The sequence below is a fragment of the Acidithiobacillus sp. TH-A117 genome (assembly GCF_057473465.1).
Window position 1 is genome coordinate 1 of sequence record NZ_JBYCKQ010000015.1, and the last position, 57,671, is coordinate 57,671.

55 protein-coding genes, 1 tRNA gene and 1 pseudogene (1 of these 57 running past the window's edge) are annotated in these 57,671 nt (G+C 56.7%); 39 read left to right on the top strand and 18 right to left on the bottom strand.

Translation table 11 applies throughout. The features are described 5' to 3' along the window. The 5 genes from AC2VLR_RS02855 to AC2VLR_RS02875 all read left to right on the top strand — a co-directional run. Positions 1-1,094 (top strand): cytochrome ubiquinol oxidase subunit I (locus tag AC2VLR_RS02855; protein ID WP_486880776.1); only part of this gene is annotated, 1,094 nt, incomplete at its 5' end. Positions 1,095-1,169: 75 nt separating this feature from the next. Then, the gene (locus AC2VLR_RS02860) at positions 1,170-2,273 is read left to right on the top strand and encodes a cytochrome d ubiquinol oxidase subunit II (protein WP_486880777.1); all 1,104 of its coding nucleotides are present in this window, start codon (positions 1,170-1,172) and stop codon (positions 2,271-2,273) included. A gap of 66 nt (positions 2,274-2,339) precedes the next feature. Further along, on the top strand, positions 2,340-2,591 hold the full coding sequence (locus AC2VLR_RS02865; protein WP_486880778.1) for a hypothetical protein: 252 nt from the start codon (positions 2,340-2,342) through the stop codon (positions 2,589-2,591). A gap of 11 nt (positions 2,592-2,602) precedes the next feature. After that, positions 2,603-2,866, top strand: a complete 264-nt coding sequence (locus tag AC2VLR_RS02870) for a hypothetical protein (RefSeq protein WP_486880779.1) — start codon at positions 2,603-2,605, stop codon at positions 2,864-2,866. A gap of 95 nt (positions 2,867-2,961) precedes the next feature. Continuing rightward, entirely contained in the window at positions 2,962-3,912 is a 951-nt protein-coding gene (locus AC2VLR_RS02875) for a L,D-transpeptidase family protein (RefSeq protein WP_486880780.1), read from the top strand. A gap of 65 nt (positions 3,913-3,977) precedes the next feature. Here AC2VLR_RS02875 and AC2VLR_RS02880 read toward each other — a convergent pair whose 3' ends face one another. The 4 genes from AC2VLR_RS02880 to AC2VLR_RS02895 all read right to left on the bottom strand — a co-directional run bounded on the left by AC2VLR_RS02880 (position 3,978) and on the right by AC2VLR_RS02895 (position 10,308). Further along, on the bottom strand, positions 3,978-4,499 hold the full coding sequence (locus AC2VLR_RS02880) for a mechanosensitive ion channel family protein (RefSeq protein WP_486880781.1): 522 nt from the start codon (positions 4,497-4,499) through the stop codon (positions 3,978-3,980). 78 nt (positions 4,500-4,577) lie between these two features. Then, the gene (locus AC2VLR_RS02885; protein ID WP_486880782.1) at positions 4,578-7,664 is read right to left on the bottom strand and encodes an efflux RND transporter permease subunit; all 3,087 of its coding nucleotides are present in this window, start codon (positions 7,662-7,664) and stop codon (positions 4,578-4,580) included. A gap of 11 nt (positions 7,665-7,675) precedes the next feature. Further along, positions 7,676-8,758: an efflux RND transporter periplasmic adaptor subunit gene (locus AC2VLR_RS02890; RefSeq protein ID WP_486880783.1), complete on the bottom strand. Its 1,083-nt coding sequence runs from the start codon at positions 8,756-8,758 to the stop codon at positions 7,676-7,678. Next, entirely contained in the window at positions 8,755-10,308 is a 1,554-nt protein-coding gene (locus AC2VLR_RS02895; protein ID WP_486880784.1) for an efflux transporter outer membrane subunit, read from the bottom strand. The genes AC2VLR_RS02890 and AC2VLR_RS02895 overlap by 4 nt, the downstream gene beginning before the upstream one ends. Positions 10,309-10,476: 168 nt before the next feature. On the opposite strand from AC2VLR_RS02895, the gene AC2VLR_RS02900 reads away from it, so the two are divergent. Then, positions 10,477-11,181 (top strand): response regulator, encoded by a 705-nt coding sequence (locus AC2VLR_RS02900; RefSeq protein ID WP_486880785.1) that lies wholly within the window; start codon positions 10,477-10,479, stop codon positions 11,179-11,181. 62 nt (positions 11,182-11,243) lie between these two features. Here AC2VLR_RS02900 and AC2VLR_RS02905 read toward each other — a convergent pair whose 3' ends face one another. Then, positions 11,244-11,366 carry a hypothetical protein gene (locus AC2VLR_RS02905; protein ID WP_486880786.1) on the bottom strand — a complete coding sequence of 41 codons (123 nt, stop codon included), beginning with the start codon at positions 11,364-11,366 and terminating at the stop codon, positions 11,244-11,246. 102 nt (positions 11,367-11,468) lie between these two features. Between AC2VLR_RS02905 and AC2VLR_RS02910 the strand changes: the two genes are divergently transcribed. From AC2VLR_RS02910 to AC2VLR_RS02945, 8 genes are all read left to right on the top strand, one after another. Beyond that, complete coding sequence (locus tag AC2VLR_RS02910) at positions 11,469-12,464, top strand: ATP-binding protein (RefSeq protein WP_486880787.1); 996 nt, start codon at positions 11,469-11,471, stop codon at positions 12,462-12,464. Positions 12,465-12,526: 62 nt separating this feature from the next. After that, a complete protein-coding gene (locus AC2VLR_RS02915) occupies positions 12,527-13,780 on the top strand; it encodes an NRAMP family divalent metal transporter (RefSeq protein ID WP_486880788.1) in 1,254 nt (417 codons plus the stop codon). Between the two features lie 88 nt (positions 13,781-13,868). Continuing rightward, positions 13,869-14,036 carry a hypothetical protein gene (locus tag AC2VLR_RS02920; protein WP_486880789.1) on the top strand — a complete coding sequence of 56 codons (168 nt, stop codon included), beginning with the start codon at positions 13,869-13,871 and terminating at the stop codon, positions 14,034-14,036. Then, positions 14,026-15,111, top strand: coding sequence for an ABC transporter ATP-binding protein (locus AC2VLR_RS02925; protein WP_486880790.1), 1,086 nt, complete (start codon positions 14,026-14,028; stop codon positions 15,109-15,111). The genes AC2VLR_RS02920 and AC2VLR_RS02925 overlap by 11 nt, the downstream gene beginning before the upstream one ends. An 11-nt stretch (positions 15,112-15,122) precedes the next feature. After that, on the top strand, positions 15,123-16,100 hold the full coding sequence (locus AC2VLR_RS02930; RefSeq protein WP_486880791.1) for an extracellular solute-binding protein: 978 nt from the start codon (positions 15,123-15,125) through the stop codon (positions 16,098-16,100). Next, positions 16,097-17,713 (top strand): ABC transporter permease, encoded by a 1,617-nt coding sequence (locus AC2VLR_RS02935; protein WP_486880792.1) that lies wholly within the window; start codon positions 16,097-16,099, stop codon positions 17,711-17,713. The genes AC2VLR_RS02930 and AC2VLR_RS02935 overlap by 4 nt, the downstream gene beginning before the upstream one ends. An 18-nt stretch (positions 17,714-17,731) precedes the next feature. Then, on the top strand, positions 17,732-18,418 hold the full coding sequence (locus tag AC2VLR_RS02940) for a hypothetical protein (protein ID WP_486880793.1): 687 nt from the start codon (positions 17,732-17,734) through the stop codon (positions 18,416-18,418). Between the two features lie 100 nt (positions 18,419-18,518). Then, entirely contained in the window at positions 18,519-19,100 is a 582-nt protein-coding gene (locus tag AC2VLR_RS02945) for a DUF4124 domain-containing protein (RefSeq protein ID WP_486880794.1), read from the top strand. 11 nt (positions 19,101-19,111) lie between these two features. Here the strand turns inward: AC2VLR_RS02945 and AC2VLR_RS02950 are convergent, their stop codons facing one another. From AC2VLR_RS02950 to AC2VLR_RS02960, 3 genes are all read right to left on the bottom strand, one after another. After that, positions 19,112-19,327, bottom strand: coding sequence for a hypothetical protein (locus AC2VLR_RS02950; protein ID WP_215843484.1), 216 nt, complete (start codon positions 19,325-19,327; stop codon positions 19,112-19,114). 140 nt (positions 19,328-19,467) lie between these two features. Continuing rightward, positions 19,468-20,121 (bottom strand): DNA oxidative demethylase AlkB, encoded by a 654-nt coding sequence (alkB, locus tag AC2VLR_RS02955; protein ID WP_486880795.1) that lies wholly within the window; start codon positions 20,119-20,121, stop codon positions 19,468-19,470. 51 nt (positions 20,122-20,172) lie between these two features. After that, on the bottom strand, positions 20,173-20,616 hold the full coding sequence (locus tag AC2VLR_RS02960) for a sigma factor (RefSeq protein WP_486880796.1): 444 nt from the start codon (positions 20,614-20,616) through the stop codon (positions 20,173-20,175). A gap of 109 nt (positions 20,617-20,725) precedes the next feature. Here AC2VLR_RS02960 and AC2VLR_RS02965 point away from each other — a divergent pair, with 109 nt between their 5' ends. The 3 genes from AC2VLR_RS02965 (at position 20,726) to AC2VLR_RS02975 (ending at position 23,058) form a co-directional block, all read left to right on the top strand. Then, positions 20,726-21,610 (top strand): LysR substrate-binding domain-containing protein, encoded by an 885-nt coding sequence (locus AC2VLR_RS02965; RefSeq protein WP_486880797.1) that lies wholly within the window; start codon positions 20,726-20,728, stop codon positions 21,608-21,610. A gap of 263 nt (positions 21,611-21,873) precedes the next feature. Continuing rightward, positions 21,874-21,996 (top strand): hypothetical protein, encoded by a 123-nt coding sequence (locus AC2VLR_RS02970; RefSeq protein ID WP_486880798.1) that lies wholly within the window; start codon positions 21,874-21,876, stop codon positions 21,994-21,996. Between the two features lie 129 nt (positions 21,997-22,125). Continuing rightward, a complete protein-coding gene (locus tag AC2VLR_RS02975) occupies positions 22,126-23,058 on the top strand; it encodes a sulfotransferase family protein (RefSeq protein ID WP_486880799.1) in 933 nt (310 codons plus the stop codon). A gap of 36 nt (positions 23,059-23,094) precedes the next feature. On the opposite strand, the gene AC2VLR_RS02980 is transcribed toward AC2VLR_RS02975, so the two are convergent. From AC2VLR_RS02980 to argH, 5 genes are all read right to left on the bottom strand, one after another. Continuing rightward, positions 23,095-23,170: transfer RNA gene (locus tag AC2VLR_RS02980), tRNA-Lys, on the bottom strand. 163 nt (positions 23,171-23,333) lie between these two features. Beyond that, positions 23,334-23,879, bottom strand: a complete 546-nt coding sequence (locus tag AC2VLR_RS02985) for a YbhB/YbcL family Raf kinase inhibitor-like protein (protein WP_486880800.1) — start codon at positions 23,877-23,879, stop codon at positions 23,334-23,336. A gap of 121 nt (positions 23,880-24,000) precedes the next feature. After that, positions 24,001-25,236, bottom strand: coding sequence for a diaminopimelate decarboxylase (gene lysA / locus AC2VLR_RS02990; protein WP_486880801.1), 1,236 nt, complete (start codon positions 25,234-25,236; stop codon positions 24,001-24,003). Beyond that, positions 25,233-25,418 (bottom strand): LPS translocon maturation chaperone LptM, encoded by a 186-nt coding sequence (lptM, locus tag AC2VLR_RS02995; protein WP_486880802.1) that lies wholly within the window; start codon positions 25,416-25,418, stop codon positions 25,233-25,235. The genes lysA and lptM overlap by 4 nt, the downstream gene beginning before the upstream one ends. Continuing rightward, positions 25,415-26,806: an argininosuccinate lyase gene (argH, locus tag AC2VLR_RS03000; RefSeq protein ID WP_486880803.1), complete on the bottom strand. Its 1,392-nt coding sequence runs from the start codon at positions 26,804-26,806 to the stop codon at positions 25,415-25,417. The genes lptM and argH overlap by 4 nt, the downstream gene beginning before the upstream one ends. A 167-nt stretch (positions 26,807-26,973) precedes the next feature. Between argH and AC2VLR_RS03005 the strand changes: the two genes are divergently transcribed. After that, on the top strand, positions 26,974-27,309 hold the full coding sequence (locus AC2VLR_RS03005) for a hypothetical protein (RefSeq protein WP_486880804.1): 336 nt from the start codon (positions 26,974-26,976) through the stop codon (positions 27,307-27,309). An 18-nt stretch (positions 27,310-27,327) separates the two neighbouring features. Here the strand turns inward: AC2VLR_RS03005 and AC2VLR_RS03010 are convergent, their stop codons facing one another. From AC2VLR_RS03010 to AC2VLR_RS03020, 3 genes are all read right to left on the bottom strand, one after another. Next, positions 27,328-28,599, bottom strand: a complete 1,272-nt coding sequence (locus AC2VLR_RS03010; protein ID WP_486880805.1) for an ATP-binding protein — start codon at positions 28,597-28,599, stop codon at positions 27,328-27,330. A 141-nt stretch (positions 28,600-28,740) separates the two neighbouring features. After that, positions 28,741-29,478 carry a response regulator gene (locus tag AC2VLR_RS03015; protein ID WP_486880806.1) on the bottom strand — a complete coding sequence of 246 codons (738 nt, stop codon included), beginning with the start codon at positions 29,476-29,478 and terminating at the stop codon, positions 28,741-28,743. 1 nt (position 29,479) lies between these two features. Further along, a complete protein-coding gene (locus AC2VLR_RS03020; protein WP_486880807.1) occupies positions 29,480-30,028 on the bottom strand; it encodes a hypothetical protein in 549 nt (182 codons plus the stop codon). Between the two features lie 215 nt (positions 30,029-30,243). On the opposite strand from AC2VLR_RS03020, the gene AC2VLR_RS03025 reads away from it, so the two are divergent. The 6 genes and pseudogenes from AC2VLR_RS03025 (at position 30,244) to AC2VLR_RS03050 (ending at position 38,755) form a co-directional block, all read left to right on the top strand. Next, positions 30,244-31,677 carry a TolC family protein gene (locus AC2VLR_RS03025; protein WP_486880808.1) on the top strand — a complete coding sequence of 478 codons (1,434 nt, stop codon included), beginning with the start codon at positions 30,244-30,246 and terminating at the stop codon, positions 31,675-31,677. A 38-nt stretch (positions 31,678-31,715) separates the two neighbouring features. Further along, positions 31,716-32,729, top strand: a pseudogene (locus AC2VLR_RS03030) (efflux RND transporter periplasmic adaptor subunit); the annotation flags it as partial. A 58-nt stretch (positions 32,730-32,787) separates the two neighbouring features. Then, a complete protein-coding gene (locus AC2VLR_RS03035) occupies positions 32,788-35,880 on the top strand; it encodes an efflux RND transporter permease subunit (protein WP_486880809.1) in 3,093 nt (1,030 codons plus the stop codon). Positions 35,881-36,028: 148 nt separating this feature from the next. Further along, positions 36,029-36,544, top strand: a complete 516-nt coding sequence (locus AC2VLR_RS03040) for a hypothetical protein (protein WP_486880810.1) — start codon at positions 36,029-36,031, stop codon at positions 36,542-36,544. A gap of 162 nt (positions 36,545-36,706) precedes the next feature. After that, a complete protein-coding gene (gene mscL, locus AC2VLR_RS03045; RefSeq protein WP_486880811.1) occupies positions 36,707-37,162 on the top strand; it encodes a large conductance mechanosensitive channel protein MscL in 456 nt (151 codons plus the stop codon). A gap of 93 nt (positions 37,163-37,255) precedes the next feature. Further along, on the top strand, positions 37,256-38,755 hold the full coding sequence (locus AC2VLR_RS03050; protein WP_486880812.1) for a DNA recombination protein RmuC: 1,500 nt from the start codon (positions 37,256-37,258) through the stop codon (positions 38,753-38,755). On the opposite strand, the gene ispH is transcribed toward AC2VLR_RS03050, so the two are convergent. Beyond that, a complete protein-coding gene (gene ispH, locus AC2VLR_RS03055; RefSeq protein ID WP_486880813.1) occupies positions 38,752-39,726 on the bottom strand; it encodes a 4-hydroxy-3-methylbut-2-enyl diphosphate reductase in 975 nt (324 codons plus the stop codon). The two genes, AC2VLR_RS03050 and ispH, sit on opposite strands and share 4 nt — an antisense overlap. Before the next feature lie 200 nt (positions 39,727-39,926). On the opposite strand from ispH, the gene ppk2 reads away from it, so the two are divergent. The 3 genes from ppk2 to corA all read left to right on the top strand — a co-directional run bounded on the left by ppk2 (position 39,927) and on the right by corA (position 43,683). Continuing rightward, complete coding sequence (gene ppk2, locus AC2VLR_RS03060) at positions 39,927-41,093, top strand: polyphosphate kinase 2 (RefSeq protein WP_486880814.1); 1,167 nt, start codon at positions 39,927-39,929, stop codon at positions 41,091-41,093. 24 nt (positions 41,094-41,117) lie between these two features. Beyond that, a complete protein-coding gene (locus AC2VLR_RS03065) occupies positions 41,118-42,599 on the top strand; it encodes an MFS transporter (protein WP_486880815.1) in 1,482 nt (493 codons plus the stop codon). 118 nt (positions 42,600-42,717) lie between these two features. Continuing rightward, complete coding sequence (gene corA, locus AC2VLR_RS03070) at positions 42,718-43,683, top strand: magnesium/cobalt transporter CorA (protein ID WP_486880816.1); 966 nt, start codon at positions 42,718-42,720, stop codon at positions 43,681-43,683. 10 nt (positions 43,684-43,693) lie between these two features. Here the strand turns inward: corA and AC2VLR_RS03075 are convergent, their stop codons facing one another. Next, on the bottom strand, positions 43,694-44,422 hold the full coding sequence (locus tag AC2VLR_RS03075) for a 16S rRNA (uracil(1498)-N(3))-methyltransferase (protein WP_486880817.1): 729 nt from the start codon (positions 44,420-44,422) through the stop codon (positions 43,694-43,696). 85 nt (positions 44,423-44,507) lie between these two features. Here AC2VLR_RS03075 and AC2VLR_RS03080 point away from each other — a divergent pair, with 85 nt between their 5' ends. The 12 genes from AC2VLR_RS03080 to trpD all read left to right on the top strand — a co-directional run. Beyond that, positions 44,508-45,341, top strand: a complete 834-nt coding sequence (locus AC2VLR_RS03080; protein ID WP_486880818.1) for an inositol monophosphatase family protein — start codon at positions 44,508-44,510, stop codon at positions 45,339-45,341. A 58-nt stretch (positions 45,342-45,399) separates the two neighbouring features. After that, complete coding sequence (gene glpX / locus AC2VLR_RS03085; protein WP_486880819.1) at positions 45,400-46,344, top strand: class II fructose-bisphosphatase; 945 nt, start codon at positions 45,400-45,402, stop codon at positions 46,342-46,344. A 27-nt stretch (positions 46,345-46,371) separates the two neighbouring features. Beyond that, entirely contained in the window at positions 46,372-48,369 is a 1,998-nt protein-coding gene (gene tkt / locus AC2VLR_RS03090; protein WP_486880820.1) for a transketolase, read from the top strand. Positions 48,370-48,399: 30 nt separating this feature from the next. Next, a complete protein-coding gene (gene gap, locus AC2VLR_RS03095; protein ID WP_486880821.1) occupies positions 48,400-49,407 on the top strand; it encodes a type I glyceraldehyde-3-phosphate dehydrogenase in 1,008 nt (335 codons plus the stop codon). Between the two features lie 23 nt (positions 49,408-49,430). After that, positions 49,431-50,636 carry a phosphoglycerate kinase gene (locus tag AC2VLR_RS03100; protein WP_486880822.1) on the top strand — a complete coding sequence of 402 codons (1,206 nt, stop codon included), beginning with the start codon at positions 49,431-49,433 and terminating at the stop codon, positions 50,634-50,636. Continuing rightward, on the top strand, positions 50,633-52,072 hold the full coding sequence (gene pyk, locus AC2VLR_RS03105; protein WP_486880823.1) for a pyruvate kinase: 1,440 nt from the start codon (positions 50,633-50,635) through the stop codon (positions 52,070-52,072). Before AC2VLR_RS03100 ends, pyk begins: the two co-directional genes overlap by 4 nt. Before the next feature lie 103 nt (positions 52,073-52,175). After that, positions 52,176-53,246 (top strand): class II fructose-bisphosphate aldolase, encoded by a 1,071-nt coding sequence (gene fba, locus AC2VLR_RS03110; protein WP_101537544.1) that lies wholly within the window; start codon positions 52,176-52,178, stop codon positions 53,244-53,246. A gap of 66 nt (positions 53,247-53,312) precedes the next feature. Continuing rightward, positions 53,313-53,975, top strand: coding sequence for a ribulose-phosphate 3-epimerase (gene rpe, locus AC2VLR_RS03115; RefSeq protein ID WP_215843456.1), 663 nt, complete (start codon positions 53,313-53,315; stop codon positions 53,973-53,975). Continuing rightward, positions 53,976-54,662, top strand: coding sequence for a phosphoglycolate phosphatase (locus AC2VLR_RS03120; RefSeq protein WP_486880824.1), 687 nt, complete (start codon positions 53,976-53,978; stop codon positions 54,660-54,662). It abuts the gene before it with no gap. A 105-nt stretch (positions 54,663-54,767) separates the two neighbouring features. Next, on the top strand, positions 54,768-56,288 hold the full coding sequence (trpE, locus tag AC2VLR_RS03125) for an anthranilate synthase component I (protein WP_486880825.1): 1,521 nt from the start codon (positions 54,768-54,770) through the stop codon (positions 56,286-56,288). Beyond that, positions 56,272-56,847 carry an anthranilate synthase component II gene (locus AC2VLR_RS03130; RefSeq protein ID WP_486880826.1) on the top strand — a complete coding sequence of 192 codons (576 nt, stop codon included), beginning with the start codon at positions 56,272-56,274 and terminating at the stop codon, positions 56,845-56,847. The genes trpE and AC2VLR_RS03130 overlap by 17 nt, the downstream gene beginning before the upstream one ends. Next, positions 56,844-57,671, top strand: the 5' portion of a protein-coding gene (gene trpD, locus AC2VLR_RS03135; protein ID WP_486880827.1) for an anthranilate phosphoribosyltransferase. Its footprint extends 183 nt past the window's final position; the window shows 828 of its 1,011 coding nt (coding positions 1-828); its start codon is at positions 56,844-56,846; its stop codon lies beyond the right edge, outside the window. Before AC2VLR_RS03130 ends, trpD begins: the two co-directional genes overlap by 4 nt.

The window sequence follows — 57,671 nt, forward strand, 5'->3', positions numbered from 1 at the left end:
TCAGTAAAGGCATGCATCTGTTTGCCACCTTCAACGTCGGCCTGTCTTCCAGTCTTTCGGCCATGTGGATTCTGGTCGCTAACTCCTGGATGCAGACTCCTGACGGGATTTTCCTCAAGGATGGGTTGTTCCAGGTCAAAAACTGGTGGCATGCCATTCTCAATGACAATTTCCAATGGGGTTTTCCCCATATGTGGGTCGCCTGTGTTGAACTAGCACTGTTTGCACTCGTAGGTCTCAGCGGTTTTTTCATCCTGAAAAACCGTAATGCGGACCTGTTTACCAAACTTCTCAAGCCCACACTATTGGCTTTGATTATTGTCACGCCCGTCCAAATTTTCGTTGGTGACAGTATCGGCCGGGTAGTGGCGCAGACCCAACCCACCTCCCTGGCGGCGATGGAAGGGCACTATCACACTTATCTGCCTGATGGCAAAGTCAATACCGGTTGGCATCTTATCGCCATTCCCAATGCCAAAAATGATGGCAATGTATTTGCCATTACCATTCCCCATGTCCTGAGCTTACTGGAAACCCATACGCTCAATGGCAAAGTGACGGGCATGGATAGCTTCCCGGCGAAAGATCGCCCTGATGTCTGGGTGCCTTTCTATTCCTTCCGGGTGATGGTCGCTATTGGTTTCTTCCTCTTTTTTATCGCTATCTGGGGTAACTGGCTGCGTCTGCGTGGCAAGCTCAATGCTACAGAATTGCGTAAACGTCCGTGGTTTCTGCGGGCCCTGGTGTTCTCGGCATTTATGCCCTACCTCGCCATCTGGTGTGGCTGGTGGACCCGCGAAGTGGGACGTCAACCCTGGGTCGTCAATGGCCTGATGCGCACCTATCAGGGTGCCAGTCATATGCCTGTTGCCATGGAAATCATCTGGTGGGTTGGTTACATCATTTTTGAACTGACGGTATGGGCAGGCTCCTGGTATTTCTTCACCCGGGTCATCAAGAAAGGTGTCGATGGCATTCCCGATTCCAGTACGCTGTTTGACCATGATCATGCGGATGATGCCGACGTTAAAGCAGGCGGCGGTCATGTTACCCCGACTTTCGCCAGTAAGCCCATGTTGCGTTCCGATCGCTGATCCGGGGCTGCACAGGCCTTTACATAATCAAAGTGGGGAGCCGGGCTCCCCACCCCTTGCTACTGGAGTTATTTTATGGATCTTCTCTCAATAGGGCGCATCGCCGGAACCTTATCGACCTGGTGGTGGCTGCTCTTATCTCTTGCCTTTTTTCTCTATATTGCTACCGACGGCACGGACCTTGGCGCCGGAATTTTCGCCCTGTTTTCCAAGGACGAAGAAGAACGCGGTGCCATCATGGCATCCATGGCCGGCATGTGGGACGGTAATGAAAGCTGGCTGGTGGTCGCTGGTGGCGTACTCTTCGGCGCTTTCCCGCTGGTGTATGGTTCGGCTTTCAATTATCTGATGATCCCCCTGATGTTTGCACTCTGGGGCATCATTGCCCGGGCCGTGGCCTTTGAATTTCACATTCATGCCAAAAAAAGCAAGCGCTTCTGGGGCTGGGCTTTTGCCGTGGGCAGCTTGTTTCCGACCTTTTTTGCCGGTGTGGCCCTGGGTGCCACCTTACAAGGGTTTCCCATGAAATCCGGACTCGCCATGCGATCTGCACTGGCCGCACATGGGGTAAACGTCCACGATTACACGACACCGGTCATGCATTTTTCCGGAGGTATTCTCAATTTTCTGACCCCCTTTTCCATCTGGACAGGTGTCGGTGCGGTCATCGCCGCCAGCCTCGCGGGTGGCCTGTATTTGTGCGCGCGCTTCATTCCCGGGGATCCCATTCATGAACGGGCACGGTCCTGGACCAATATCGTCTCCCTGCTGGCGCTGGCCGCCATCGTCATCACCCTCATCTGGTCTTATGCCATTTTCTCCTGGGCGTCTGCCAAGTGGACCGGTTCGGATTGGTGGGTATGGTTGATCTGGTTTGTGATTGTGCTCATTTTTGCTTTCAAATCATCCACTAATCACTCGGCGCGCAAGGACTTCAGTGCGATGATGTGGGGTATCGGCGTCGTCGCTCTGCTCTGGGCGGCTATGTGGGCGACCATTTTCCCCTATGTCGTTCCCAACACCTGGACCATTGTGCAGGCGGCCAATCCGGCGGATTCCATTGCCGTGTTCACCCTGTTCATGACGGGCTTCTTCCCCATCATGATCATGTACAACTGGTATCAGATCTGGGTATTCCGTGGTCGCTTCAGCAAAAAAATGGCTTACGGAGCGCATTAATCAAGCGCGCAACGGCGATGTTCCCAAGCAGGACATCGCCTCCTGTTGAATGATCGAGGTGAAAAAATGTCCGCCAATTATGATGAACAATCCTTAATGACCGCTATAGATATTATTGAAAACATTGAGTCCCGTTATGGGCAACTTGCCGAACGACTGGATGAAGTGCGTAGAACCATTCCTTCGGAAAACAGGGCGATCATTTCCGACCAATGCTTTGAGCTGTCTGTCGAAATCATGCGTTATAAGAACTATTTCTCTTCCGTCAAAAATCTGGTATCCCGCAGACAGGATATGGCTCTGGTCCATCTATCTTGAAAAGAAAATATTTGAACAGGCATTTACATTATCGTCGGCAAACCACAGATACTGTTGACAAGACAGCGCCGACGCTCATGGATGTGCTCAATGTGCTGGAGGCGCGCCTGGATATCGTTGAGCAGCAATGTACGGACGTCCTGGAATCCATTGATTGTCGTACGCGTGCAGAAATCGACGACCAAATCACCATTATGGATGCGGAGATCAACCGCTGCCAGAAGTTTTTACAGATTATCAAAACGTCCCTCAATCCCCCGGATTCAGAGAACTAAACCATCATATTTCTGTCGAATGTGGCATGAAAGTTCGATCATACTTATATTCTGAAAAACGCCTTATCCATCCAAAAGCAGGGGCTATTTTGCTGATGCTGGGCATGACTGGCGCCTTGACAGCCCTTGAGCCGGCGTTGGCCACACCAGTGAATAACCAGCATTTTGTCTCCAGCCATCCAGAACCCCATGATTGGCAACAAGTCTGGCAAATCCTTGCGCTTACCGGTTATGTACACATGGTTTACGGAACTTATATGGGCCAGTATGGCGGCATGCATACCGTCGCTGCCTGGAATATTCCGGTACCCCGGGCACTGCAGAAAATTTCCGACAATTGGGGTTATTCACCTTTCAACCCGGCTTTTCGCAGCGGCCTCATCCAGTTTGAACGCGCAGAGCACCTGCTCAGGCGCAAAGGCATTTCGCGTGGGCGGGTAACGCCGGAAGTGCTCCAGGCCCTGGGCGCACCTATCCCCAGAAATCCTTTCCCTTTTCAGTGGGTGGAAGTGGATAAAACGGCACACCCCGAGCACCTGAAAATCTGGCAGGTGCCTGCCGTCCCCCAGGGAAAGGCACAGGGACACTGGATTTATCAGACCGTGGTCAATACCGGGGTGATGCATTCCACGCCTGATGGAAGCTGGCCCATTTATCAGCGTCTGGCCAAAACCACCATGACAGGCAAATTTCCCATTGCCGTGAGTCTGCATGCCTACCATTTACTCCCGGCAGCCGAGCGCGGCATCTATCATGGGCATCATGTGCGCTGGCAACATTACATCGCCCCTAATGTGCACTTTGTGAATTACTTTTATGATGGCCGTGCCATTCATTTTTATCCGCGCAAGGGCTATGGCTGGCCGCAAAGTGCAGGCTGTGTGGAAGAACCTTATACCCATGCCCGCCAGGTTTATGCACTGCTACATTACGGAGATATAGTCTCCGTGCTGGGTCACTATCAGACAAAACCCGTTAAAAATGCTTACGCAGAAACCCTGAAGCAAACCATCATTCACGATATGGCCGTCAGCAAAAACAGTTGAAGCTCCGGGCAAAATTTGCCCAAAAAAAATGCCCCAAAAGGGGCATTGACACACAAAACTTCAAATCAGGCCTTCTGGTTACCCTGATCAATCCAGACTTGTTTGGCCAGACCATAGGGAAAGCCACCCTGAATCATGGTTTCACGAATCACCCGATTGGTATCCCAGTACACCTGCCAGTAGTGGGCATTATTGCAAAAAGGGAAAACCGCCAGCTTGGGGCCAATATCTGTAAATTCGAGGATTTCCACCAGTGGCGCCGGGTCCGTAAGCACATTGGGAATTTTCGCGAGATTCTGGCGCAACAACTCACTGGCGTGGACATGATCCACATCACTGGCCAACTGACATTTAAGCTCCACACGACGATAGGGATTGGCTGAGTAGTTTTCGATGGTACCCCCCAATACCTTAGCATTCCCATGATAAATACGGTCGTTGTTCAGGGTATTGATTCCGGTAAAAAACAGTCCGATTTCTTCCACTGTTCCCATGGTGTCATTGATCTGGACAAAATCACCCACCTTGTACGGCCGTAAAATAACCAGAAATGCCCCCGCAGCAAAATTGGCAATGAATTCATGCAAACCGTTTGATTAACTGCATTATTTCTATAACTTCTGATATATTTTCGTTACATATCAGGAATGAGCGGGCCGGGATGATCACACCTCCGCTTCCGGCGCGCGGTTATGGACGGAACGCCCGAACCAGAGATAAAAGGCCGGGATCACAAACAACGACACCAAAGATCCGAAACCCAGACCGCTGACGATCACCAGTCCCATGGAAAAGCGGGCATCGGCATTTCCCCCACTGGCAAAAAGCAGCGGCACGGCCCCCGCAATCATCGCCGCCACCGTCATCAAAATCGGCCGGAGCCGCAAAGTAGCGGCTTCGACGACAGCATGGCGCTTGTCGAGATTTTTTTCCTCCTGCATGACCCGGGCAAATTGCACAATCAATATGCCCTGTTTGGCGATCAGACCAATCAACATGACCATCCCCACCTCCGAGTAAATATTGACACTGGAAGCACCAAGACCGATGGGCAGCAACGCGCCGAACAAGGCGACCGGCACCGCCGTGAGAACCACCAGAGCGTCGCGAAAACTATTGAACTGCGCTGCCAGCAAAAGCAGCACCATCAACAGGGCAAAGCCAAAAGTAACCGCTAAGGCATTGCCCTGATGCATGTACTGGCGAGACACACCGGCATAGTGGATTTGATCTCCGCTGGGAAGAATTTTCTGGGCATGTGTCTGCAAAAACTGCAGGGCTTGCCCCAGAGAAACGCCCGGCGCCGGATTGGCTTGAATAAATACGGCGGGCAATTGCTGAAACTGCGGCAAAAAGGTGGGTGCCGACTCCGATTTCAAGGAAACAAAGGTGGATAAGGGCAGCTCCGCACCAGAAGGGGTTTTGATGGTATAGGCCTTGAGAAAGTCGGGGTTGGCCCGCAATGCCGGGGGAACCTGGGGGACGACCCGATAACTCAGGCCATCCATATCAAAGTAGTTGACGTAGTTGCCCCCCAGCAGGGTTTCCAGATTCTGGCCAATGTCGGCCATACTGAGTCCAAAAGACGCCGCCATTTGCCGATTGATGACCACTTGCTGAATCTGGTTATTGTACTTCAAATTCTTGCAGACGAAGGAAAACAGTCCGCTGGCTTTGGCTTCCTGCACCAACTTGGCGGATACCGCGTCCAGCTGATGATAGGACCCGCCAGTACTGGTCAGCACGAACTGCACCGGTAAACCCACCGCTGCGCCGGGCAGTGGTGGCAGTCCAAAGGCCGAGAGCTTCATTCCGGGAACCTGCTCTGCCAACTGCTGGACCTTGCTTTTGACCTCCTGGGTAGTGACGTCGCCACGCTGAGGCTTCAGCACCACCCCAGCCATGACCTCATTATTCAGGAGCATGCCACCAATACCCACCCCGTTCACGGCAAAACTGTGACTGCGACTGGCAATCTGGTCGAAAACGGTTTTCGTCAGATAATGATCATAAGCGTTCATGTATTCCAGGGTAGCGGTGGGCTGGGCGACGCCATTGACGTAGACAATACCCTGATTAGCAGGCGGCGCCAGTTCGCTTTGGCTGATGCTGAACAGTAAATAGATACCCCCGGTCAAAACCACGGCCAAAGTCACTGTTACCGGCCAGACCCGTAAACTGGCAAACAGCAGCCGTCCGTAAAAAGCTTTCAGGCGTCCGAAAACCTGATCCACAAAATGGGCCATCCGGCCCTCCTGACCGGCTTTCAATACTCGTGAAGCCAGCATGGGTGCCAGAGTCAGGGCGGCCACCATGGACAGCAGTACCGTCGCCACAATCGTGAAGGCAAACTCGCTGAATAAATGCCCCACCAAGCCGCCGATAAAGGCCATGGGCGCGAATACCGCCACCAGCGTGGTCGCCATCACCAGAATCGGGCTGGCCAACTCCCTGGCGCTGTGCAAAGCCGCATGTAAGGGTGTTGCCCCATGCTCAATATGACGGTGGACGTTTTCCACCACGATAATGGCATCATCCACCACCAAGCCGATAGCCAGCACCATGGCCAGCAAGGTGAGCAAATTGAGGGTATAGCCCAAGGCATGAAGGATGGTCATGGCTCCCACCATGGCCACCGGAATGGCTAAGGCCGGAACCAGCAAAGCGCGCCAGGAACCCATGAAAAAATAGATCACCAGGATGACCACCAGCAGCGCCAGGGCAATATTGACTTCGACTTCCTGGAGGGAGCTTTTGACAAACTGGGCGCCATTGTAAATGGTATAACCCTGCATCCCCGGGGGCATGGTCTGCTGCAATTGGGCCATAACCTTGTCGATACCGCGTGATACCTGCAAGGCGTTACTGCCGGGAGCCTGCTGTATGCCGATATTGACCGCCGGCTGCCCGTCGACCATCACCGACGAATCATAGGTTTGCGCGCCAAGAGATACTTTGGCCACCTGCCCGAGATGAATGGGCACCCCATGCACCGTCGCCACGACCAGATCGCGAAATTCTGCGGCGCTGTGCAGGGCGGTATTGGCGCTCAAGGACACCGCCGTATATTCACCGCGCAGACGCCCCACTGCTGCCACAAAATCATTGTTTTTCAGCGCCGCACTGACCTGCGCAGGGGTCACTCCGAGTACAGCCATTTCCTGGGGATTCAACCAGACGCGCATGGCGTAAGTATTCCCGTTAGGGCCGGTGCCCGGCGGCAGAATGGACGTCAATCCCACACCCGGCACGGACTGAATGGCGGGCTGCACGACCCGGGTCAGATAATCCGTAATCTGCTGCTGATTAAACCCTTTGCCGTGATAACTCAAAAGCATCAAATATGCCCCGGAACCAGACATTTCCTGGACCACCGGTTGCATGACGCCTTTGGGCAGCTGGTTCAGGACCGTATTGACCTTGCTCTGCACCTGGGACAAGGCCGCATTGGGATTTTCCCCCATCCGCATATACAGGGTCAGAATGGAAATCCCGTCCTCACTCACCGCCGTCATGTAGTTGATGCCGGGCGCCTGGCCCACCGCCTTTTCCAGTGGTGCGCTAATAAAGGCGTTGACCGTTTTGGGCGTGGCGCCAAAATAGTGCGTCGTCACCGTGATCATGGAACTGGCCGTGGGCGGGTATTCGGTGATCGGCATCAGTCCCAGCGACCGCAGACCAAAGAAAAACAGTACCAGACTCAGGGAAATCGCCAGAATCGGGCGACGAATGAAGGGTTCGGTAAAATGCATGTTCGTCGTCCTTACAAATGCACAGCGTTCTTGATCTGCACAGCATCGCCGTTGTGCAATTTCACCTGCCCGGCAGTCACCACCAGATCTCCAGCCTGAAGCCCGGAACGGATCACCGTTTCGTCGCCTCGCTGCATACCGGTCAGCACTTTTTGTTCACGGGCAATCAGATGATGATTCGGCCCGGACCGCAGCACATAGACAAAATCACCGTAGGTATTGAAGCTCACGGCAACGGTGGGAATCAGCAGTGCGGCTTTGGGCGCAGTTTTGTCGAGAAGCACGCGGACAAACATCCCGGGCTTCAGGCCTGATGCTTTCTGCACCGCTGCCCGAACACGGAGAGCGCGATTATCAGCCTGAACGTGACTGGAAATAGCCTGTACGACAGCACGGTAGTGGTGAATCTCATCACCATCGTGAATATCTACCTGTACCGCAGCCCCGGCATGCAATGACTGGGAATCCCGTTGGGGAATACTGAAATCCACATAAAGATGCTGCAGATTCTCCAGATGGACCACTACCGTTCCAGCATGCACATACTCTCCGGGATTGATCGTGCGCAGACTCAGCACCCCCGTAAATGGCGCCCGTAGTTCGGTGTCGGCCAGGGATTCCTGTAATGCGGATACTTCCCCTTGGGCGGCTTCGGCATCATATTGCGCCTTGTCCAGAGCCGCCGTAGAAATGCCATGAATAGCAAAGACTTTCTGGGCACGTTGATAATTGACTGCGGCTAAGCGGGCATGCGCCCGGGCCGATTGCAGTTGCCCGGGCAAGGCGCCCGGATCCAGGGAGAGCAGCAATTGGCCCTGGGTCACGCTTTGTCCCGAATGAAAATAGAGCTTCTGGATGACGCCGCCGACTTGCGGACTCAGGGCAGCTCCCTGCTGGGGCACCACCTCGCCCACGGCGGTGAATTGTCCTGCGAGGCTTTGGCTGCGGACGCGAGCCGCAGATACCGTCACTGCCGGGTGAGCAGCGGCCGCCAGTTGGCTATGCAATTGCTGCTGCCGCCAGGCGTACCAGCCATACACGGTGCCAAAAAGCAGCACCAGCACCAGTCCCAAAAGAAGAAAAGCCTTTTTCATGCGGAAGCTCCTACAGTATGTTCAACGGCGGTGGTGGAGGATGTGGATGGCGCCTTCGAGTCCCGGTGATCCGGCTGCCAGCCATCCCCAAGGGCGACGAAAAGGGCGACACTATCCAGATAGCGCTGGCTACGACCGTTGATTGCCGCTATGGAATCCTGTTGATAGGCAATCTCGGCATTGAGCACCGTGGCATAATCCGTTGCCCCATCCCGGTAGCGCGCTTCCGCCAGCTGCAGGGCTTTGGCCGAAGCCTGCTGCGCCCTTTTTTGCTGAACAAAAGCGGTATCGGCACTCTGCAGGTTACGCAGGGCATCAGCCACTTGACGGAACGCATCCAATACCGTGGCCCGATACTGATCACGGACCAGCTGATATTGATCCAGGGCGGCGCGACGCTGGGCGTGCAAACTGCCGCCCTGATAAATCGGTGCAGCCAAACCCGCTCCCAGGGACCACAGCGTAGAAACCGGATTGAAAAACAAAGCACCGGTCATGGCTGCCTTGCCAATATCTGCAGAAATATTGAATTGCGGGTACAAGTTGGCCGTAGCCACATCCGCCTGGGCGGCGGCGACCTTGATCTCCGCCGTGGCCGCCTGAATATCCGGGCGGTTTTCCGCAAGGGCCGAAGGAATGGTGGTCGGTAAATGTGCCGGTAACTGTAGATCTTTCAGTGTGGGCAGAGGCAGGGACGTATTTGGCGATTGCCCGATGAGTGCCGCCAGAGCATGTCGGGCTGCGGCTTGCTCAGCTTCCAGCGGCGCAATGCGGGCGCGCGCGGCGGCGGTCATGGCAGCCTGCTGCTCCACACTTTGCAGATTCTGATAACCGAGCTGATATTCCTGCTGCAGAAGCTTCAGCAAATGCGCATCGGCTGCGGCAATCTGCCGGGCCGAATGCCACTGCGCCCGGGCCGCTGCGGCACTGATGATGGCCCGGCTGACGGCAGCGGCCAGGAAAACTTCACTCTGATGCAGATTAGCCGTCGTCACCGCCACCCGGGCTCGGGCAGCATGGATCAGATCTTGCTGCCGGCCAAACACATCCGGGTTGTAACGGATGTCCAGGGTTCCCAAAAACAGGCTGTAGAGATTGCCGGGAATCCGATAACTCTGCCCGCCATCTGCTCCCGTACGTAAAGCCCGCTCCCGACTGATACCCGCATTGGCTGAAACCTGGGGATACAGACCGCCCTGGCTGGCGACCAACAAAGATTGCTGCCTGGCCAGAGCCGCCTGCGCTGCCTGCAAATCCGGGTTCGCCCGCATGGCTTTGTGGATATAGCTATTGAGCGCTTGAGAATGAAACAGCAACCACCAGGATTGCGCCTGCTGCGCGGTCCATTGGATTTTTTGCGCTCCCGGGGATGCATCCACCCGATGGGCGTTATAGGTGGCGGGCGAGATCATTTTCGGCACCTGTCCGTGCGGACCTACAGCACACCCTGCCAGGGCCATCAACAAGCCTGTACCCAGCAGATGGAGAGCCTTTCGTCCGCAACTTCGGGTTCCCGGCCATTGCCAGGTCGCCACATTTTCCTGTGCCATGTATTATCCTTGTTCAGGTCAATCAGAAGATCAGGAAAAGCATAACGATAGGGACTGTAACAATCGTGCGCGAACAGGGCGCCAGATGTAACAAAATGTGCGTTTATTTCCAGAGAGCCTGTCTCGTTACATTTATGTTTGGTCTATCCGCATCGGGGGAGTACAGTGATGGCCATGAAAAACAAAGCCCGTATTCTGATCATCGACGACGACCTGCGCCTCCGCAGCCTGGTGGAATCTCACCTGAAAGGCTATGGATTCATGGTTCAAGGCATGGGTGACGGTCGCCAGATTGAAGCTGCTCTTGAAGAAAACCCCGTGGACCTGGTCATTCTTGACCTCGGCCTTCCCCATGAAGACGGTTTGCAGATCTGTCAGCGTCTGCGCCAGCAGCATGACGTACCCATTCTCATGCTGACCGCACGCGGGGATGAAGTTGATCGTATTCTAGGTCTGGAAATGGGGGCCGATGATTATCTGGCCAAACCTTTTCATCCCCGCGAACTGGTTGCCCGCATCCAGGCGATTTTGCGGCGGGTTCGCGGCCCTGCCCCGAAGACAACGACGGCGAGCTTCCAGAAGGGGGCTTTTCAAGTGGACATGAGTCGTCAGGAAATTCGTCATGGGGACAAGCTGATCCCGCTGACCAGTGCCGAATTTTCCACGCTGGCCACCCTGATTCAGCATGAAGGCCAGCCCCTGACCCGTGAAAAGCTGATGTGGCTGACCCGGGGCCGGCAGCTGGAGGCTGACGATCGCAGCATCGACATGCAGATTTCCCGACTGCGACGCCTGTTGGATAAGGGTCCGGGCCGTCCCCGCTATATTCGTACGGTCTGGGGACATGGCTATCTGTTCGTGGCCGAGCCCTGAACATTCGCAGATTCTGGCCGCGCAGCACCCTGGGGCGGACGCTTCTGCTCCTCGGCCTTCTGTTACTGGGCACCCAGGCAGCCGTTTACGTCCTGTTTCATCAGTACGTTCTGAACCCGGCCGCCGAACGCTTTGCCGAATTTCTGCTGCAGACCGACCACGCCCTCATCAGCAGCGGTGCTCAATATGCGCCCACCGGTAATCTACAGTGGCGACCGGCCAGCGCCGCGCCCGGCAAAGCACCCGATCGGTATTTTCTCCATAAAAGTGCGGGTTATCTGCAGCAGATGACCCCCGGGGCCAGACTCCGGGTCGGTGCCGAGGAGGGTAACAGCACCTGGATGTGGATACGCGGCGGACCGTCCCAGCCCTGGCTGGGAATGCCTGTCTCTCCCATGGATTTTGGTGGACAGGGGTTCATGTTCATGCGCCTGAGCGTCATTGCCCTGGTAACCTTGTTGGGAGCCTGGCTGATTGTTCGCCAGATCAATCGCCCCCTCGCCCGACTGGCCGCCGAAGCACCCCGCATCGGTCTGGGCGACACGCCGGATACGCTGGAACCCATTGGGGGACCACTGGAAGTTCAACATCTGACCCGGGCCATCACCAGTATGGCCAACGATCTGCACCAGCTCCATGAAGAACGCACCCTCTTACTCACCGGCATTTCTCACGAACTGCGGACCCCACTCTCCCGCCTGCTCTTGGCCCTGCACCTACCGGACGTCGATTTTCTGGAGCAAAAATCAGCCATGTGTGTCGATGTAAACGAAATGGACGAAACCATCGACAAGTTTCTGACCCTCGTGCGCAGTAACGACCAGGAAAAAATCATGACCATTGATGTCCGCGACTGGCTGGAAGAAATGCAGGCCATCGCCCGGGAGCGTTACGCGCTCCAGATCAGTTGCAGCGACCGTATTCCTGCCGGAAGTCCCTGTTTTTTACAATGCCGTCCCCTGGCCCTGGAGAGAGTGTTTCGCAATATTTTTGACAATGCTCACCGTTATGGCGGCGGCCGCATGCTGATCCAGGTCACGCCACTTGCACAGCACATTGAAATACGCCTGCGGGATTACGGCCCGGGAGTTTCACCGGCCCATCTGCTGGCCATGAACCTCGGAATACTGCCCCGCCAGTCTGGCCATGGCGCCGGCATTGGCGTGCGCATTTGCAAGCGTATCATGGACCTGCATCATGGCAGCCTGGGCTTTGAAAACGCAGTAGATGGCGGACTCAGCGTCCAACTGCTATTCCCGACGGGCATGGGCAAAACAGCTTGACAAGAATCGACTAAACAGGAATCATTCGCAAACCAAAACGTAAATACGGATAATTCTTAATAATGACTGCAAGCAATCCCACTACCCCACACAAGCACTCACGCTGGTCGGTTTTTTTGATTGTACTGGGCCCCGGCCTCGTCGTCATGCTCGCCGATACGGATGTCGGCAGCATCATCACCGCCGCCCAGAGTGGGGCCCAATGGGGGTTCAAACTGCTGTTACTGCAGTTCATCCTCATGCCGATCCTTTACCTAGTCCAGGAATTGACGGTCCGTCTGGGCATTTTCACCGGCAAGGGACACGGCGAACTCATTCGCGAAACCTTTGGTACCGGCTGGGCATATCTCTCTGTAGCCGGACTCAGCATTGCCACTACCGGTGCCTTGCTGACCGAATTTTCCGGCGTGGCAGGGGTCAGTCATCTGTATGGATTGCCGCGCGCGGTCGGGGTAATTCTCGCCGCAGCCACCCTGCTGACCATTGTCTGGACGGGTTCCTACCGGCGCGTAGAACGCATCGCCCTGGTCATGGGACTGTTTGAACTGGTGTTCTTCGGCATTGCCTGGGTTGCTCACCCCAACATCCAGGACATCCTCCACGGCCTGACCCATGCCCCCATTACCGACAAGGATTACATGATGCTCGTAGCGGCCAATATCGGCGCTGTCATCATGCCCTGGATGGTGTTTTATCAGCAGTCTGCCGTGGCCGACAAAGGGCTTCATCCCGAAAATTATCGTCATGCCCGTTGGGATACAGCCATTGGTGCAGTACTTACCCAGGCCATCATGGCTGCGGTGCTGATTGCCACCGCCGCCACCATCGGCAGACTGAATCCTAACGCACCCCTGAATACCGTTCATCAACTGTCCGAGGCCATCACCCCTTACCTCGGCGACACCTGGGGACGCCTGGTGTTTTCCATGGGCATTCTCGGTGCCGGGATGGTTGCCGCCATTGTCGCCTCCCTGGCAGGGGCCTGGGGTTGGGGCGAAGTCACCGGATTTCGCCATTCCCTCGAACACCATCCCAAAGATGCGCCCTGGTTCTACGGCATTTACACGGCCATCATCATCGCTGGAGCGGTAGCCGTCATCAGCATCCCCGATCTGGTCAGCCTCGATATCGGCGTGGAAGTGATGAATGCCCTGCTGCTGCCTCTGGTCCTGGGCTTTCTGGTCGCCCTGGCGGTCAAAGCCCTGCCCGCCGAGCATCGTCTGCGTGGCTCTTATCTCTGGCTGGTGCTGTTTGTGGTCATCCTTTCGGCAGGGCTGGGCGTTTATGGTGGCCTGACCAGCATCCCCGGATTATGATGAAAACCTGCACAACGAGCAGATTGTCATAAAACTGTCATATTTGAGGCGTACACTATTCTCCAAAATATAGCTGGAGATAATAGTGATGCCTCGAAACATACTGCTTCATGCACTGCTGTTCAGTGCTATGGGTATGTTACTGCCCATTCTCACCCCAGGGAGCTTACCGGCCCGCTTCATCAACAAGAACAAAATCAGCAGCGTAGCCTGCTCCTACATCCATAAACGCCTGATGCTCCAGTATGCCTTTTGAGCTGCCCGATGGGCTGCAGATTCAGTCTTTGCGGGTGGAACTGGGTGGAAGGGCGGTGTTGGCCGATGTCAACCTGTCTCAGGAGACGGGGTCGTATGCCTGTCTGCTGGGGGAGTCGGGTTCGGGCAAAAGTACCTTGCTGGCCACTATTGCCGGTTTGATCCGGCCGCAGCTGGGAGGCATCAGCATCCATGGCCAGGTGCTGAGTGAAGGCAAAACCTTTTTGCCGCCCGAAAGGCGGGAGATCGGCATGGTGTTTCAGGACGCCGCCCTCTGGCCGCATCTGAGTATTCTCGACAATGTTCTCTACCCGCTCCGGGCACGGCGGCTGCCGGTGGATAAATCCCGGGCCCTGGCCCTGCTGGAGCGCATGGCGATTCCAACTGCTGCGGCCCGTCGCCGGCCCCATGAGCTTTCGGGCGGGCAACAGCAACGGGTGGCCATTGCCCGGGCCATCATTGCCAAGCCCCGTATTGTCTTGCTGGACGAACCCCTTTCGGCCCTCGATCACGGGGTGCGGGAGAACCTGCGGGAGTTTCTGCACGGACTGTTTGCCGAGGAGGGCATCACTGCCCTGCATGTGACCCATGATCCGGGAGAGGCCTTCTATCTGGGTCGCCGGGTAGGAGTGCTCAATGGGGGGCACCTGGAACAATGGGACACCCCGGAGCGCCTCTATCAACGCCCGGCCAGTCTGGTGGTGGCACGTTTGGGGGGCTCGGTGCGCGCCATTCAGGTACCGGTTCAGGAACTTCGCGGCCAAGAGTCGGTGTGTCCGTGGGAAGGGCGGCACTGGGTCGTACCAGCCGCTCCCGAACTGCAGGGTGCCAGCCGGGCAACCCTGCTGCTGCGGCCCGGTGACGTGGAGCTGGACGAGGCACCCGCCGCTGCTCCCGAGGCCCAGGTACGTCACACCCACTGGCATGACGGCCAGTATCTGTTGACCCTCCAGGCCAGTGATGGCCAGGAATTTCTTGCCTATTCCCGCCAAGGGGGCCTGGGTCCCCGCCGCTGGCTGCTGCGCCAGGGGCATGGCTGGTGTATCCCCGTGCAGTCTTCCGCAAATCGCCGATAATAGGAGTTCGTATGAAACGTTTGATGCTTGCATTGCTGGGTCTGGGACTGGCCAGTGCCGCCCATGCCGCCACCCTCACCCTGTACAGTGCCGCGCCAGCCACCCTGGCCAAGACTCTGGCCGCCGACTTCGAGAAAAAAACCGGCGACCATGTGGAAGTCTGGACCTCCAGCACCGGCAAGGTCATGGCCCGTCTTGCCGCCGAGGCCAATCATCCCCATGCCGACGTGGTCATGGTGGCCGGTTGGTCGGCAGGTCTGGACCTGGCCCATCAGGGAATGGTCTATCCTTATCATCCGGCCGACATCGAGAAGGCACTGGTGAAGCCCGCCCAGGTTCCGGCCCCTTTTCTGCCCTACGGCCTGGATACGGTGTCCATGGTCTTCAATACCAAGGCTCTGCCCAAAGGTGCCAAGCTGCCCGACAGCTGGTTTGACCTGACCCAGCCACAATGGAAGGACCGGATCACCGCTCCCAATCCGCTGCTCTCGGGTACGGCTTCCAGCTTTCTGACCGCCTTCGTGGACCAATATGGAAACAAGGCCTGGAAATTCCTGTCAGAACTCAAAGACAACGGTACTGTCTGGCCGGGCACCAACCACGCCGCCCTCCTGCCGGTGATGTCGGGAGAGCGCAGCGGCATGTTCGAGTGCGTGGGCCATGCGGCCGTGGCTGCCAAGGCCCAGGGGAACTCCATTGTCCAGGTCTTCCCCAAGGAAGGCACCATCATGATCCCGCGCCCCATCCTGATCCTCAAGTCGGCTCCTGACAAGAAGCTGGCCGAGCAGTTCGTCAACTTTGCCATGTCCCCTGCGGGGCAGAAGCTGGTGGCTGAAAACAATCTGTATCCGGCCCGCCAGGGGGTACCGGCCAAACCCATCATGAACAAGATGGGCAGCTTCAAGGTCATGTCCGTCAACTGGAGTCAGATGGCCGCCAAACAGCCCGCCATTCTGGCCCGTTTCAAGAAGGAAATCCTGGGCCAGTGACGCGGGCTGTCAACCATCTGCTGGTTTACCTGATCCTCGGGGTGCTGGTTCTGGCACCCCTCGGGGCCATTGTCTACGAGGCCTTGCAGCCCGGAGCCGGCCACCATCATGGGATCGCCCTGCTGCAGCTGGGGGTGAACCGGCATTTTCTGGACTCCTTGTCCGGTACCCTGGGCATGGCGGGTTTTGCCGTGCTTTTCGCCTTGCCCATGGGTTTTGCTCTGGCCATGTTGATGTACTACGTGCCACCCCGTTGGACACCCTTCTGGGAGGCGTTGATTCTGATTCCTTTCCTTATTCCTCCGTACCTGACGGCCGAGGCCTGGAGCCTTCTGGTCGGGCCCGTAGGAATGATCGAGCAGGTCATTGGATTTTTGGGTAGCAGCCTGGAGGGATTCCTGTTTTCTCTGGCAGGCATGGGCATGATGATGGCCCTCCATCTGACACCCTTGGTTTATATTTTATTACGCGCTGCTTTGGATAATGGTAACCCACGCCTGTTGCAGGCGGCGCGAGTACATGGGGCTTCGACCTTGGCAGCTTTCCGCCTGGGTATTCTGCCAACGCTGTTGACGGCCCTGGCAGCAGCCGGGCTGCTGGTTTTCATGGACACCTCCGCCGAGTTCGGCGTCCCGGCGCTGCTGGCCGGTTATGCCGGAGTGCAGGTTCTGAGTACCAGCATCGAGGGCGCCACCAATGTCTGGCCAGTGAACCTGCCCATGGCCTCGGCCATCGGTTTGGTGCTCTGCGCCATGGGGGTAATGGTCTGGTTTCTCTACCGCCCGCTAGTTCGCCGTAACGAGGGGCAAATCCAGCGCCGTGCGCCCGCACGGCGGGTATGGTGGAGTATTCTGCCCATTGGCGTTTTCGTCCTCGTGGGAACAGTCATGCCCGTATTGGCGGTCCTGGCCATCTCCCTGGAGAAAGCCATGACGGCGGGGTTGCGGACATCGAATTTCACCTGGCAACACTATCATCATATTTTCAGCAACAGTTCGTCGGGCTTTGTGGCTTTGCTTACCAGTCTCAAAATTTCCGCCCTGGTGGCTGTTTTCGGCATGGCCTCGGCGCTTCTGGCCGCCAATCTGGTGCGCCGGGGCGGACGTATTGGCGCGCTGGTCGATTTACTGGGGACTTTGCCCATGGCGGTCCCGGGCGTGGTGCTGGCGGTGGGAATGATTCTCTTCTGGAATGCGCCCTGGAATCAGATGCCGGTTTTTGGTCATCCCATCATCCTGGCGGTGGCCTATGCCACGGTCACTTTTCCTTTTGCCTTGCGCTATGCCCGTACCGGTCTCGCACAAATTCCACCCCGTCTGGAACAGGCGGGCAGGGTACATGGCGCTTCGCCGCTGCGCACCGCCCTGGGGATCCAGGTGCCGTTGGTCTGGCCCATGCTGGTGGGCGGGGCGACGGTAGTTTTTGCCCTGTCCATGCGTGAGCTGGTGGCCTCGCTGATGTTGCAACCGGCGGGCATGCAGGTGATTTCCACCTATATCTACGGCAACTTCCGCCAGGGGGTCATTGGTAATGGCATGGCCCTTTCGGTGATCGGTATTTTCAGTTCAGCCCTGATTCTGGGTTTGGCCCGCAGGGCCCTCATCCGTCAATAAGCAAAAAGGAGAATCTACATGTCCCTTCGCCGCAAACTCGCCCTGTTTCTGGCTCTGGGAGGCTGCGCTACGCCTCTCCTGGCCCAGGCCGTACCTGCCGAAATCATCCTCGTGCGACACGGCGAAAAAGTGAACCCGTATCGACTTTCCAAGATTGGCGAAGAACGGGCGCAGGCCCTGGCCCAGGTCTATCTGGGTAAGGACGCCAGCCGCGGCATTCTGCCCAAGGGCGTGAAGCCTGCCGCCTTGATGACCATTACCCTGCACACCATTGAGACCATGACGCCCACAGCTCTGAGCTGGGGAATGCCGGAGACCGCTTTCACAGCGGTGCCGGAGTATTTCCAGACCGAAAAGGAAAAAAAGGCCCAGGAAACCCAGCGGACCCAGGAAGCCGCCCAAGCCCTGCTTGACGATCCACAATATGACGGTAAGGTGGTCATCGTTATGTGGGAACACAAGCGCATCGCCAGTCAGAAGCTGGAAGAAAAATACCCGGGGCAGCAGGTGACCTTCCGCGAACTCCTGCATTTGAACAAGCTGACCGGAGTCCCTCAAACCTGGCCCAAGCATACCTTCGATTATTTCTGGGTCATCAAATACCAGGGGCAGAATCCGGTGCCCGTCTCCTTCCAGATGATCAAACAGACCTATACCGGCAAATATGCCAACCTGCCCCAGAATGACTGGGGCAGGCCGGAGTAAAACGGCTCCCCGGCAACCCTTTCCAAAACTTGCCCCGCTAGCGAACTGTGCTATATCTATCTACAGGTAGCATTGGAAAGGTTGATCATCGGGAGTCTGGATGTTGATTGTTGAATCTGCTGCGGCCATGGATCGACCGCTATTGAAGCCTATAGGCCGGCGCTGGGGTGCGGCTGTTCTGGCCGCTGCCGTAATGGTATCAGCCAGCGCTTTCGTGCTGCCCGCTCAAGCTGAGCGCATTTATCGCTGGGTATCCCCTGACGGCACCGTCAGCTTTGGCGATCAGCCCCCGGCCAATGCCCGGAAGCTGCAATCCCTCCCTTCTGCGCCGCCAGCACCACCTACCGTGCATTCGCCTGCTTCCCGGACTCCTGTATCCAGCTCGCCTCCTGCAGCAGCTACCGACAAAACCCTGACCACCATTGAGCGACTGAATCTTCTGACGGCACTCAACAACTACCGGAACAGTCTGCGCCCAGCACCGGAACCCCGTCAGCATGATGTCTATATACCGGCTTATATCGGACCGGGGCCCTTTCCTCCGTATGGACATAGGCCCCGTCGCCCCTGGCGACGACCTCCGCCCCGCCCTGGCCATCCGCCGGTCACGCGCCCACCGACGGTGTTGCTACCCCCACCGGCTCCCGCATCCATGTACTCATCGCCAGTACTGCTGCCCTAGCCGGACTTGGCTTATTGTGCTGCCACTGACTCTCTTTCCCGGATAATCTGCGCGCCGTGCTTCCATAAATAGTAGATGACGATGACTCCCATGGGGATGAGCAGGGTCAAGACAAAGGTGACAAAAAAGGTCACGATTTTCAGATTCCGACCCCAGCGGGTCCGCGCCGTACCGATAGCCAGCGCCACATTTCTCAATTCCTTGCCGTCGGAATTTTCAACGCTCATGATCACTCCTGTTATCCTGAAACTGCGCTTGGGCGCAGGTGATTTGCCCCTGAAATAAGGGTGTATCTTAAGCGGGTGCCACGGGCAAAACAATTGTGGACAGGATGACAAACCGGACCCGTTTTAGCGTATGCATGCCATCAGCGCGCCTTGCGCAGGGTCAGATTCAGACGCCGCTCCCCCACAAGGGGATGATCCCCCATTTTGACGGGAGCGATGCCATGGTAGCGGAGCCGCGCCGGACCACCCCAAACCAGTACGTCACCATGCTCTATATTGATCCGTTGCACCTGATCCCGGCGCTCCGCCCCGCCAAACAAAAAAGTGGCCGGCAAGCCCAGTGAAACTGACACAATGGGCGCTTCCATATCCTGTTCATCCTTATCCTGATGCAAAGACATGCGCGCCCCGGGAACATATACATTCACCAGACAGGCATCAGGGATAAAGGACGCAAAACCGGCTTCCGCTGCGGCTGTTTGCGCCATTCGCAAGAGTAGCGTCGGGATTTCCGGCCAGGGTTGTCCGGTTTCCGGGTCTCTGGATACATAGCGATAACCCTGTTTGTCCGATACCCAACCCCATGCCCCGCAATTACTCATGATCACCGACATTTTTCTGCCCCCCGGGGTCAGCATCTGTCGCAGTCCTGACTGTAGCAAGCCCTGCTCCACGCCATGGAGGATCGCCTCTGCGTCAGCCAGGGCCCAGCCCCGCAATATCATGGCCCCTTCTCCAAGGGATTCCTGAGCAGGCGCCGGGCGGGAAAAGTTTTCAAAAAGATCAGCCGTCATCGGACCCGCTGTTCATCCTTTCGGCCTGCTGACATTTTGAGGTCCGGCCAACTATGCCAGCGCGGCATTGCGCGGTAAAAGCTCCGCTTCAATCGATTCACGAATCATCCTGGTGGCATAAGTGGAAAAGCGCTCATCACTCCCGGACTGAAATTGGCGTGCTGCGGCAATCAGTGCCAGATTTCCTGTTTCCAGCAGATCGCTCAAGGATAAGGTGGTTTTGTCCTCATAGCTACGGACGATACGCAATACCAAACGCAAATGTGCCTCCAGCAATGCATGCCAGGCCTCAGGATTCTGCTGCTGGATGCCTTCCAGCAGATTTTTTTCTGCGGCCGGAGTCAGGACCTCTTGATAGCCAATGGCTTGTAAATACGGGATAGTGGGATCAGAGCCTGTACCAGCATCTATCCGGACAGATACGTCATGAGAGTCCTCTTGTTGCGTGTTCGCCGCAAGCGGATCTGCTGAGGAGGCGTATTTTTTTGTGACCATGGATATTTTTTCCTATATTCATAAAGTGTTATACAAGTTACAAACATACGAAGGGCCAGGCCATCATGGCAAATGTATTTTATTGGTATCTTAATCGGAGAAATCGATAATGGCAGATGACGAACAACTTCTCTCTCTCCTGGCGGTCGCCGAGCATGGCAGCATCAGTGCCGCAGCCGAGTATTTACACCGGGGACAATCGGCCATTTCAGAGCGCCTGAGAAAACTGACGGAGTATGTCGGTGAACCATTGTATGCGCGTGAAATCAATGGCGTAAAACTGACACAGGCAGGGGCCGCCCTCCTCCCTGATATTGAACGCTTGCGCCGGGTCATGCGCGACATTGACAGCGTCATCGCCCGTCGGCAACGCCTGATGGAAGGCGAACTCAACATTGTTTCGACCAGTCTCATCGCCAACTATTATTTACCCCCTTTTTTGACCCGTTACCGGCAACAGTATCCTGGCATCAATCTTTACATCAAAAGCGGTGAACGCTACTGGAAAGATGCTGCCGCAGGAGAAGTGGATGTATTTTTTTATGAAGGAGACAGCGATCTCCCGGAATTACCCGATTATTTTGAAAATATTCCCTGGCAGGACAATGAAATAGTCATCGTCACCCCCTTGCACCACCCTCTTGCCGGCCGCAAGGACGTTTCCTTTGAAGAAGTGGAGAGCTACCCCATTATCTGGCGTGAACCCGGCTCTGCGGTGCGCGGCGCCATCGAAAAGGAATTTGTGCGGCGTGGCATCGTTCCCCGGCATTTTATTGAAGTCGCGGACATTGAATCAGTAGGCACCATGATTAACGCGGATCTTGGCATTGGCTTCATGAGCCGGAGAGTAGTGGAACAACGTTCAGACTGGCAGGTTTCTACTGCCACGCTGGAAAGTCACCAGATGGTCTGCCTGAACTTCATGGCTGCACCACAGCCTGAGCGACGCTCAAAAATGCTGCAGAAGTTTCTGGAGCTCATACAAGTTATGTAAAATGAAGGTAAACGCGGGTCGCTGCCATCTCGACAGAGTAGATATCCCTGTTAATAATTATCGTTAGGCTTTAGCTGGGCAATCTTTTACGCTGTGGAAAATCGGCTTTTCCTTTCAGCGAATAAACACAGCGGGGTCAGTTTGTTATGCGGCCAATGAAACCAACCCAAGACGATGTATCGTCATCAAGGATATTCGTATCATCTGAAAGCACTTTTTTGCAGCATTGTGGTATCAGTGAAAAGGAATGGAACGGCCTAGTAATGGCTAAAGGTAATACTGACAAGGCGGCTGCCTGGATCAAGTCACGCCTGCATGAAGTAGAAAATCTGAGCATAAGCACGCAAAAAGCCTACCTGCGGGTGATGACCAGAAATTTATCCTGAAACACCAGAAGTGTTTCCTGGATGCAGCCGGATTTCACCACTACCGGAGCCTGCTACTGCTATACTGTCGGCAGTCGCCGGTTCTTTCGGTTGGTAAGATCCTGCCCCATCATCTAACAAGGAGTTGATTTGTCCAGTTCAGTCCCTCAGCATGCGGAGCTACTCAACACCCCTCTTTGGCCCAATTTCTTCATTACCGGAACAGTGAAAGGCGGTACAACCTCATTATATCGCCACCTTCAGAAACATCCTGAGGTATTCTTACCGGCCTACAAGGAACCTCATTATTTTGCGCAAATTACGCCCAAGCCTGAACGCAAGCACTTAATCGAACACCTGAATGATACGAAAGCTTATCTCCATCTTTACGAAAATGCGGCGGGGTTTACGGCCATCGGCGATGCCAGCACCTCCAATCTCTGGTATCCACAGGCTCCAGAACGCATTCATGCTGTTGCTCCAGATGCCCGCATTATCATGCTGTTGCGTGACCCCATCAGCCGCGCACATTCTCACTATCTGATGGATTTTCGCGAGGGCCTTGTGGACCAGCCCTTCTCCGTGGAGTTACTGCAAGATGATTTTGCACAGCCCCAAAAGGGTTGGGGGGTTTCGCATATGTATGTGGATCTCGGTCTTTATCACGATCAGGTACAGCGTTATCTCCAGACCTTCGGGCATGGCCAGGTGTTGGTCCTGCAATTTGAGGATCTGGTCAATGCACCCGAAAAAACTCTGGAGCGGGTGGCCGCGCACCTGCGGATAGACCCGCAGCCCTTTCGTGAAATAGACGTCGATGAGGTTCACAACGGCTTCAAAGCCCCGCGCGGCAACTGGTCCCGCCGTTGTGCCTCCAGCCCGCTGGCCCGCTGGATCGGCTATCATTTCATGCCCCGCAAGCTGCAGTGGTGGCTTTATCAGAACCTGATTCTCAAGTCTGCCAAAAAACCCCAGATAGATTCTGCTGCACGAGCGTATCTGGAAGCTATTTACGCTCCCGATCTGGATAAGCTGGAAAATCTGCTGGGAGAAAAAATGCCGTCACTGCGGTCTTCATGGTGAAGAACCTAGCTGATGGTTTTGTGATGCTTTTCATAATGGTGGGAACGGCGGGATTCGAACCCGCGACCCACGGCTTAAAAGGCCGCTGCTCTACCGACTGAGCTACATTCCCATAGCAACGCAAGTGACGCCAGAACAGCGTCAAGGCCGCGTATTATCAGGGGTGAAGGCACATCGGTCAAGTCAAACCCGCTTTACCAGCTCAAAGCAGCCAAGCCTCCTGCCAGTCACACAAAAATGTCCCCCTCGGGCAGAAGGGGACGCGTACAGAAAGCTCAAGGATTATCCAGCGCAAAATGTCCGGAGAATTCAGCGTGATCCAGCACATGCCCCAGCCCATGAAATTCACGGGCGCGGCTGTCTGCTGCCGGGGGCGGACCCAACTGGTCGGCATCATTACCGGGGGTATGCAATCGCGCCTTTACGGCATCCCAATCGGCCCCTTCGGCCAGACCGAGGGTGGCGAGGTCTGTCGCTAACAGCAGGAAATCATAATGCTGCAGTTGATGATTGTCCGCTGCTTCAGGGGGCCGGTAACCCAGGGTTCCGAAGCTGTTACGCCCGGTGCGGATACCGTCAGGCAAGGGACCGCCTTCATGCAACCCTTCCAAGCCCGGGGAAATATCATAGAGCAACCAGTGCACCCGTTGCCCGGCCTCGGCCTCCCGGTGCTCCATGAGCAATACCAGACTTTGGGCATGGGTGGGAAGATGTTGCCAGAAAATGGAGGGCGTCAAGCCATCGCCGGGATGGGCGAAACGCCGGGGAATCCAGTCTTCTGGATCAATACCGGTACTGAAAACTTTCATTTCTGCTGCCATATCTGCCTCCTCACTGACGTGCGGGCTTCTGGCCGGAACATCTACATACGGTGCAAGGGCTACGCCCGCGAAAAATAACTCACCCTTTAAACATAGCAGAAAAACGCCAACCGGGATGGAATCAGGGAAGCTCCAGGCCCATCAGATCATCCCAGTTTTCGCGGCGGCGGATGAGTCGGTGCTGATGGCCGTGAACCAGCACTTCCGGGGGGCGAGGCCGGCTGTTGTAGTTACTGCTCATGGCGAATCCGTAAGCGCCTGCCCCCATAACTGCCAGAACATCTCCGCTTGCGGCAGAGATGGCGCGCTTTTTGGCGAGAAAGTCGCCGCTTTCGCAAACCGGACCCACCACATCCATGATCTGCTCCGGTTCAGCACCCTGACGAAGCGGCAAAATATCATGCCATGCGCCATACAGCGCCGGACGCAGCAAATCGTTCATGGCGGCATCGACCACACAAAACTGCTTGCTGCCGTTATCCTTGAGATACTCCACCCTGGTGAGTAATGCACCGGCATTTCCTACCAGAGCCCGGCCCAGCTCTACGGCTCTTTTGACCGGCAAATCGCCCAGAGCCTGTTCCAGAAGCTCGGCATAATCTGCGGGGCTCGGCGGAGTTTCTTCATGATAACGAATCCCCACCCCGCCCCCGAGGTCCAGATGCTCCAGGATTATTCCCTGGACAGACAGATCTTCGTAAAGGGCGCGAACACGCACAATCGCTTCAGCCAGTGGTGCCAGATTCAGCAACTGAGAGCCGATGTGGCAGGCAATACCTTTCAGTTCCAGCGCCGGGTGTTGCGCGGCCTCCAAATAGAGGGCACGCGCCGCATCCATGGGAATACCGAACTTGCTTTCCTTGAGGCCGGTGGCAATGTAAGCATGGGTACCCGGATCCACATCGGGATTCACCCGCAGAGCAATGGGTGCGCGCAGGCCCAGATCGGCGGCAATATCAGCGATGCGCCACAGCTCTGCCGCAGACTCTACGTTCAGGCAGGCAATACCGGCGGACAGGGCTACACGAATCTCATCAGAAGACTTGCCCACCCCGGAAAAAATGATTTTATCGGGAGATCCACCGGCACGCAGCACCCGTTCCATCTCCCCGCCCGAAACTATATCAAAGCCTGCGCCCATCTCCGCAAATACGCGCAGGACGGCCAGATTACTATTGGCCTTGACGGCGTAACAGACCAACGTGCTTTCGCCCAGTGCTGTGCTGAAGGAATGGTAGCGTTCGCGCAGGGCGGCTTCGGAATATACATAGCAGGGGGTTGCGTAATGCCGGGCAATGGTGCTGAGGGGCAGATCCTCACAGTACAACTCCCCCTGATGATAGTGAAAGGTGTTCATGGCTGTGTGTTACTCCCGGTTGCCACATGGTCCTGACTGCCTGGCGTCGGCGCGGGAGCTGCGGCAGTGGCAGCAGGATGTTCTGCCGGAGGTGGCGGCAAGGTCAGCGGAGTTTTCCGCCCACAACCCGCCAGACCGAGCACCAACATGCACAAGAAGCCCAGTGTAGCCAAACCTTTCATGTCGATGACTCCTGCGCCAGACGGGCGCGGGCACGGGCAATGGCGGCCCGGACCTGCTCAGGGGCCGTGCCGCCCAGATGATTGCGGGCGGCAAGAGAACCTTCCAGAGTCAGCACCTGATAAACGTCCTGATCAATCAGCGGCGACAGGGCCTGCAAATCGCTCAGGGACATGGCTTCCAGACCAATATTGTGCTCCTGTGCGCGGCCCACAGCCTTGCCGACCACCGCATGGGCGTCCCGGAATGGCAAGCCCTTGCGCACCAGATAATCGGCCAGATCCGTAGCCGTAGCATAGCCGCGTTCGGCCTGGGCGCGCATGACTTGCGGGCGGGTTTGCAGACCCGGCAACATGCGTCCCATGATTTCGACACTGGCACGCACCTGGTCCAGGGCATCAAAAAAAGTTTCCTTGTCTTCCTGATTATCGCGATTGTAGGTGAGGGGTTGGCCCTTCATGAGCACCAGCATGGCTACCAGATCACCCACGACACGGCCACTTTTACCGCGAATGATTTCGGCCACATCCGGATTTTTCTTCTGGGGCATGATACTGGAACCGGTGCAAAAGCTGTCCGGAAGATCGATGAAACCGAAGGGCGCGGACATCCATAGAATCAGTTCTTCCGCCAGCCGCGACAGGTGCACGGCAATCATGGCCAGATCCGCCAGCACCTCCATGACAAAATCCCGGTCAGACACCGCATCCAGACTGTTTTCCGCGACCGCCTCAAAACCCAGTTGCCGGGCCACCTCCCAGCGATCAATAGGAAAAGTCGTTCCCGCCAGGGCGGCGGCTCCCAGGGGCAGGACGTTGACCCGTTTGCGGGCGTCCTGCAGGCGCTGGGCATCACGCTGGAACATTTCGACATAGGCCATGCAGTGGTGCCCGAAACTGACGGGCTGGGCCACCTGCATATGGGTCAGACCCGGCAGGATGGTTTCCACTTCGCGCTCGGCCAGATCCACAAATACGCTCTGGAGATGACGCAGGGAAACCAGCAGATCATCCAGGCAGCTGCGGGTATACAAACGCAGATCAGTGGCCACCTGGTCATTGCGGGAGCGACCGGTATGCAGTTTTTTGCCCACATCCCCGATGATTTCCGTCAGCCGGGATTCTACATGCATGTGAATGTCTTCCAGACTGTCCACAAAAGGCAGGCGATTTTCGGCAATTTCCTGACGGACCTCCTCCAGCCCGGCAACAATGGCTTCCGCCTCACTGGCTGTGAGCACCCCCACTTTCCCCAACATGCGGGCATGGGCTTGCGAACCCCGGATATCCTCCGCATATAGACGGCTGTCCACCTGAATGGATGCCGTAAATGCTTCCACTAAACTGTCTGTCGCGGCCGCAAAGCGCCCGCCCCACATTTTTTCACTCATGCCCGCACCTCCTTTCTGCCCGCGACTATAGCGAAAAGGCCCCCTGTTTCGCCAGCCTCTGCCTTGACCTTGACGTTCTGCGCTTGGCCCACCAGCAGCATAGCTTTCGCAATCTGCTCGTCGCCTTGCTACAGTTAAGCAGCGAAACACCATGGGGGACCAAAGCAATGGAGCAAGAGCAATCATCCCAAAGCTGGCGCTGGCTGATCGTGGTCATTATCCTGCTGTTGATAGCGGTGCTGGCATTTTTCTTCTGGCAACATCAGCAGCCGGACCGGCAATCGCCCAAGGCAGCTACAGCGGCTGCCGCCGTACAACTGGCCGCACCGACGGTTTCGACCGTGTCCGTGGCGGATTTCCCGGTAGGGAAAACCATCTCCCAGGCAGGCACCCTGCAGGGTCCTCTCAGCGGGAAATGTGGCAATATTGCCTGGCACGATCTCAGCCCTGCTGCCGAAGCCAATCTGCGCAAGTTGTGCCCGGCAGCCAAAGCGGCGCCCTGAAGCGGCGCTCATTTGACATCAGTGCGGCTGACGCAAGGGCAATACCAGCTCCGCCACCAAGCCTCCATCCGGGGCATTGTATAAATTCAAGCGACCGTTATGGTAGGCCATGACCCGCTCGACAATGGCCAGGCCCAGACCAATGCCTCCCCCCTTGCCCGCCTGGGCAAATGGCGCGCGGACCTTGGCCAGTTCCGCCTCAGGAATGCCGGGACCATGGTCCCGCACCCGGATCAGCACCTGTGTACCGGCTTTTTCCGCCTGAATATCCACCGGTCCGGCCCCGTGGGCCTGGGCATTATCAATCAGATTTTGCAGGGCCCGCGCCAGACCGACTTCCTGAATGGGCAGATTCGGCAAGGGCGTACTGGCCGGATGCCAGCGCACTTCGGCCTGCTGACGCAAGACCAGTTGTTGCAACCAACGGCCCAGATCCGTATCCACCAGTAACTCTCGCTCGCCGCTGCGCGCGTAACCCATGAACTGATGGATGACCTTGTCCATTTCCTGAATATTGTCGATGATTTCCTGCCGCACCTCTTCTTCGGCGGGCAAAAACTCGGCACTCAAGCGCATCCGGGTGAGGGGCGTGCGCAAATCGTGGGATACACCAACCAGAACCATTTCCCGCTCCCGCCACAAGCGTTGCAGATCTCTCAGGGTTTGATTGAATTTTTCCGCCAGACGGCGTAAGTCGGCTGGTCCCGCTTCCGGCAAATCGGCCGGGGTATCGCCACTGCGCAAGTCATCCACTCCCTGCATCAGTCGGGTCAGTGGCCGCGTCACCTGACGCACCACCAGGTAAGCACCCAGCCACGACAAGAGCAAAATGGCGGCCAGCTTGAACCAGGGCAAAGGCAAACCTGCCGGACGCGGTATGGGCATCGCCAGGGCCAGGGCTGCTCCGGGCCGGGTTTGCAACCACAAGGTGCCTGAGCGAGGATCAAAACGCAGCAGCGCATCCGGCCAACCCATCCGCCGGAGTTGCTGTAAGGCGTTGACCAGCGGCGGGATAGCGGGAATACGACCATGCATGGCCGTGGCCGGCAACACCTGCAGGCCTTGTCGGGATAAAATCGGCTGTATCGCGGCGCGCTGCGCGGGGCTGAGAGTTTCACTCAGGGTCAGAATCTGCGCCCAATTCTGGGCCATGTGCTCCGCCTGAGGATTGGCCTGATAAATATTAAAAAACCAGTATACCGCCAACTGACTCAAAAAAAGCAGCCCGGCAATAATCAGAAACATCCGGTTGAACAGGGTGTCCGGCCACCCGACCCGATTTTTTTTCATCTACTTTCCATCATGGACTTTTTGACGAGGACATTCTGAATAGATCGGCTACGATGTCGGAGAAGCACCGCTCCGGTCTTGCCCAAAATGTCCTCGTCAAAAAATCATGGGTCCGTAAAACAACCATCACAAAGTGCCGCCTTACGCTTTATCTCCCTCCGCAGTAGCCTTGGCACCATCAGGCACCAGGACATAACCGCGCCCCCACACCGTTTGAATGTAATGCGGATCTCCCGGATCGGCTTCCACAATGCGCCGTAGCCGGGAAATGAATACATCCACCCCCCGGGAACCGGCAGTGACCTCATCACTCCCATGACTCATGGCCAGCAGACGTTCTCTGGACAAGGGCTGCCAGGCATGACTGGCGAGAGCATGCAAAATGGAAAACTCGCTGTCGGTCAGGGAGATTTTCTCCTCTCCCCGCCACAGGCTGCGGGTATCCAGAGCCAGTCGAAAAGGACCGAATACTATGGCTCCAGGGGCCGGGTCCGACGTCCGGATTTCCTGGCTACGGCGCAGCACCGCCCGAATCCGGGCAGTCAATTCCCGGGGCTCAAATGGCTTGGGCAAATAATCATCAGCGCCCACATCCAAGCCTTCGACCCGGTCACTGAGGTCACCACGAGCGGTCAGCATAATGATGGGCAGCTGGGGCTCCTGCTCACGCAGACGCCGGCATATACTGAAGCCGTCTTCACCGGGCATCATCACATCGAGCAGCAGCAGATCGTAATACTCCCGCTCCAGATAGCGATCCATCTGCTGCCCCGAACCCACAGCATGAACGGCAAAACCCTGTCCCTCCAGATAACGGACCAGCATGGTCCGCACCCGGGGATCATCATCTACTAACAGGATCTTGCCGCTCTCTGCCATTTTATTTTCTCCAGGGTCCGTGACGATGCCCCATATCCTGCGCCATCTTGACCACTTTCTGCCACTGCAGCGGGGTCAGGATTTTGTGCAGGTACTGGACCTGCTGAATCCCGCGATCCAGCATCATTTCATGGTCCTTGACCACGGCAGCTTTCAGGGGCGCCAGTGCCGCACCCGATTCCCCATTGAGCAGGGCCTCACGCAACGCCTTGTTGTGCGTCATCATATTCTGTCTCCAGGTCGGGAAATCCTTGCGTTGGGTACTGCGCCAGTTTTTCAGGTCACTCTCTTGGGCAGGGGTCAACTTCAGGTCAATGGCGTGGCGCCAGACAATGGGCATCAGCATGGGCACCGGCATGTTCTGCATCCAGGGTCCACGCATGGGCCCATGCTGCCAGTGTCCGGGATGGCCACCAGGCATCATGCCATCTTCCATGGGACCATGTCCGGCCATGGACGGCGGGGAGGTATTTTCGGCAAATGCCGGCACTGTGGCCAGACCAAAGGCAGCCATCATCAGACCAGATACGGCAAATTTCAGTTTTGACATCCCATTGCTCCTCGTCTCTCAGGGGGAAAGGACTGTTCCTTTCCGTGAGACACACGTTAGCGGCTCACCCCTGCAGTTGCCAGCGACAAATTGTCAACAATTGTGAATAACAGGCCGAATCCATTCACACTTTGCAACAATTTTGGATGAATTTCCGCTTCCCTCAATCCGGCTTTTTCCGGAGAATGCAGGCTCCACGGACGAGGAGCCTGAGCGTGCCCCAGAAACTGCCGAGTGCCATCTTTTGCGCCTTGCTGCTTACCTGCGCCGGTCTCCATCAGGCCAGTGCCGGAGTGATGGGCTGGCTGGCCGACCCTTTCGATACCGATGGCGGAATCAACCAGCAACCCGGTCAGCCCTGGACGGGCCCGGGCGAACTACCAGCAGTCCCCGACGCACAGGGCCTCAATCCGGCAGAGCAGGGCAAGGTCTGGAGCCTGCCCCAACTTACCGCCTATGCCCTCGCCCACAATCCCCAGACTGCGGCGGCCTGGGATGCCCTGCGTGCCCAAGCCGCCGGTGTCGGCATTGCCGAAAGCGCCTGGTTGCCGACGGTGACCCTGAACACCAGTGCCTCCCGCCGTCAGTCCGCCTCCACCGCCGGTTTTACTGTGCCGGCCCGCAACAGCGTCAATCCAAATCTGACGCTGAGTTATACCCTCTGGGACTTTGGTCTGCGCTCTGCCAAAACCGCTGCGGCAAAAGCCCAGGAGTGGGTGGCGGGCTTCACTCAGAATCAGGAAATCCAGTCTGTGGCCTTTAGCGTGGCACAGGCTTATTACCAGGTCCTGGGTAACCAGTCCTTGCTGCTCGCCGATGAAAAAACCGTCGCCGAGAACCAGAAAAATCTGGAGGCCGCCGAAGTCATGCACCGGGCCGGACAGGCGACGGTGGGATCCTTGTACCAGGCGCGAGCCGCCCTGGCCCAGGCGCAGTCCACTTTGGCCGCCCAGCAACAGAGCCTGCGCAGCAGTCAGGGCGTCCTGGCCAGTGCTCTCGGCCTGAGCCCGAAAACCCTGCTCAACATTCACCCCTTGCAACTGAACCAAACTCCTCCGGAACTGCACGATGCCGCAGAAACACTGATGCATTCGGCGCTCAGCGCCAATCCGGCCCTGCAGGAAGCTCGTGCCCAGGTTGCTGCCGCCCGGGCCAATGTCCGCAGCGCCGAGGCCAGCGGCCTGCCCAGCCTCGGGGTGAGCAGTTCTTATGGCTATCTCTTTCAGGGCGGTTTTCGACCCGGAGATACCTGGACGGTCGGTTTTACGCTGACTGTTCCTCTATTCACCGGCTTTAATAATCATTATCAAATCCGCCAGAACGAAGCCCTGCGCGATCAGGCAGAAGCCAATCTCGCCACCAGCCGCAACAGCACGGAGAGTACGGTCTGGCAGGATTATCATAATTTTCAGGGGGCCACAGCCGCCTGGCCGGGAGCCCGCAGCGGCCTGCAAAATGCGGAAAAAGCGCTGGAGGTTGTCCAGGCCCAATATCGGGTGGGTCAAGCCACCATCCAGGATGTCTTGCTGGCAGAATCCACCCTGGCCCAGGCCCGATACACCCTCATTCAGAATCTGGTCAGCAGTTATGTGGCACTGGCACAACTCAGCCAGGCCGTGGGCATGCCTTTGGGAGCACAAAAACCGTGAGTCGTTACCCGCTGATACTTCTCCTGAGCGCCACTGTAATGGGCCTTGCCGGCTGTCAGGGCAAAGCCCGGCATGAAATTCCGCCCCTCCAGGTCGAACTGGTCAGTCCCCGGGTGCAAAACATGACTCACTATGTGGGCTATCTGGGTACAGTGACTCCCCTACAGACCGTCACTGTCATCCCCCAGACCTCAGGCCTTTTGCAGCGCGTTGCCTTTACCCAGGGGACCATGGTCAGCAAGGGACAAATCCTTTTTACCATTGACCCGGCGCAAACCCGGGCCGCCTTGGCTCAGGCACAAGCCAAACTGGCGGCCGATCAGGCCACGGCGCACTACAACCATAATCTGGTCGAACAGGATCGCCCGCTGGCTGAAAAAGATTTCATTACTCGCCAAAGTTTTGATCAAGCCGTTTCCCAGGCCCAGGCCGCCAGTGCTCAGGTCGCCGAGGATCAAGCTGCCGTGCAGCAGGCTCGGATTAATCTTTCCTACACGCAGATTGTCGCCCCCATCAGCGGCCGCATCGGGCTGGCGCTGGTCAAGGCGGGCAACCTGGTCGTCGCTAACCAGACACAATTGACCACCATCAACCAAACCAGCCCCATCACCATCAATTTCAGCGTCCCTCAAGCTGAGCTGGATGCTGCGCGGCAGGCGCAGCAGCAGGGCACTCTGCTTCCCATCACCAATGAAAATGGCGGCCATACTCTGGACCAGGGCAAACTGACTTTTATCGATAACACGGTCAGCGCCAATACGGCCACTGTCAACCTGCAGGCCACCGTGCCCAACACTGACCTTAAACTCTGGCCAGGCCAGTATGTGCAGGTACAAATGCCTGTCCAGCATGTCGAGAACGCCTTGGTGCTTCCCGTCGGCGCGGTGCAACAGGGTAGTTCGGGCCCCTTCGTTTATGCCATAGATCAGGGCAAGGCCAGCGATAAATCCGTTCAGGTCCTCTGGGAAACGGGTGCACAAGCGGTGATCAGCGGCATCCCCTCTACGGCTCAGGTGATTTACCCGCTCCCGGCGCGTATATATCCCGGTGCGGCCGTGCAGGTACTGGGTAAAGACAGCAGCACCGACATACCCATTCAGGGAAAGCATCATGAACTTCTCCGCCTTGTTCATCCGCCGCCCGGTGATGACGGTCATCATCATTCTCGGTCTGGTGCTTTATGGCATTTTTGCTTTTACCAATATGCCGGTAGCCCTGTTGCCCAGCGTCGATTTCCCGACGGTCATGGTGTCTGCCAGCCTGCCCGGGGCCAGTCCCCAGACCATGGCCAGCGCCGTAGCCACCCCGCTCGAAAAACAGTTCTCGTCCATTCCCGGACTGTCTTCGATGAGCTCCGTCAACAATCAGGGATCGACGCGAATCATCCTGCAGTTTGATCTCAGCCAGAACATTGATGTGGCGACCCAGAATGTATCCAATGCGGTGACCCAGGCCAGTCATCTCTTACCTCCCGGCATGCCCAGCCTGCCATTCGTCAAACAGCTGAACCCTTCTGCGGCGCCCATTGAGTTCATTGCTCTTTCCGCCCCCAACATGCCCATCTATCAGCTCAACCAGTATGCGGTAGACAAGGTCGTGCCAGCCATTTCCGGGATTCCGGGAGTCGCCCAGGTACAAATATTTGGCGAACAGAATTACGCCGTCCGCATTCATGCCAATCCTTTCGCCATGCAGGCTCATGGTGTCTCCCTGCAGGCACTGAGTACGGCTATAAGCAGTCATAATGTCAACTTACCCCAGGGAACTGTGCTGGGAGCAGTGCGCAATTATGCCGTGAATGTGCACGGACAACTCCATGACGCCCAAGCTTTTGCCAATATGCCCGTCAGTTTTGCCAATGGTGCCGTGGTCCCCCTCGCGGCCATCGCCGAGGTCCGCAATGGTGTCGACAATGACCAGATTGCCAGCTGGATCGGCAGTCAGCGGGCCCTGATTCTGGCTGTCATCCGCCAGCCCGATGCCGACACCGTCGCCATTTCCGATGCCATCGGAAAACGCCTCCCTGGCCTCAGCGCCAGCCTGCCGGGGGGTGCGAAAATGACGGTTGTTTACGACAAGGCCGACTATATCCGCGCTGCAGTGGAAGAAGTGGAAATCACCTTGTTGCTGGCTTCCCTGCTGGTGGCCGGGGTGCTCTGGCTGTTCCTGCGCCGGGGCAGCCCCACACTGATTGGTGCAGTGGCTATTCCGGCCTCCATTCTCGCCACCTTTGCCATCATTTACGAACTGGGCTACACCCTGAATACGCTGACGCTGTTAGCCCTGACCCTGGCGGTGGGATTTGTGGTAGACGACGCCGTGGTCATGCTCGAAAACATCACCCGCCACGAAGAAAATGGCGAAGCACCTTTTCAGGCTGCCATAGCGGGCAGCCGGGAAATTGGCTTCACCGTGATTTCCATGACCCTGTCCCTGGCCGTGGTGTTTCTGCCCTTTTTGGTGATGGGCGGCATTATCGGCCGCCTGTTTCGTGAATTCGGCGTCACTATTGCCATTGTCATTCTCATGTCAGGACTGATTTCCCTGACCCTGACACCCATGCTCTGTGCTCGTTACCTACGCGTAAAACATGCCCATCCCAGTCGCTTTGAGCAGGGATTTTCCAGACTGCGCGACTGGTACGGACGCAGCCTGCGCAGCACCCTGCAGCATCGTGGCTGGATTTATGGCGCCGCTTTGCTCAGCTTGCTGGGCATGGTCGGCTTATTCATCATTCTGCCCAAGGGGTTCATTCCCAGCGAAGACAGCGGCATGATCATGGGCAACCTCGAATATCCCCAGGGAATCTCCTTCAGCCAGCTGGAAGATACCCAGCAGCGCATTGCCGCTGCCGTGGGTCACAATTATGCCGTGCAGGCCGTCATGTCCAGCGCCGGACAGGGAGCCGGTGCGTTTGGGTCGGCCAATACCGGGCGACTGATCATCCGCCTGAAGCCTCTGGGACAAAGAGCTTCCGGCGAACAGGTCATCGCTCAACTACGCCAGATTGTCAGCCGCTTTCATGGTGTGGAAGCGAGTTTCCAGCTACCTCCCGCCATTCAGATGGGGCCGGTATCTTCTCAGTCTCACTATCAATACATTCTCCAGAGTGAAGATCAGGACAGCCTCAACGAAGCTGTACCCAAGCTGGTCAAAGCCTTGCGTAAAACCCCCGGGATCCAGGCCGTCAACAGTGACTTGCAACTGGCCAACCCCGAAATCGAGGTGCACGTCCTCCATCAGCGTGCCCAGGCTCTGGGGGTGACCCCTCAAGGCATTGAACAGGCGCTTAATTTTGCCTTTGGTGGCACCCAGGTTGGCACCATTTACGCCTCGACCAATCAATACGAGGTTATCCTCGATCTGGAAAGAAAATTCCAGGAAAATCTGGGGGCACTTTCCGCCATCAGCATTCCCGGTAGCGCCGGTCTGGTGCCCCTGGCCGCTATCGCCCATTTTGCCTACGGCGTGGGGCCTTTGAGCATCAGCCATTATGACGGGCTGCCCAGCGTCACTATTTCCTTCAATTTAGCCCCCGGCGTTTCCCTGGGAGATGCCACTCAAAAAGTCCAAAAAACCGCCGCAGAGATTTTGCCCGCCAACGTGCAGGGCGAATTTGGCGGTTCAGCGGCGGCATTTTCCCAATCCACCAGCACCCTGCCCTTGCTACTTTTGGCCACCATCGCCCTGATCTACGCCATTCTGGCCATCTTGTATGAAGATTTCATTCACCCTTTGACCATCCTCACGGCACTACCTCTCGCCGGTTTCGGCGCACTCCTGGCTTTGTGGATATTCCATCAGGAGCTGGACTTGTTCAGCTTCGTGGGTATCATCATGCTCGTCGGCCTGGTCAAGAAAAATGGCATCATCATGGTGGATTTTGCCGTACACCGCCGTCGCGAGGGGGCCACCGCAGTAGATGCCATTGTCGATGCCTGCATGACCCGTTTCCGGCCGATCATGATGACCAACCTCGCAGCCGTTCTGGGCATTTTGCCCATCGCCATCGGTATTGGCGCCGGCGCTGAATCGCGAGTGCCTCTAGGTGTGGCGGTTGCCGGTGGCATTATTGTTTCGCAATTCCTCACCCTCTATATCACCCCGGCTTTTTATGTGCTGTTTGAAAACTGGAAGGGGCGCTGGCAACGTCATTCCCAGGCGCCCCAAAACCAAGCGGCAATATCCGGAGAATCTCTATAACTCGGCTTTTTGCAACACCCGTACGCTGTAGCGCTGTGGATGAGTCCAGCATTTTTGCCAAAACACAAAATTTGGAGATACTTGTTTTAGCATTATCATAAAATTGTGATATAAAACGGACAACTATCCACAGAAGAGAGAGTCCGTAATGCCTGCAAAAATTTTGTTCATCCTTGTCCTGGCCAGCCTGGCAGGGTGTGCCACCGTAAACTCCGCCGTACCTGATCATGGGGCAAGCAGTGCCGCCACCCAAAGTGCTCAACTAGCCCAAGAAAAGGCAAAACAGGCCGAACAGCGTCTGGCCGCCGTTGCCGGGCAGCGTGCCAGTGCCGAGCGACAATTTTGCCCAAACTGGCAGCAGGCTTTACTCCGTGCCCGCAATAATGCGATCGGCTGCGCCCGGATGCCGGTCAATGCCCAGTCCACCTGCTGGCAGGCCGTCGCCCAGTGGACCAACGAAGAAAGCCGGTATTTTCACGCCCTTCAGCCTTTTTTTGCCGGCAGCCCTTACGCCCGCCCAAGCGGACATGCCGCTCATTTTTTTGATCTGGCGCAAAGCTGGGCCATGACCTGTGAAAATGGCAGCGAAGCCTGTACCCAGGCCAATGGACACCAACAAATGGATCAGGAAAAAATCCAGGTGAATCATTTCTGCAGCCATTAACCGTAAGCAACACATCCTCCCCGAAAAACAGAGATTAAGGTCCTGATTATTATATCTTGAGCGTTTGTCCGGAAAATGCGTATGATTCCATTAGACAGAACTTACTGTCTTTACAATCAACTACAACAATCTGATTTTCTATGACCAAAAAAGGGAGAAAACATGTTCAAGGACTTTATCAATGATTTTAAGACATTTCTGCAGCGCGGCAATGTCATCGACTTGGCTGTAGCTTTTGTCATCGGTACCGCATTTTCTGCCATTGTCACCGCGCTGGTCGGTGATATCATCATGCCACCCATTGGCCTGCTCCTCGACAAAGTCGATTTCTCCAATTTATATGTCATTCTGAAGGAAGGCAGCACCCCTGGCCCTTATCTGACTCTGGCTGCCGCCAAAAAGGCCGGGGCTGTTACACTCAACTACGGCCTGTTCATTATGGCTCTGATCAGCTTTTTCATTATTGCACTGGTCATATTTTCTATCGTCCGGGTTATTAACAAACTCTACCCGAAACCTGCAGCACCGGTTTCCACCAAAAGTTGCCCCTACTGCCTGTCCAGCATCCCCCTGGCGGCTACCCGTTGTCCCAACTGCACTTCTCAACTGGAATCCTGACCCGGTTACCTGACGAAGTCGTGGTATCGGCTTCGTCTTTTCTGATGCCTGGCGTATGCTGGTGATTCATTTTTTTATTCAGGTATACGCTTGGTGATCTGGGAATTTTTTCTGATTTTTCTGCTGGGGCTACTGTTCGGTCTTGCCATTCTATATGTATTGAATCGGCAAAATTTACGCCGCCAACAGGACGATACTAAAGTCCTTCAGTCCCAACTGGAGCATGTAATCAACGAACTGCGCACCCAGGTTCAGGAACAGCAAGCCGCCCTGCTCCAACAAAATGAACTACGGGTCCGGGCAGAAACCGAAAACCAGCAGATTCCGTCACTGCATGCTGCTCTTCATACCGCCCAGTCCGAAACTGGACAACTCCGGCAAACCCTGAGCAGCTTGCAAGGACAACTGGCCGAACTGCAAGAACGTCTGGAACAGGAGCGCTTGCGCAGCGCCGAAAAATTGACCGTGCTGGAAGATGCCCGGCAACGCCTTGCAGAGACTTTTCAATCCCTTTCTGCTGATGCCCTGCGCCGTAATAATCAGTCTTTTCTGGAGCTTGCCCGGGAAAATCTGGAACGTTTCCAGGAAAATGCCAAAAGCGACTGGGAGGGACGCCAGAAAGCTGTGGATCAGCTGATCGAACCGATTCGCAGTTCCATGGAAAAAGTCGACCAGCGCATGGAGGCCATGGAAAAAACCCGCATTGATGCCTATGGCGCCCTGAATGAGCAACTGCGGGGGTTGGTACAGGATCATCTTCCCCGCCTGCATCAGGAAACAGCTTCTCTGGTAAAGGCCTTGCGACAACCGGCAGCGCGCGGACGCTGGGGAGAAATGCAGCTCAAACGCGTAGTGGAAATGGCCGGAATGCTGGCCTATTGTGATTTCACCGAACAAACCAGTGTGCACACCGAAAATGGCCAACAACGCCCGGATATGCTGGTACGGCTCCCCGGCGGCAAACGTCTGGTGGTTGATGCCAAAGCGCCCCTCAATGCCTATCTGGAAGCCATGGAAAGCGATGATGAGGCCAGACGTCAGTCTTTATTGCTCAAACATGCCCATGAGCTGCGTAACCACATGACGCAACTCAGCAAAAAATCCTACTGGGAACAATTTCAGCCCACCCCCGAGTTTGTCGTACTATTCGTTCCCGGTGAAGTGTTTTTCAGCGCCGCCTTGCAGGCGGATCCCTCACTCATTGAATTTGGCGTTGAACAAAAAGTCATTGTCGCCAGCCCCACCACCCTCATCGCCCTGCTGCGCGCAGTTTCCTACGGCTGGCGGCAGGAGTCACTGGCCGAAAACGCCAAGGCCATCAGCGAACTAGGCAAGGAACTCTATGATCGCCTGCATACCCTGGCCGGACATTGGAGCCGGGTCGGCAAAAATCTGGGGCAGGCTGTGGACGCCTATAACAAGGCAACCGGCTCCCTGGAAGGACGCGTACTCAGTTCGGCCCGCAAGTTCCGCGATCTCAAAGCCGCTGCCGAGGATAAGGAACTCAGCGTCCAGGAACCGGTGGAAATCAGTGCCCGCCATTTACAGGCGGACGAATTGCTGGACCGGGATTCAGCAGGTCCCGGCGCCTAAACCGCCTCTCCCGACGCTTGTCCGGATTCCTGCCGCCGGGACTGCGCCTGTACCAAAGCCAAGGGCAGGCTGAAAATGACCTTTTCTTCAACGCCAGCAGTTTCCCGGGGGACGGTAGCCCCCCATGCCTGCAACTGCTCGATAATCCCCCGGACCAGACTCTCGGGCGCAGAAGCACCGGCACTGATTCCGATTTTGCCCACATCCGCAAACCATTCCCGACGCAACTGGCTGGCATCTTCAATCAAATGGGTCGGCGTATCCAGACGTCCGCCCAGCTCGGCCAGACGACTGGAGTTGGAACTGTTGGGCGCACCAACTACCAGTAAAATGTCCACCTCGGGCGCCAGGCTTTTGACCGCATCCTGACGGTTCTGGGTGGCATAACAAATATCGTCTTTTTTAGGCCCCTGAATCCGGGGAAAACGCTGACGCAATGCATCAATCACCTCGGCCGTGTCATCCATGCTGAGAGTTGTCTGGGTAATGTACGCCAGCTTTTCGGGGTTACGTGGCGTCAGGGTGGCCACGTCAGCCACGGTGGACACCAGATACATCATGCCCTCTTCTACCTGCCCCATGGTGCCTTCAACTTCCGGATGACCGGCATGGCCGATCAACACCATTTCCATACCCTCCCGACTGTATTTTTTGACTTCCATATGCACCTTGGTCACCAGGGGACAGGTCGCATCAAATACACTCAAACCCCGGGCGGCGGCATGCTGGCGCACCGCAATGGGCACTCCATGGGCGCTGAAAATCACCGTTGCCGCATCGGGCACCTCATCCAGCTCTTCCACAAATACCGCGCCTCGGGCGCGCAGGTCTTCGACCACATGGCGGTTATGCACTACTTCATGACGTACATAAATAGGCGCGCCGAACAACTCCAAAGCCCGATCGACGATTTGAATGGCACGATTGACGCCGGCACAAAAACCGCGCGGATTGGCAAGCAGAATTTCCATAGGGAGGCTCTCTTTAACAGTTCAGGGAATGGTCCATCCTGCTGGCGACGCTGTCAACCCGATGCTTTGCCGGTTCAGCCATGGGCTACGCCCTATACTGCTGTAGCAGCTTATAGTTAACCGCAACCCATTGACTGTCATAAAAATGTCATATTGACCTGATATGCTCCTGTAGAAAATTTATTTTTCCAGGAGTCAGCATGGCAGAAAGTTCCAACACCAGCGGCAAGCAGCAAGCATCCTCCAATGATAATCACGAGTCTGTTCTCACCACAGCTGGAGACGTTGCTCCGGATTTAAGTCCTGAAGGCATTCGTGAATTTGTGGTAAACGAAGCCATTGAAGCGGCACAAGCCCAGCAAAGCGCCATTGTCAGCGATTATGTCAGCAGTCACCCCCAGGCCGCCCAGTCCCTGGATGCAGCTATCAATGTGATCCATTCGGATGTCAGCCCCGAAGACCTGGAACACCTGCACGAAAATGGCGCCATTCATCCCGACAAATATGTGTCGAACACCAATGACACCTTGAACGAAGACTGGCGCACCGGCGGATATCCCTACAAGTATCGAATGACGCGCCGGGACTATGAGCATGAAAAATACAGTTTGCAGGTAGAACTACTCAAATTGCAGGCCTGGGTAAAGGCCACCGGTCAAAAAGTCGTGGTGATTTTTGAGGGCCGCGATGCGGCAGGCAAGGGTGGCACCATCAAACGTTTCATGGAACATCTCAATCCGCGCGGTGCCAGAGTGGTGGCCCTGGACAAGCCCTCGGAAAGGGAAAAAGGTCAGTGGTATTTCCAGCGTTATGTCGAACAACTGCCCACTGCCGGCGAAATGGTCTTTTTCGACCGCTCCTGGTACAACCGCGCCGGCGTCGAAAGAGTAATGGGCTTTTGCAATGAAGCTGATTATCAGGAATTCATGCGCCAGGTGCCGGAATTTGAGCGACATCTCATTTATAGCGGCATTCATCTCGTCAAACTCTGGTTTTCCGTGACCCGCGACGAACAGCGCCGCCGCTTTGAAGAGCGCAAGGTCCACCCCCTCAAACAGTGGAAACTGTCGCCCATGGATCTCGCCTCCCTGGATCGCTGGGAGGACTACACCCGCGCCAAGGAAACCATGTTTTTCCATACCGATACGGCTTATGCACCGTGGACCGTGGTCAAATCCAACGATAAGAAAAGAGCGCGACTGAATGCCTTGCGCCATTTGCTCCAGGTGATTCCTTACGACAACAAGGACATGCAGGCCATCGGCCCCGTCGACAGCCTGGTCGTCAGCCGGGCCCACGTCATGTATGGCGAAACCAATTCTCAGGAACTCAATCCTTTTAACAACAGCCCGGAGTCCGCCGGATAACCCCACTTCAAGGAGCACTCGTCCATGAGTTCAGAACCCGTGAATATCCCGCCCAGCGGGAAAAGTATCCAGCAGTATATTGATGAAGTGCCCGTCTGGCCCGACGGTACCGCACTCAAAGGCACGCCTATGACCGCCATGCAGTGGCGGATCTGGAGTCTCGCCGTGGCTGGCAAATTTTTTGAAGGCCTGGTCATTTTCATGACCGGTATTGCCCTGCCCCTCATTGTTCAGGACTTTTCCCTGCAAGCGGCGCAAAAGGGTGTGGTCACCGCTGTGGCTCTGTTCGGCATTCTGATTGGCGCCACCATGCTGGGCGGGCTCTCCGATGTATTCGGCCGCAAGCGCATGTTCATCGTCGAGATGGTACTTTTCGTCGCCTTTCTTATCGGCCTGACCCTGAGCCCCAACTATATCTGGATGGTAGTCTGCCTCTTCGGGATTGGTCTGGCCCTGGGCTGTGATTATCCCACCGCCCATCTGGTCATTTCCGAAGCCGTTCCCAGCAAGGGACGCGGCGGCCTGGTGCTCGGCGCCTTTGCCTTTCAGGCGGTGGGCGCCATTGTCGGAGCAGGTCTGGGCATCGTCATCCTCGACGTCTATCCCGAAGTCGATGCCTGGCGCTGGATGTACGCCGCCGCCATTATTCCCGCCATTCTGGTGATTGTCGGCCGTTTTTTCATTACCGACAGCCCCCACTGGCTGGCCAGCAAGGGACGCGTGGAAGAAGCCGAAAAAGAAACCCGCAGACTGCTCAAACGCGTACCCCAGTATCCCAAGGAAGTACGCCTGAACAAGGAACATGCCCACGGGCATCAGAAAGTCAGCCCGGAGGTACTTTTCAACACCCATAACCGCCGTGCCACCTTCCTCGCCTCCATTCCCTGGTTCCTGCAGGATCTGGGTACTTACGGTATCGGTATTTTTACCCCGGTCATTCTGGCTACCACCCTGGGCTCCTCCAAAGATGTACATTCTGTGGCTGATCTGGCGCAGAACGTGATGCTCTCCGCCAAAGGTACCGCCCTGCTCGATGTCCTCTTGATTCTGGGGGTACTCGCGGCCATCTTCATGGTGGAAGGTACGGGTCGGATCAAATTGCAGATCATCGGTTTCATTGGTTGTGCTGTAGGTTTGGGGCTGGCGGCCATCTCCCTGAACCTGCCCGCTGGTGACAAGACCATTCTGCTCTTCGCAGGATTCATGCTTTTCAACTTCATGACCAACCTTGGGCCCAATGCTCAGACTTATCTGCTGGCAGGAGAGGTGTTTCCCACATCGATTCGTGGCTACGGGGCCGGTTTCGCCGCTTCTTTCGCCAAGATTGGTGCAGTCATGACCGCTTTTCTGTTCCCTATCCTGCTGCATACCATTGGTACCCAGATCCTGTTGATCATTCTGGTAGGGACGTCGATACTGGGCGCCATCGTCACCTGGATCTTCCGGGTAGAAACCCGGGGTAGCCTGGAAAAAATCGAAAAGGCGCGTATCCAGCCGCAGGTCTGATATCCCTGTTGATGAAGGGCCGAAGAACAACCGGCCCGGTTTTCCCGCCGGAAATGGCTTTTGCCTTTCCGGCGGAATTATTTACACGCTACCGCAAAATCAGGAAAGGAGCCGGAAAATGCTGGTCAACTGTGTAGTGTACAACGATGGACATAAAGTCGCAGACAGTATGCTCGAAGATATTCCCGAATACTTACAGGAATCCGGGAATTTTGTCTGGGTCGCCCTGCAGGATGCCACCGAGACGGAATTACGCGCTCTGCAAAAACAGTTTCATCTGCACGAACTGGCTGTAGAGGATGTATTCAATGGCTTGCAAAGGCCCAAAGTTGAGGAATATGACCAGCATCTGTTCGTTGTCCTGCAGGCCCCCGCCTATCATGGCGAAGACCTCCACATGGGACAAATTAATATATTTGTCGGCAGTAATTTTGTACTTTCCGTCCGTCAGGATTGCGAACAAACCCTCCTCGGGGTACGTGCCCGGGCAGAACGGGAGCCCCATCTGCTCAAATACGGTTCTGCCTATGTGCTTTATGCGCTGTCCGACGCCATTGTGGACCTTTTTTTTCCGGTGGTAGATATGCTCGATGATGAGCTGGAGCAACTGGAAACGGTCATGTTTCACAATCAGGAAGCCCGCCAGAATATGGAGCGCCTGTATGATTTCAAATATAAAAGCAATGTGTTACGCCATGCCTTACTGCCATTGGCAGACGGCTTCAGTAAACTCTTCGGGGGACGGGTGCCTACCCAGATAGACGGTGCCGAAAACTACTTCCGGGATGTGCATGATCACATCATGCTGCTGAACAGTCAGCTGGATACCATCCGCGACACCATCTCCACTGCCATTCAGGTCAATTTGTCCCTGATTGCCATCGACCACGGTGAAGTCAATAAAAAACTGGCCGGTTGGGGCGCCATTCTGGTGTTGATTACCATTTTTACCGGCATCTGGGGCATGAACTTTGAGTATATGCCTGAACTGCACTGGAAATTCGGATACCCCATGGCGCTGAGCATCATGGCCGGATCATCCTATTATCTGTACCGCCGTTTCAAAAAGGCGGGCTGGATTTAAACCCGATATTTCAGGTATCACCCCACAGGGACTGAAGCACGGCGACTGCTGCCACTGCAGCAGTTTCCGCCCGCAAGATCCGTGGTCCCATGCGTACTTTCTGAAAGCCCCAGGCACTCGCAGCTGCCAGCTCCTGAACACTCAACCCGCCCTCCGGCCCACTGAGCAAAGTCAACTCAGTGCCTGGATGGGGCAGATCCCGCATTCTCGGATACTCAGGCGCCGGGTCCAGAACCAGCCCCACCCCCTGACGGCGGGACCACACCTCAGCTAAAGCAACAGGCGGCAACACACTCGGGATAGTGGTAGCCCCACTCTGCTCACAGGCCGCAATCACCATATCCTGCCAGCGCTTGATCCGCTTCTCGCCACGCGCCTCGTCAAGCTGCACCACCGCATGCTGGCAGACTACCGGCTGAATCGTCTGCACGCCCAGCTCCACGGCCTTTTGCAAGCTCCAGTCCCAGCGCTCGCCCCGCATCAAGGGTAACCAGAGATGAATCGCGAGGGGCGAGCGGGTATCACGCTGGAAGCGCTGGCGGATCTCAATTTCGGCGCGGCGCTCAACAGCCCCGGTCAGGACTCCGCCGTACACCCAGCCATCCCCATTAAACAGGGTCAGCTCCTGTCCCATGCGTGCCCGCAATACTTTCAGCAAGTGATGACTGGGTTCCGTGGGCAACAAATAAGTGCCGCTTTCGGGCAATTCAGAATCGGCGTATAAATGAATGCGCGGCATGACGGTATACTTTCAGCAGGATGATAATCACCCGCTTATCATCGCAGCACCGTCAGAGTGGGTCAAAAAAATCGCGGAGATGGGCATGTCCAGAATCAACGAAATCGATCAGCAATGGGTCGGCAAATTACTGCGGACCAGTGCCGAACGATTCATTCTCCCGCGATTTCATACCGTCGTGAGCAGCCGCAAGCCCGATGGCAGCATCGTAACCAGCGCCGACATTGACAGCCAGAACTTCCTCCAGGACATGCTGGCAGCCCGCTATCCCGATATTCCTTTGCTGGGTGAGGAAATGTCGTCCCACGAACAGCAACATCTCCTCGACAACAGCAGCGCACTATGGTGCCTGGATCCCCTGGACGGCACCAGCAATTTTGCTGCCGGCGTGCCGGTTTTTGGGATTTCCTTGGCGCTGCTGGAAAAAGGCCATTCGGTCATGGGCTGGATTTATGATCCAGTGCGCGCCGAACTGTTTTCGGCCGTTCGTGGGCAGGGCGCCAAAGTGGACAACACCCCGCTTCTCACCCGGGAAGCCCCAGCCTTGAAATACTGTGTTGGTGTGGTCGATTACAAGCGACTACAGCGCCCTTTGGCCCTGCGCATCATTGATGAACGGCCCTTTCACAGTCAGCGGAATTTCGGGGCCTCGGTCCTCGAATGGTGCTGGCTGGCCGCCGGACGCTACCATTTTTATCTCCACGGTGCCCAGCAGCTTTGGGACCGTGCTGCAGGGGCGCTGATTCTGCAAGAAGCCGGCGGCCAGATCTCCCGCTTCGACGGCTCCCCCCTGCAGGAAAAAGACCTCAAACCCTGCTCCATCATTGCCACCCTCGACCCGGAGCTGCACCAGACCTGGCGAAACTGGCTGGACCACGCTACGGATCAAGGTAGCGAGTTCCCAAACGCGGCCCTTTGATTTATGCTAAAAACAATTATGTCTTTCATGTAAAACCACCACTAGAAGGGAAATTCGTATGTCATCCATAGGTAGTCTTGCCCTGTCGTTGCTCCCCGTTACCGAATCTGCAGCCCGCGCTGCCAGCGCCTGGATAGGACGAGGTGAAAAAGAACTGGGTGACGGTGCTGCCGTGGATGCCATGCGAGCCGCCATCGCCCAGGTGCCCATGCGCGGGGTGGTCATCATCGGTGAAGGCGAAAAAGACGAAGCCCCCATGCTCTATAATGGTGAACAGGTCGGTTCAGGCAGCGGCCCCGAAGTGGAAATTGCCGTGGACCCCGTCGAGGGCACCACCTTTCTCGCCCAGGGCATGCCCGGTTCCATTTGTGTTTTGGCCGCAGCCCCCAAAGGCAGCATGTTCCAGCCCGGTCCGGCCTACTACATGGACAAGCTGATTGTCCCCGCCCCGGCGCGCGGCAAAATCGATCCCGAAGCCCCCATGAAAGCCAAGTTGCAGGCTTTGGCCAAGGCCCTCGGCAAAGACGTCAAGGAACTGCGTATTTTTCTTTTGAAGAAGCCCCGCCATGACGCCATGATTCGCGAAATCCAGGCTGCCGGCGCCACCGTTCGCCTGCAGACCGACGGCGATGTCAGTGGCGGCATCATGGCCGCCCTGGGCACCAAGGTGGATGCCATGATGGGTATCGGCGGCACCCCCGAAGGCGTGATCTCGGCCTGTGCAGCACGAGCCATGGGCGCCGACATGTTTGGCTGCCTGGCACCGCAAAAACCCGGTGAAGCCGAAGCCATCGAAAAAGCCGGCCTCAAAGTCGGACAATGGCTCAGCCGTGACGAACTCGTCTCCAGTGATGACGTGCTTTTCGTGGCTACCGGCCTGACTTCCGGCGACATTCTCGACGGTGTGACCCGCTCCCACTACTTTGTAGAGAGCGAAACCCTGGTGATATCCGGCCATGACGGCATTTTGCGTCGGGTTCGTACCCACCAACGCGCCGACTGACATTTTCATTTATCCAAGGAGTGAGTGATGACTGTAACTCGTACTGATCTGGCCAATGCCATTCGCGTTCTGGCCATGGATGCCGTCGAAAAAGCGAACTCCGGCCACCCCGGAATGCCCATGGGCATGGCGGACATAGCCGAAGTCCTGTGGAATGATTTTCTGGTACACAATCCCGCCAATCCCCATTGGCCCGGCCGTGACCGCTTCATTCTTTCCAACGGCCACGGTTCGATGTTGCAGTATGCTCTCCTCCATTTGAGCGGCTACGACCTGTCCATTGAAGATCTTCAGCAGTTCCGCCAGTGGCACAGCAAAACTCCCGGTCATCCGGAATACCGCGATGCTCCCGGCGTCGAAACCACGACCGGCCCCCTGGGTCAGGGCGTTGCCAACGGCGTCGGCATGGCCCTCGCTGAACGGATGCTGGCCGCCCAGTTCAACCGCCCCGACCACGAAATCGTCAACAACTACACCTATGTATTCCTGGGTGATGGCTGCCTCATGGAAGGGGTTTCCCATGAAGCCTGCTCCCTGGCTGGAGTGTGGGGCTTGAACAAGTTGGTCTGCTTCTATGACGACAACAACATTTCCATCGACGGCCATGTGGATGACTGGTTCGGTGACGACACCCCTGCCCGCTTCGAGGCCTATGGCTGGCACGTCATCCGTCATGTGGATGGTCATGATCCCGAAGCCATCAAAAAAGCCATCAACCAGGCCCACAAACAGACCACACAGCCGACCCTGATCTGCTGCAAGACGGTCATCGGTCATGGTTCCCCCAACAAGGCCGGCACCCATGATGTGCATGGTGCCGCCCTCGGCGCCGAAGAAGTCGCCCTGACCCGCAAGAATCTCGGCTGGAGCGGTGCGCCTTTTGAAATTCCCGAAGCCATCTATCACGGCTACAATGCCAAACCCAAGGGTGAAGCCGCCGAAAGCGCCTGGAAGGAAAAATTTGCCAAATACAAAGCCAATTTTCCCAAGGAAGCAGCTGAATTTGAACGCCGCCTGACAGGCGAAGCCAGCCCCGAGTTTGACGCCGCCATTGCCCGGATGATCAGCGAATTCCGCAAGGAAAATCCGAAAATTGCCACCCGCGTCGCCTCCGGCAAAACCATCCAGGGTATTGCCGCCTCCCTGCCGGAATTTCTCGGCGGTTCCGCAGATCTGACTCCTTCCAACAATACCCGCTGGAAAGAAGCGATCGACATCGGCAAGCATCGCCTGATGGGTAACTATATCCATTACGGAGTACGGGAGTTCGGCATGTCCGCCATCATGAATGGCGTGTCCTTGTATGGCGGCTTCCTGCCTTTTGGTGGCACCTTCCTCATTTTCTCGGACTACAGCCGCAATGCCATCCGCATGTCGGCCCTGATGGGTATTCGCGTGGTCTATGTCATGACCCACGACTCCATCGGCCTCGGCGAAGACGGCCCGACCCATCAACCCGTCGAACAGGTCAACAGCCTGCGTCTGATTCCCAACCTCAACGTCTGGCGTCCTGCCGATGCGATAGAAACCGTCGTTGCCTGGGAATCCTCCGTCAAGCTCCAGCGTACGCCTTCCCTGCTTGCCCTCAGCCGCCAGAATCTGCCGGCTCTGCCTCATACCGATGAAACCATAGCCAATGCCCGTCGCGGCGGCTATGTCATCAAGGACGCCGAGGGCGGCAAGGCTCAAGGAATCCTGATTGCGACCGGTTCTGAAGTGGAACTGGCCCTCGCGGCCCAGGCGAAACTGGCCGAGCAGGGTCACGCGGTGCGCGTGGTATCCATGCCCTGCATGGACATTTTTGCCGCCCAGGATGGGGCTTATCAGGAAAGCGTTCTGCCGGCCGGTATCAGCAAGCGGGTCGCCATCGAGGCTGGCACCACCGGACTCTGGTACAAATATGTGGGCCTGCATGGCGCGGTCGTGGGTATCGACCACTTTGGCGCTTCTGCGCCGGCACCGACGTTATTTGCCAAATTCGGATTTACTGTGGACAACATTGTCGCCCAGTACCAGTCGCTTTGAATTTATTTGCAATTTTGAGGAGTTACTATAATGACCATTCGTATAGGTATTAATGGTTTTGGCCGTATCGGCCGCATGGCTTTTCGCGCCATCGCCAAGGAAACAGAGTTCAACAATCTGGAGGTGGTTGCCATCAACGACCTCCTTGAACCCGCCTACCTGGCCTATATGCTGCAGTTTGATTCAGTGCATGGCCGCTTTCAGGGTGAAGTCAAAGTCGAGGGCAATAATCTGGTCGTCAATGGCAAAAGTATCCGCCTAACTGCCGAGCGCGATCCGGCCAACCTGAAATGGGGTGATGTGGACGTGGATGTAGTCATTGAATCCACCGGCTTCTTCCTGACCGGCGAAACCTGCCAGAAACATCTGGACGCAGGCGCCAAAAAAGTGGTGCAGTCGGCGCCTTCCAAGGATGACACCCCGATGTTTGTTTACGGGGTCAATCACAGCAAATATGCCGGTGAGAAAATCGCCTCTGCCGCCTCCTGTACGACCAACTGCCTGGCCCCCATCGCCAAGGTGCTCCATGACCACTTCGGCATCAAACGCGGTTTGATGAGCACCGTCCATGCGGCCACCGCCACCCAGAAGACCGTCGATGGTCCTTCTGCCAAGGATTGGCGCGGTGGTCGGGGTATTCTCGAAAACATCATTCCTTCCTCGACGGGCGCCGCCAAGGCGGTAGGCAAGGTCATTCCTGAACTGAACAAGAAGCTGACCGGAATGGCTTTTCGGGTGCCCACTTCGGATGTTTCGGTCGTGGATCTCACTGCCGAACTGAACAAGGAAACCAGTTACGAGGAAATCTGCAAGGCGATGAAAGCCGCCAGTGAAGGCCCGCTCAAAGGCGTGCTGGGCTATACCGAGGCTGCGGTGGTTTCAACCGATTTCCGGGGTTATCCCACACCTTCCATTTTTGACGCCGGCGCGGGTCTGCAGCTGGATCCCACCTTCGTTAAAGTAGTGTCCTGGTATGACAATGAGTATGGCTATACCTGCAACATGATGCGCTTCGTCAAGCACGTCGCCAGTCACTGATTCTGCCCGCTGGAGATGAGCTCATGCATGTTCTGACTTTTGAAAACATCTGCAAGCAGGGATTGGCCCAGGGTAAGCGGGTATTTATCCGCGCCGACCTCAACGTCCCCCTCAACAAGGAGGGGGGCATTGCGGACGACACCCGGGTGCGGGCTTCCGCACCGGCGGTAAAAATGGCGCTGGACGCTGGCGCCGGCGTCATGATCACCTCCCATCTGGGGCGCCCCACCGAGGGTGAGTTCAAGCCCGAAGATTCTCTGGCGCCTGTAGCCAAGCGTCTGTCGGAGTTGCTCGGCCGTCCCGTCCGCCTGCAAGCCGACTGGGTGGATGGCGGTTTTGAGGTGAAGCCCGGTGATGTGGTCATGCTCGAAAACTGCCGCATCAACAAGGGCGAAAAGAAAGATGACGATGCCTTGGCGCAAAAGTACGGTAAGCTTTGCGACATTTTCGTCAACGATGCTTTCGGCACCGCCCATCGCGCTGAAGCCAGCACCCATGGTATTGCCAAATACGCGCCTACGGCTTGTGCCGGCCCCCTGCTGGTCGGCGAGCTGGACGCCCTTGGCAAGGCTCTGCAGAACCCCAAACGCCCGCTGGTCGCCATTGTCGCCGGCTCCAAAGTATCCACCAAACTCACCATTCTCAAGTCTCTGGCTGACAAGGTAGATCAGTTGGTGGTCGGAGGAGGCATTGCCAACACCTTCATCCTTGCCGAAGGTCACGGGGTTGGGAAATCCCTCTGTGAAGCCGACCTGGTACCCGAAGCAAAAGCCATCATCGCTGCTGCCAAAGCCAAGGGTGGCGATGTACCTCTACCCACGGATGTGGTGGTAGCCAAGGAATTTTCCGCTACCGCCCCGGCACGCACCTGTGCCGTCGCCGACATTGCCGAAGATGACATGGTTCTGGATATCGGCCCTGATACTGCCAAGACCTTGGGAGACATTCTCCGCAAAGCCGGCACCATCGTCTGGAACGGCCCCGTAGGCGTTTTCGAGTTTGCCAACTTTGCCGGAGGCACCAAGGCAATCGCCCAGGCTGTTGCTGAAAGCGCAGCTTTTTCCATTGCCGGTGGGGGTGACACCATTGCCGCCATCAACCAGTTCCACATTGAAGACAAGGTGTCTTATATCAGCACCGGCGGGGGTGCCTTTCTGGAATTCCTCGAAGGCAAAACCCTGCCGGCCGTAGCTATTCTGGAAGCACGCGCAAAAGGAAACAACACTTGATACGCCGGACGAAAATCGTCGCAACCCTGGGCCCTGCCAGTTCTGATGTGCAGGTCATCGATCGCTTGATCGAGGCGGGTGTCGATGTCGTCCGTCTCAATTTCTCCCATGGTTCTCCCGAGGACCATGTACAAAGGGCGGAAATGGTCCGCGAGCGCGCCCGCGCCCATGGGCGGGCCATCGGCGTCCTGGCCGACTTACAAGGTCCGAAAATCCGCATCGGCAAGTTTGCCGATGGTAAAATCCAGCTGAAGGAGGGTGAACCCTTCATTCTCGATATTCACTGCACGCTGGGGGATCAGACCCGGGTCGGAGTGACGTATCCGCAGCTGGTCAGCGACGTGGAACGCGGTGCCACCCTGCTCCTCAATGATGGCATGATCGTGCTCTGGGTAGAAAAAGTGCAGGGCAACGAAATCCATACCCGTGTCGTCCAGGGTGGAGAGCTATCCAACAGCAAGGGCATCAATCGCGCCGGTGGCGGCCTCACGGCTCCGGCCCTGACCGACAAGGATCGCGCCGACATCATCACCGCCGCCCGTCTGGAAGCCGACTATCTGGCGGTTTCCTTTCCCCGCAGCGCCGCAGACATGGATGAGGCCCGACGCCTGTTCCGGGAAGCCGGAGGACATGGGGCACTGGTAGCCAAAATCGAACGGGCCGAAGCGGTGGATGCCATCGAGGAAATCCTTGCAGTTTCGGAAGCCATTATGGTGGCTCGCGGTGATCTGGGCGTGGAAATCGGCGATGCCGCCGTTCCTCCCGTACAAAAACGGATTATTGCCCTGGCTCAGAAGCATAATCGCCTGAGTATTACCGCCACTCAGATGATGGAATCCATGATCCATCAGCCCATCCCCACCCGCGCCGAGGTTTCTGACGTCGCCAACGCGGTTCTGGATGGCACGGATGCGGTCATGCTATCGGCCGAAACCGCCAGTGGGGCCTATCCGGTGGAGGCCGTGGCGGCCATGGATCGCACCTGTCGGGAAGCTGAACGGCACGCACCCAGTACCAATACCTTGCAGATTATTGACCGCCCCCTGGCGGGCGTCGATGAAACCATTGCCGCAGCGGCGCTCCTCGCCACTCTGCGCTCGTCCATCGCCGCCATTGCGGCTTTTACGGAAAGCGGCTCTACCGCCTTGTGGTTATCCCGCGCCAATCCCAAGGTACCCATTTATGCCCTGACGCCGCAGGTATATACCCGCCGCAAGGTAACGCTTTACCGGGGGGTACATCCCGTCAATTTCCCGCAAAATCGCCATGACGACCCCCTGCAGGTCATGCGCGCAGCTGAAGACGAACTGCGCCGTCGCGGTGCCGTGCGGGATGGTGACCTGATGCTCATCACCATTGGTGAACCCATCGGTTCTCCGGGCGGCACCAATACCCTGAAGCTGGTGCGCGTGGGCGACGTCACCCATCGCGCCTAGCCCAAGGAAAAACAAAGCACAATGACGGGTCAGGTTGCAGTTTGCCGGCCGCGTCTATAGGATTGATCAAAACCCATTTTCATTCACGTTTAGGAGAAGTGCTATGGCTCTTGTTTCATTGCGCCAGCTTTTGGACCATGCTGCAGAACGCAGTTACGGAATTCCGGCTTTCAACGTCAACAACCTCGAACAGGTGCGTGCCATCATGGAAGCAGCAGCAGCCGTCGATGCTCCGGTCATCCTGCAGGCTTCTGCCGGTGCCCGCAAATATGCCGGTGAACCTTTCCTGCGCCACCTCATTCTGGCGGCCATCGAAGAATATCCCGATATTCCTGTGGTACTGCATCAGGATCACGGTGCCAGCCCTGCCGTCTGTATCCAGGCGATTCGCTCCGGATTTTCCAGCGTCATGATGGATGGCTCTTTGATGGAAGATGCCAAAACCCCCGCCAGCTATGATTACAACACCGCCGTCACCGCCAAGGTGGTAGAAATGGCCCATGCTGTAGGTGTTTCTGTGGAAGGCGAACTGGGTTGCCTGGGTTCCCTGGAAACCGGCATGGCTGGTGAAGAAGATGGCGTCGGTGCCGAAGGTTGTCTGACCCACGACCAGATGCTGACCGATCCTGAAGAAGCCGCCCAGTTTGTGAAAGCCACCAAGCTCGATGCCCTGGCCATTGCCATCGGCACCAGTCATGGCGCCTACAAGTTCACCCAGCCGCCTACCGGCAAGGTGCTGCGCATTGACCGCATCAAGGAAATTCACGCCCGCATTCCCGATACCCATCTGGTCATGCATGGTTCCAGTTCCGTCCCCCAGGACTGGCTGAAAATCATCCACGAATTTGGTGGTGACATCGGCGAAACCTATGGCGTGCCGGTGGAAGAAATTCAGGAAGGCATCAAGAACGGCGTGCGCAAGGTCAATATTGACACCGACCTGCGTCTGGCTGCTACCGGTGCAGTGCGCCAGAGCCTGTACAAGAACCCAAAGAACTTTGATCCCCGCAAGTTCCTCACCGCTTCTCTGGATGCCATGCGCGATATCTGTCGCCAGCGTTTCGAGGCTTTCGGTACCGCCGGCAATGCCAGCAAGATCAAGGTGATCCCCCTGGATACCATGTTCAAGCGCTACAGCAAAGGCGAGCTGGATCCCCGCGTCACGGGTCTCTGATAAAGCGATCCGACACTTGAAAAATGGCGAGGGCGCAAAGCGCTCTCGCCCTGTTTTGGAGGTCGTATGACACAATACAAGATTTCACCTTCCATTCTTTCTGCTGACTTTGCCCGCCTGGGCGAAGAAGTGCGGGCAGTGGATGAGGCGGGCGCCGACTATATTCATGTGGACGTCATGGACAATCATTTTGTCCCCAATCTCACCATCGGACCGCTGGTGGCTGCCGCCATCAAGCCCCACACCCAGAAACCTCTGGATGTGCACCTGATGATCGCGCCTGTGGATGCCATCATTCCCGAGTTTGCCAAGGCCGGTGCCAACATTATCACCGTCCACCCCGAAGCCACCATTCATCTGGATCGCACCATTCAACTGATCCATAGCCTGGGCTGCAAGGCCGGGGTTTCGCTCAATCCCGGTACGCCCCTGGATGTCCTCGACTACGTCCTGGAAAATCTCGATCTGGTGCTGGTGATGAGCGTCAACCCTGGCTTTGGCGGACAGAGTTTCATTGACTACACTCTGCGCAAAATCGAGGCAATTCGCAAACGCATTGATGCCATCGGCAAACCCATCGAACTGGAAGTGGATGGCGGCGTCAAAATCGACAATATCCGGCGGGTAGCCGACGCCGGTGCTGACGTATTTGTGGCGGGTAGCGCCATCTACAATACGCCGGACTACAAGGCGACCATTGCGGCTTTCCGTAAAGCACTGGCGGGTTAAATGGCCGTACAACTCAATGCCAGCGCGCCGTTTCCGGCGCGGGTAGTGCTGCTGGATCTGGACGGTACCCTGATTGATACCGCCCCCGATCTGGCCGGAGCCGCCAATCATGTCCTCCGCAAACTCGGGCGTGAGCCCGCGGAAATGCCGGTCATTCGCGGCTTCATCGGCAACGGGGTCCGCGAACTGATGCGCCGGGCCCTGAGTATTCAGCAGGATCCCAGTGAAAGCGAACTGGATGCCGCCATGGTGGACTTCAGTCAGTACTATGGCGCACACCTGCTCGATCACAGCCAGATTTACCCCGGTGTGCGCGATACCCTGAAAGCTCTTCAGGCCCAGGGTCGGGAACTGGTCTGCATCACCAACAAGTCCCAGGCTTTTACTCTGCCCATCCTGCAGCAGCTCGATCTCTATGACTATTTTGGCCTGGTGTTGTCCGGTGATAGCCTGCCCAAAAAGAAACCTGATCCCCTGCCATTGCAGCATGCTGCTGCCCACTTTCATCAGCCCGTCAGTGACTGTCTGCTGGTAGGTGACTCGCGCAATGACACCCAGGCTGCCCGCGCAGCCGCCATGCCGGTCGCCTGCGTGACCTACGGTTATAATGGCGATGAACCTGTGCAGGCACTCCATCCAGATGCAGTACTGGACAATATGAGCGAATTATTGGATATTCTCGCCTGACACAGGAGTTACGGAAATCATGCTGAAATTGGAACCTGCGGGAAAACGATGGCGTCGCTGCTGAAAAGCAGTGTCTTCCTTTGTATCGTTCCTACGAGGTGATCCATGATTTCTGAAGCCAGTTTTGCGGCCTTGGCTGCCCAGGGCTATAACCGCATCCCCCTGACCCGCGAGGTTCTCGCCGACCTCGATACCCCCCTCTCCGCTTACCTGAAGCTGGTCGATGGCCCCTATGCCTATCTGCTCGAATCCGTTCAGGGTGGAGAAAAATGGGGGCGTTATTCCATCATTGGCCTCCCCGCCCGACAAATCATCCGGGTGCATCATGGACTGGTCACTGTCCATGTGGATGGCGTCGAAACCGAGCGGGCGCAGCCCCAGGATTCCCTCACCTGGATCAGCGCCTTCCGTGCGCGTTTCCGGGTCGCAGATCTGGAAGAGGTCACGGATGACCGCTTCAGTGGCGGGCTGGTCGGCTATTTTGGCTACGATATTGTCCGGACCATCGAACCGCGTCTGGCGCGCAGCGAAGCCCTGGCCGACCCGCTGGATCTGCCGGAAATCCAGCTGCTGGTAGCAGATGAACTGCTGATTTTTGATAATTTGCGCGGCACCATCCGCCTCGTGGTGCATGTGGACCCCGCGCAACGCAACGCCTACGCGCAAGGGGTTGCCAGACTCCAGCAGCTCCAGAAAAAACTCCGGCAAACGGCCCTGCCTCCGCCGCCCCCCGTACAAACCCGCCGGGTGCGCGAGGAAGACTTCAGCGCCAGCTTTAGCCGCGCGGGATATATGGCGGTCGTGGAGCGCATCAAGGCCTATATTGCGGCGGGTGACGTCATGCAGGTCGTGCCTTCGCAACGTCTGTCCACTGAACTGACCGCCCACCCCCTGGACATCTATCGTGCCCTGCGTAGCGTCAATCCTTCCCCCTACATGTTTTATGTGGATCTGGATGACACATTTCTGGTGGGTTCCTCACCGGAAATCCTGGTGCGGGTCGAGGACCGGCAAATAACCGTACGTCCCATCGCCGGAACCCGCCCGCGCGGAAAAACCCGGGCAGAAGATGAGGCTCTGGAAAAAGAACTGTTGGCCGACCCCAAAGAACGCGCCGAACATCTCATGCTGATTGATCTGGCGCGCAATGATGTGGGACGCATTGCCGAAGTCGGCTCAGTGATCCTCACCGATGCTTTTGACATCGAACGCTACTCCCATGTCATGCACATCGTATCCCAGGTCACGGGGCAACTCCGCCCGGAACTGGACGCCATGGATGCCCTGCGTGCCACTTTCCCGGCAGGCACCGTATCAGGGGCTCCCAAAATTCGCGCCATGGAAATCATCCGTGAAATGGAGCCGGTTTCCCGGGGGGTATATGCCGGTGCCGTCGGCTACTGGGGCTGGAATGGCAACATGGATACCTGCATTGCCATCCGCACTGCCGTCATCAAGAACGGTACCCTGCACATTCAGGCCGGGGGCGGCATTGTTGCTGACTCCGAACCGGCTGCAGAATGGGAAGAAACCATGAACAAACGCCGCGCCATGTTCCGGGCCGTCGCCCTGGCCGAAAATGGCCTGGATCCCGAAGGGAGGGTAGATCATGCTACTCATGATTGATAATTATGACAGTTTTACCTACAATCTGGTGCAATATTTCGGTGAACTGGGGGCTGAAGTGCGGGTCGAGCGCAATGATGCCATCGACCTGGCAGCCATCGAAAAACTGGCTCCCAGCCATATCTGTATCTCTCCAGGCCCCTGCACGCCCAATGAAGCCGGTATTTCCGTGGCCGTCATTCAGCACTTTGCCGGCAAAATCCCGCTGCTGGGGGTTTGCCTCGGACACCAGGCCATCGGCCAGGCTTTTGGCGGCCGGGTGATCCGCGCCGGGCAGGTCATGCATGGCAAGACATCGCCCATTTATCATCATGGTCAGGGCGTTTTTCGCGATCTGCCTGATCCCTTTCCCGCCACCCGCTATCATTCCCTGATTGTCGAGCGGGAAACCCTACCCGAAACCCTGGAAATCACCGCCTGGACAGAAGCGGGAGAAATCATGGGATTACGTCATCGTACCCTGGCGGTGGAGGGCGTGCAGTTTCATCCGGAATCCATTCTCAGCGAATGCGGTAAAACCCTCCTCCAGCACTTTCTGCAAGGAGAAGCCTTGCAATGATCGTCCGCGATATTCTTGAACAAATCGCTGCCCAGCAGGATTTATCCCGGCAACAGGCCCAGGAAGTATTTGCTGCGATCATGGCCGGAGAATGGACGCCTGCGCAAATTGGTGCCCTCCTCATGGGCCTGCGCATGAAGGGGCAGAGAGTCGAAGAACTGGTGGGTGCTACCCTGGCCTTGCGGGCCTGCATGACCAAGGTCTCCGTTGCCACCGACCATTTGCTGGATACCTGCGGTACTGGCGGAGATGCCCTGAGTACCTTCAACATTTCCACCGTGTCGGCGGTAGTGGCTGCTGCCGGAGGAGCCCGGGTAGCCAAGCACGGTAATCGCTCCATGGTCAGCCGCAGTGGCAGCGCCGATGTGCTGGAAGCGGCCGGCCTGCCCATGGATATGACCCCCGAAAGCGTCGCCCGGAGCATTGAAAGTATCGGCATCGGCTTCCTCTTCGCTCCGGCCCATCACGGTGCCATGCGCCATGCTGTGGGACCGCGCAAAGAGCTGGCGATTCGCTCCCTCTTCAATCTGATGGGCCCCCTGAGCAATCCCGCTGGTGCCCCCCATCAGGTGCTCGGCGTCTATGCTGAACGCTGGCTGATGCCTCTGGCCGAAGCCGCCCGGGAACTCGGCTCGCGGCATGTGCTGGTGGTCCATGGTCATGATGGCCTGGATGAAATCAGTCTTTCCGCACCTACGGATGTGGCCGAACTGAAAGATGGCGTCATTTCCCGCAGCCGCATACAGCCTGAGGATTTTGGCATTGCCCGTGCGCCCCTGGCCACCCTGCAGATTGACAGCGTCGCCAGCGCCCTGGCCGCCGCA

Coding starts and splice junctions, on each gene's coding strand:
- AC2VLR_RS02940 (WP_486880793.1), top strand. CDS start 17,732: ATGTCCCTTCGCCGCAAACTCGCCCTGTTTCTGGCTCTGGGAGGCTGC.
- alkB (WP_486880795.1), bottom strand. CDS start 20,121: ATGACGGCTGATCTTTTTGAAAACTTTTCCCGCCCGGCGCCTGCTCAG.
- AC2VLR_RS02890 (WP_486880783.1), bottom strand. CDS start 8,758: ATGAAAAAGGCTTTTCTTCTTTTGGGACTGGTGCTGGTGCTGCTTTTT.
- AC2VLR_RS03005 (WP_486880804.1), top strand. CDS start 26,974: ATGGAGCAAGAGCAATCATCCCAAAGCTGGCGCTGGCTGATCGTGGTC.
- AC2VLR_RS02965 (WP_486880797.1), top strand. CDS start 20,726: ATGGCAGATGACGAACAACTTCTCTCTCTCCTGGCGGTCGCCGAGCAT.
- corA (WP_486880816.1), top strand. CDS start 42,718: ATGCTGGTCAACTGTGTAGTGTACAACGATGGACATAAAGTCGCAGAC.
- AC2VLR_RS03040 (WP_486880810.1), top strand. CDS start 36,029: ATGCCTGCAAAAATTTTGTTCATCCTTGTCCTGGCCAGCCTGGCAGGG.
- AC2VLR_RS03075 (WP_486880817.1), bottom strand. CDS start 44,422: ATGCCGCGCATTCATTTATACGCCGATTCTGAATTGCCCGAAAGCGGC.
- AC2VLR_RS02925 (WP_486880790.1), top strand. CDS start 14,026: ATGCCTTTTGAGCTGCCCGATGGGCTGCAGATTCAGTCTTTGCGGGTG.
- AC2VLR_RS02895 (WP_486880784.1), bottom strand. CDS start 10,308: ATGGCACAGGAAAATGTGGCGACCTGGCAATGGCCGGGAACCCGAAGT.
- AC2VLR_RS03080 (WP_486880818.1), top strand. CDS start 44,508: ATGTCCAGAATCAACGAAATCGATCAGCAATGGGTCGGCAAATTACTG.
- AC2VLR_RS02915 (WP_486880788.1), top strand. CDS start 12,527: ATGACTGCAAGCAATCCCACTACCCCACACAAGCACTCACGCTGGTCG.
- AC2VLR_RS02910 (WP_486880787.1), top strand. CDS start 11,469: ATGACCCCCGGGGCCAGACTCCGGGTCGGTGCCGAGGAGGGTAACAGC.
- AC2VLR_RS03020 (WP_486880807.1), bottom strand. CDS start 30,028: ATGTCAAAACTGAAATTTGCCGTATCTGGTCTGATGATGGCTGCCTTT.
- AC2VLR_RS02875 (WP_486880780.1), top strand. CDS start 2,962: ATGCTGGGCATGACTGGCGCCTTGACAGCCCTTGAGCCGGCGTTGGCC.
- AC2VLR_RS03015 (WP_486880806.1), bottom strand. CDS start 29,478: ATGGCAGAGAGCGGCAAGATCCTGTTAGTAGATGATGATCCCCGGGTG.
- AC2VLR_RS02945 (WP_486880794.1), top strand. CDS start 18,519: ATGTTGATTGTTGAATCTGCTGCGGCCATGGATCGACCGCTATTGAAG.
- AC2VLR_RS02865 (WP_486880778.1), top strand. CDS start 2,340: ATGTCCGCCAATTATGATGAACAATCCTTAATGACCGCTATAGATATT.
- glpX (WP_486880819.1), top strand. CDS start 45,400: ATGTCATCCATAGGTAGTCTTGCCCTGTCGTTGCTCCCCGTTACCGAA.
- ispH (WP_486880813.1), bottom strand. CDS start 39,726: ATGGAAATTCTGCTTGCCAATCCGCGCGGTTTTTGTGCCGGCGTCAAT.
- AC2VLR_RS02860 (WP_486880777.1), top strand. CDS start 1,170: ATGGATCTTCTCTCAATAGGGCGCATCGCCGGAACCTTATCGACCTGG.
- lptM (WP_486880802.1), bottom strand. CDS start 25,418: ATGAAAGGTTTGGCTACACTGGGCTTCTTGTGCATGTTGGTGCTCGGT.
- fba (WP_101537544.1), top strand. CDS start 52,176: ATGGCTCTTGTTTCATTGCGCCAGCTTTTGGACCATGCTGCAGAACGC.
- ppk2 (WP_486880814.1), top strand. CDS start 39,927: ATGGCAGAAAGTTCCAACACCAGCGGCAAGCAGCAAGCATCCTCCAAT.
- AC2VLR_RS02960 (WP_486880796.1), bottom strand. CDS start 20,616: ATGGTCACAAAAAAATACGCCTCCTCAGCAGATCCGCTTGCGGCGAAC.
- AC2VLR_RS03065 (WP_486880815.1), top strand. CDS start 41,118: ATGAGTTCAGAACCCGTGAATATCCCGCCCAGCGGGAAAAGTATCCAG.
- AC2VLR_RS03130 (WP_486880826.1), top strand. CDS start 56,272: ATGCTACTCATGATTGATAATTATGACAGTTTTACCTACAATCTGGTG.
- gap (WP_486880821.1), top strand. CDS start 48,400: ATGACCATTCGTATAGGTATTAATGGTTTTGGCCGTATCGGCCGCATG.
- AC2VLR_RS02970 (WP_486880798.1), top strand. CDS start 21,874: ATGGCTAAAGGTAATACTGACAAGGCGGCTGCCTGGATCAAGTCACGC.
- trpE (WP_486880825.1), top strand. CDS start 54,768: ATGATTTCTGAAGCCAGTTTTGCGGCCTTGGCTGCCCAGGGCTATAAC.
- AC2VLR_RS02885 (WP_486880782.1), bottom strand. CDS start 7,664: ATGCATTTTACCGAACCCTTCATTCGTCGCCCGATTCTGGCGATTTCC.
- AC2VLR_RS03035 (WP_486880809.1), top strand. CDS start 32,788: ATGAACTTCTCCGCCTTGTTCATCCGCCGCCCGGTGATGACGGTCATC.
- AC2VLR_RS02930 (WP_486880791.1), top strand. CDS start 15,123: ATGAAACGTTTGATGCTTGCATTGCTGGGTCTGGGACTGGCCAGTGCC.
- AC2VLR_RS03100 (WP_486880822.1), top strand. CDS start 49,431: ATGCATGTTCTGACTTTTGAAAACATCTGCAAGCAGGGATTGGCCCAG.
- tkt (WP_486880820.1), top strand. CDS start 46,372: ATGACTGTAACTCGTACTGATCTGGCCAATGCCATTCGCGTTCTGGCC.
- lysA (WP_486880801.1), bottom strand. CDS start 25,236: ATGAACACCTTTCACTATCATCAGGGGGAGTTGTACTGTGAGGATCTG.
- mscL (WP_486880811.1), top strand. CDS start 36,707: ATGTTCAAGGACTTTATCAATGATTTTAAGACATTTCTGCAGCGCGGC.
- rpe (WP_215843456.1), top strand. CDS start 53,313: ATGACACAATACAAGATTTCACCTTCCATTCTTTCTGCTGACTTTGCC.
- AC2VLR_RS02920 (WP_486880789.1), top strand. CDS start 13,869: ATGCCTCGAAACATACTGCTTCATGCACTGCTGTTCAGTGCTATGGGT.
- AC2VLR_RS03010 (WP_486880805.1), bottom strand. CDS start 28,599: ATGAAAAAAAATCGGGTCGGGTGGCCGGACACCCTGTTCAACCGGATG.
- AC2VLR_RS02950 (WP_215843484.1), bottom strand. CDS start 19,327: ATGAGCGTTGAAAATTCCGACGGCAAGGAATTGAGAAATGTGGCGCTG.
- AC2VLR_RS02900 (WP_486880785.1), top strand. CDS start 10,477: ATGGCCATGAAAAACAAAGCCCGTATTCTGATCATCGACGACGACCTG.
- AC2VLR_RS02985 (WP_486880800.1), bottom strand. CDS start 23,879: ATGGCAGCAGAAATGAAAGTTTTCAGTACCGGTATTGATCCAGAAGAC.
- argH (WP_486880803.1), bottom strand. CDS start 26,806: ATGAGTGAAAAAATGTGGGGCGGGCGCTTTGCGGCCGCGACAGACAGT.
- AC2VLR_RS03120 (WP_486880824.1), top strand. CDS start 53,976: ATGGCCGTACAACTCAATGCCAGCGCGCCGTTTCCGGCGCGGGTAGTG.